The following is a 57,671-nucleotide window of genomic DNA, read 5'->3' on the forward strand; positions in this document are numbered from 1 at the left end:
GACCGATCTTCGACCGAGTCCGCTCCGCCTCCGCGAGATCGTCGGCGATGGCCGCGATCGTTGCCTCATCGAGCATGTGGATTCCTTTCAGAGCTGGTTGCCCAGCTTGCCCTCATTCTCATCCGCGCGGGTGTAGGAGAACCCGTCGGCACCGATCGTCACGGCCATCTCCGAATCGTCCGTGCGGGCGTGCACGGGCTGCGGGTTGCCGTCGAGATCGAGGACGAGGGACGCGTCCGTGTACCAGGACGGCACGACGGGGTTGCCCCACCAGTCGCGGCGCTGATTGTCGTGGACGTCCCACGTGATGACCGGGTTGTCCGGGTCGCCGGTGTAGTAGTCCTGCGTGTACACCTCGACGCGGTGACCGTCGGGGTCGCGCAGGTAGAGGTAGAACGCGTTCGAGACGCCATGGCGGCCGGGTCCGCGCTCGATCGAGTCGGACCGGCGCAGGGCACCGAGCTTGTCGCAGATGGAGAGGATGTTGTGCTTCTCATGGGTGGCGAAGCAGACATGGTGCATGCGCGGTCCGTCGCCACCGGTCATCGCCGTGTCATGGACGGTGGACTTGCGGCGCATCCACGCGGCGTAGACCGTGCCCTCCTCGTCCTGGATGTCCTCCGTGACGCGGAAGCCGAGGTCCTGCATGTACTTCACGGCCCGCGGCACATCCGGGGTGACCTGGTTGAAGTGGTCGAGGCGGACGAGTTCGCCGGGGATGTGCAGGTCGTAGCGCCACGACATGCGTTCGACGTGATCGGACTGGTAGAAGAACTCGTACGGGAAGCCGAGCGGGTCGACCACGCGCACGGAGTCGCCCACGCCCTTGACGAAGCCGTCGGGATTGCGTCGGACATCGCAGCCGAGTTCCGTGTAGAAGGCTACTGCCTTGTCGAGCTCTTCCGGGCTGCGCACCCGGTAGGAGAACGCAGCCACGGCGGCGACCTCGCCCTTGCGCAGGACGAGATTGTGGTGGATGAACTCCTCCGTCGAACGCAGGTAGAGCGTGTTCTCGTCCTCTTCGGTGACGTAGAGTCCGAGCACGTCGACGTAGAATTCCCGCGACGCGGCGAGGTCGGTGACGACGAGTTCCATATAGGCACAGCGGAGGATGTCGGGCGGGCTCACCTGCGGAGTGGCGATGGGGTTGTCGGTGGAGATGCCCGTCTCCTGGCTGACGAAATAGCCGGCCGAGGTCCGGGTCATATCAGTGCGTTTGGTCATGGCTGCTTCACTGCTTTCCGAAGACAGGGTTGTGGACCTCGCCGAGGTTGATGTGCACGGACTGCTGTTCCGTGTAGAAGTCGATCGACCGGTAGCCGCCTTCGTGGCCGAGTCCCGAGGCCTTGACGCCGCCGAAGGGGGTGCGCAGATCGCGGACGTTGTTCGAGTTCAGCCACACCATTCCCGACTCCACGGCCTGGGAGAAGTTGTGGGCGCGCTTGAGGTCCGAGGTCCAGATATAGGCGGCCAGACCGTACTTCGTGTTGTTCGCCAGCTCCAGGGCCTCCTCGTCGGAGGAGAACGGGGTGATGGCGACGACGGGGCCGAAGATCTCCTCCTGGAAGATCCGCGCGTCGGGCTGCACATCGGCGAACACGGTCGGCTGGACGAAGTTTCCGGTTTCGAAGCCGTCGGGGCGTCCGCCGCCGGCGACGAGGCGGGCCTCGGACTTGCCGATCTCGACGTAGGACATGACCTTCTCATAGTGCTCGGGGTGGACGAGCGCAGCCACCTCGGTGGCGGGATCCGAGGGCAGGCCGACCTTCACGCGCCCCGCCTGAGCGGCATAGCGCTCGACGAATTCATCGTAGATCGACTGCTCGACGAGGATGCGCGAACCGGCGGTGCAGCGCTCCCCGTTGAGGGAGAAGACGCCGAAGATCGTGGCGTTGACGGCAGCCTCGATGTCCGCGTCGGCGAAGACCACGGCCGGGGACTTTCCGCCGAGCTCCATCGACAGGCCTTTGAGCCAGGGGGCGGCATTGGCGAAGATCGTCTGGCCGGTCTTCGACTCACCGGTGAAGGAGATGAGCGGCACGTCGGGGTGCTTGACGAGCGAGTCGCCGGCGAAGCCCTCCTCGCCGAAGCCGTTGACCATGTTGAACACACCGGTGGGCAGTCCGGCCTCTTCGAAGATGCCCGGCCACAGGGAGGCCGAGAGCGGGGTGAACTCTGCGGGTTTGAGCACGACGGTGTTGCCGGTCGCGATCGCCGGTCCCAGCTTCCAGGACTCGAGCATGAACGGGGTGTTCCACGGGGTGATGAGTCCGGCCACGCCGATGGGCTTGCGGTTGACGTAGTTCGCCTGGCGGCCGGGAACCTTGAAGGCGTCGTCGACCTGGGCGACGATGAGGTCGGCGAAGAAGCGGAAGTTCTCCGCCGCGCGCGCCGCCTGGCCCTTGGCCTGGGTGATCGGCAGCCCGGAGTCGAAGGACTCCATCGCGGCGAGTTCGTCCTTGCGGGATTCGACGATGTCGGCGATCTTGTTGAGGATGCGGGCGCGTTCACGCGGAAGCATCCGCGGCCACGGGCCCTCGTCGAAGGCTTGCTTCGCCGCTGCGACGGCGGCTTCGATATCGGCTTTCTTGCCCGAGGCGGCCTTGATGTAGGGCTCGTTCGTCACCGGGTTGAGCACGTCGAATTCGTCTCCGTCGACGGAGTCGACGAATTCTCCGCCGATGTAGTGGCGGATCTTCTCCGGCATACCTGCCGGCGGGGTGGTGGACTGTGTCATGACTTGTCCTTTCGTGAATCTGCAATCAAATCCGTGCTTGGGGCTGTGGTCGTCTGGGAGTTCTGGAAGCTGCGCAGAGTGGCCGAGCGGTGCTCGCGCACGGCCCGTTCGACCTCCTGCGCCGAGGCGCGAGCCCGGATGAGGGCGACGATGCGGGAGTGCTCCTCCACCGACTCGAGTGCCCGTTCGGGGACGAAGGAGAACGTCGAATCCCGCAGGTGGTTGAGCCGGTCCCATTCGAGTTCGACGAGGGTGCACAGCCGCTCGTTCGGGCAGCGCCGGTAGAGCATCTCGTGGAACTCGTGGTTGAGCCGAGTGAACTCGGCCGGTTCGAAATCGTCGAGCAGAGCCCGCATCCGATCGTTGATCTGCTCCGCAGCATCGAGATCATCGACGCCGAGGTGGCCCTGTGCTTGGGCGACGGCCGCGGCCTCGAGGATCGCGACCGTTTCCATCGACTGGGTGTAGGACCCTTGGTCGACCATGGCCACGCGGGCCCCGACGTTGCGTTCGAAGGTCACGAGCCCGTCGGCTTCCAGCCGGCGGATGGCCTCACGCACCGGCACCACTGAGGTGTCGAGTTCGAGTGCGATCTGCGCGAGCACGAGCTTGTGCCCGGGCTGATAGGTCTGGTCGGCGACGCGTTCGCGGATCCACCGGTAGGCGGTCTCGGCCTTGCTCAGGGACGCAGTCGCAGTCACCGTGAGGCCTTCCACTCGTCGAATTTCGCCTTCCATTCGCCCTTGGGCGGGAAGAGCTCTTCGATCGGGTTGCCGGCGGCGACCTGTTCGGCCACCCAGCCGTCCTCGATCTCCTTCGCCAGTGCCGCGTCGACGACTTCTTCAACGAGGTCACGAGGGATGACAATGGCTCCGTCGTCATCCGCGACGATCACATCGCCGGGCAGGACGGTGGCGTTCCCGCAGGCCACGGCCACGTCCGATTCCCACGGCACGTGCTTGCGGCCGAGCACGGCGGGGTGCTTCGCGGTGGAGAACACGGGCAGGATCTCGGCCACCTCGGCGGAGTCGCGGACTCCCCCGTCGGTGACGACGCCGGCGGCGCCGAGTGATTTCGCGCGCAGGGCGAGGATGTCGCCGAGGGTGCCAGAGCCGGATTCGCCGCGGGCCTCGATGACGACGACCTCGCCGGGGCGGATCGAGTCGAAGGCCTGTTTCTGTGCGTTGTAACCGCCGCCGTGGGACTTGAACAGGTCTTCGCGGTTGGGCACGAAGCGCAGCGTCTTCGCGGTGCCGACGATCTTCGCGCCCGGCTTCAGCGGGGCCACGCCTTCGATGACGACATTGTTGAGTCCGCGCGACCGCAGCTGAGCCGACAGACCCGCGGTCGGAGCCTCGGTGAGTTTGGCGATGAGGTCATCGCCGAGTGCCGTCGCGGCAGTGTCATCGGCATCGCCCTCCGGGGCGAGTCCGGCGGCTTCGCGTGAGCCCCAGGCATCGACGGTGAGTGCTTCGTTCACTGCGGGCAGGCTGCCGAGGTCCTCGTCGAAGTCTCCGGGGCCGTCGACGACCGTGGTGGTCAGTCGTCCTGAGCTCAGCTCTTCCCCGTTCGCCGAGGCGGCCGTGACCTCGACCTCGACCGTGTCGCCTGGGGCGACGACGGAGGATCCGGCAGGGGTGCCGGTGAGGATGACGTCGCCGGGCTCGAGGGTGAGGTGCTGACTGAGGTCCGCAACGATGCGCGGGAGGGTGAAGATCAGCTGATCGGCGCGCGTGCCGTCGTCCTGGACGATCTCGCCGTTGACCCAGGTGCGCAGGCGCAGGGAGTCGGGGGCCGTCTCGGCGGCGGGGATGAGTTCGGGACCCAGCGGGGTGTATCCGTCACGGCTCTTCGAGCGCACGTTCGATCCCTTGTCGGGGGTCTTCATGTCGTAGAGGCCGAAGTCGTTCGACGCGGTCACGCCGGCCACATACGACCAGGCCTCGGCCTCGGTGACGTTGCGGGCGGGGGCGCCGATGACGATGGCGACCTCACCCTCGAAGGCGAGCAGCGAGGTGCCTGCGGGGCGTTCGATGGTCTGGCCGGAGGCGGCGACGGAGCTGGCCGCTTTGAGGAAGTACGACGGCTGGGCGGGGCGCTTTCCCCGTTGTGCCGCACGGGACTCGTAGGCCACATGAACGGCAATGATCTTGCCCGGACGGGTCGGAACACCTGCTGGAGTCGACATCGATCTCACACCTCATTTCGGTTGGCTTCACCACAGATCGTATATGATACGGTTCCCGAGAACAAGTAATCCAGGCCACAGAGAATGCGGCCTGGACGCACGACAGGACATAGGAGTCATGGCAGCACAGAAGCACACTCAGACCCGGGTGGCGTTCGCGACGATCGTCGGCACGAGCATCGAATGGTACGACTATTTCCTCTATGCGGCGGCCTCGGGACTGATCTTCAACGAGCTCTTCTTCGGCCCGCTCGGATCGACGCTCTCGACCATGGTCGCCTTCGCGACGGTCGGGATCAGCTTCCTCTTCCGCCCTCTGGGCGCATTCCTCGCCGGACATTTCGGTGACAAGCTCGGCCGCCGGGTGGTCCTCATCATCACCCTCATCGCCATGGGCGCGGCAACCGCGCTCATCGGCTTCCTGCCGACCTTCGAATCCGCGGGCGTCCTGGCTCCGATCCTGCTCATCGCGCTGCGCATCGTCCAGGGAATCTCGGCCGGCGGCGAATGGGGCGGCGCCGTTCTGCTCGCCGTCGAACACGCGGATGAGAAGTCACGCGGACTGCGCGGTTCCTTCCCGCAGATCGGCGTGTCCATCGGCCTCCTGCTGTCCTCGGGCGTGCTCGCTCTGATGACGTCGATCGCCCCGGGCGATGCCTTCCTCGAATGGGGCTGGCGGGTGCCGTTCTTCCTCTCCATCGTGCTCGTCTTCGTCGGCTACTGGATCCGCCGCGGAGTCGAGGAATCCCCCGTATTCCACGAGATCGCCGAGCGCAAGGAACAGGTCACGAACCCGCTGGGCAAGCTCATCAAGAGCCACTGGCTGCTCGTCATCCTCGCCTCACTCGTATTCATGGGCAACAACGCCGCCGGGTACATGACCACCGGCGGATACATCCAGAACTACGCCACGGATCCTGCCGGACCCATCGGCCTTGAGCGCGGTCCCGTGCTCTGGGCCGTCGCCGCCTCGGCGGTGTCCTGGCTGGTCTTCACGATCATCGCGGGAGCCGTCTCGGACAAGATCGGACGCCGGAACACCTACATCCTCGGCTGGATCCTCCTGCTCGCGGGCATCTTCTCCCTGTTCCCGCTGGTCAACACCGGCTCGGTGGGCATGCTCCTGCTCGGCCTCGTCGTCCTCACGGTCGGCCTGGGCTTCACCTACGGTCAGCAGCCGGCGATGTACGCCGAGCTGTTCCCCTCCAGCGTCCGCTTCTCCGGAGTCTCGGTGTCCTACGCGATCGGCTCCATCCTCGGCGGCGCCTTTGCTCCGACGATCGCGAAGGGACTCGTGTCGTCGACGGGAACGACCGCCTCGGTGGCGGTGTACCTGGGCGTCGTCGCCGTGCTCGCCCTCGCCGCAACCCTGCTGCTGCGCGATCGCACCGGCATTCCGCTGGGCCCAGACCACGAGGACGAACAGTCAGTGAGCCCGATCATCGGGATCGGGTCGCCGCAGGTGACCAGCGATGACGGTGACCGGCACCACCTCGCCGACACCAGATCGTATATGAACTGATAGCATTCAAACATCACGACGACGTGTCACGAACCGGAGGTTGACATGCATTTCCATCAGAACGGCTACGTGTCCGCGGACCCGCGGATCGAAGAAGCCGCTGGCTACGGGGTCGAGCGCGCAGAGGATCTGCCCGATGAGGTCGATGTCCTCATCGTCGGCAGCGGCCCCGCGGGGATGATCGCGGCGGCTCAGCTGTCGCAGTACCCGCACGTGAACACGCGGATGATCGAGAAGCGCGATTCGCGGCTGGTCATCGGTCAGGCCGACGGCATCCAGGCCCGTTCTGTCGAGACCTTCCAGGCGTTCGGCTTCGCCGAGGAGATCATGCGCGAGGGCTATCACATCACTGAGATGGCGTTCTGGAATCCGGATCCGGAGAACCCCGAGAACATCATCCGCACCGGTCGGCCCAAGGATGACGAGCACGGCATCAGCGAATTCCCGCACCTCATCGTCAACCAGGCACGCGTGCTCGACTACTTCGCCCAGTTCGCCGCCCAGTCCCCCGGCAAGATCACGCCCGACTATGGGATCGAGTTCGTCGACCTCACGGTCGACGAGGACGCCGCGACCGCCTCGGCGAAGGATCATCCGGTATCCGTCACCGTCCGCTATACGGCCGGCGAGCGTGCCGGGGAGGAACGCACCATCCGCGCCGGCTATGTCGTCGGCTGCGACGGTGCCCGGTCGAAGGTCCGGTCGTCGATCGGCCGGACGATGTCCGGTGACCAGGCCAATCACGCCTGGGGCGTGATGGATGTGCTCGCGAATTCCGACTTCCCCGACATCCGCACCAAGTGCGCGATCTCGTCGAAGCACGGAAACATCCTCCACATCCCCCGCGAGGGCGGGCATCTGTTCCGGATGTACGTCGATCTCGGCGAGGTGCCCGAGGATGATGCGCGCAAGGTGCGGTCGACGAGCATCGACGAGATCATCCGCCGGGCGAATGCCATCATCTCGCCCTACAGCATCGATGTGAAAAACGTGGCCTGGCATTCGGTCTACGAGGTCGGGCACCGGCTCACCGACGCCTTCGACGACACCGACGAGACCGCGCCCGATTCTCAGTGTCCGCGCGTGTTCATCACCGGCGATGCCTGCCACACTCACTCGGCGAAAGCCGGTCAGGGAATGAACGTGTCGATGCAGGACGGCTTCAACATCGCGTGGAAGCTCGGTCAGGTCATCTCCGGACGGTCATCGACGGGACTGCTGCGCACCTACTCGGCCGAACGTCAGGTGGCGGCGAAGAACCTCATTGAGTTCGACAAGGAATGGTCGACGCTCATGGCGACTCCGCAGGAGGAGCTACCGGACAAGACTTACCTCGAGGACTTCTACGTCAAGACCGCGGAGTTCCCGGCAGGTTTCATGACCGAGTACACGGAGTCGATGATCACGACGCCGACGACTCATCAGGAGCTCGCAGCCGGATTCCCGATTGGCAAGCGGTTCAAATCGGCTCGTGTCAAGCGCAGCTGCGATGCGAACTTCATCCACCTCGGGCACGAAGCCCGCGCCGACGGTCGCTGGCGTGTCTACGTCTTCGCCGATCGTGCCGCTCCGGTCGTTGACGGCTCCGCCAGTGGCGACGGCAGTGCGGGCGGTGAGTCGAAAGTGGCGGCGCTGGCTGCGTGGCTCGAATCGGATCCTGCCTCTCCCCTGGTCGCCTACCGCCGGGACGGTGAGGACCTCGACGCTCTCGTCGAGCTCAGCGTCGTCTACCAGCAGGAGCACAAGGACTTCGCGTTCCCCGATGTGCCGACGGTCTTCCGCCCGAATATCGGCGCCTTCGATCTTGAATACGTGGAGAGGATCTACGCGACCCTGCCCGATGAGGACATCTTCGAGGCCCGTGAGATCAGCCGCGACGGCGCCGTCGTCGTGGTCCGCCCCGACCAGTACGTCTCCGGAATCTTCCCCTTGGATGCGCACTCCGAGATCGGCGACTACTTCGCGAAGGTCTTCGAACCCGTGAAGTGATACAGCCCGCTTTCCGCCCTCAGTCGAATTTCGGTTCGCTGAGACTCAAGCGCCCTCGACCGTGTGTCGGGGGCGCTGTGCATTTGCCGCGAATCCGCAGATACCGGCCGCGGCGAGTGAGGCTGCTCCGATGAGCCACAGTCCGAAGCCGAAGGACGGCCGTCCAACTTCCATGCCCCCGATCGGCGTGCCGTCGGGCAGCTGACCGTCCCACATAATCGTCGGAGGGTTGAGAAAGATGGCGACGACGATGAGGACGATGAGCGCGGCGATGAGCACGGCCGCCACGTTCCACCACTGGTCAGCGGCGAAGCCGAGGCCGAGCGCGGCAAAGCCGACCACAATCGCCCAGAGGAGAATGAAAGGCGGCAGCATTTCACCGCCGTCATCGAACGTCAAGTCCCCCAGCGAGGTCAATCGGATGCGAGGGCCGACGCCGTTGAAGCTGTCGATGACGGGGATGAAGATCGTGGCGATCCACAATGTGACCGCGATGAAAGGCAGCAGCCGGGCCAGCTGCTGCAGTTTGCGTTGGCGTCGGCGAATGATCTTTTCCGGCGGACGCGTTGCCTGCCGCTGCATCTGCCGCTGCCTCTGCCGAACTATCCGCCGCCGATCGCTGAGGAGTCCGCTGATGCCTGCGGCAACGAGTGCAAGGCAGCCGATCGTCCAGAGATAGTGGCCCTCTGACGGATACCCGACGATGAAGGCACTGAGCTTTTCGCCAGCGGCATCGGTGCTGGTCACCCGCTCTCGCGGAAGATCGGTGACCATCGTCGCCTGCTGGATGAACAGGCCGACTCCGGCTGCCACCGACAGAAGAGGCCAGTGGGCGAAGGTGTCGAACCGTTTCGCGGTAGTTGCGCAGACGAGAACGACCACCCAGGGCAGGATGATTTCCGGGGTGAGGTCGGCGAGATCGAAGGGTACCCGTCCGAGCGATGTCACCGTGAGTCGATCATCACCATGGTCGCCGCTGTCGAAAAGCGGTACCCAGATCATCAGCACCCAGCAGGCCAACGCGACCCACGGCAGCCGCTGCGCCCAGCGATGTGTTCGATTCCCGCGGGGCCACGAGGTGACTCTGGCGTTTGCGCAGTGAGCGGGTGCCGCCTTCCTCCGCCTGGGGTCGCCGAGGAGGCCGCAGATCCCCGCGACCAGCAGGCAGAGGCTCCCAACAGCCCACAGCCATGTACCCGCTGCGGGTTCGCCGATGACGGTTCCGAAGACCGGCTGGCCCTCGTCATCGACGGCGTCCCACATGATCGTCGGCATGTCCGCGAGCAAAGTGACCAGCGTGAGGATGGCACAGGCGCTGAGAGCGAGGGTTCCGACCGACCACAGGCGCCCGACGACCTCCGGCCACGGGTGCGAATCGGGCCGAGACCTGACTGTGAGCAGGAGCGAAGCGGCCGCACATACGAGAACGCCGACGGCGACCAAGACCATCGAGCCTCGCGCCTCCACGAGGTCGAACGGCGGTCCGCCGAGAGCATTGACGATGATGCGCGGCGGGCGCGGGGCTTCGGACGTGTCCTCAGGGCTGGCAATCACAGGCACCCACACCATGACGGTCCACAGGCAGAGGGCGGACCACGACAGCACTTGGGCGAATCGCAGAAGCAGCCGGCCGGGCCGATTCTCACGCGGCGGGACCATGGCGCTTCGACATGCAGCGTTTGATCCGTTCACGGCGATAGTGGTCCTGTTGGGCGGCGGCGACCAGACCACAGATTCCGGCGGCGAAGAACAGAAGGCTCCCGAGCACCCAGAGGCCGAACCCGGCCGCGGGATAGGCAACTTCCATGCCGCCGGTGGGCGTGCCATTGGCCGTCTGCCCGTCCCACATCATGATCGGCGGGTCGGCGACCATCTGCAGGAGACGCAGCCCCAGCACTGTGCCAAGGACGATGGCCGCGATCGACCACCACTTCGATGCGGAGAGCAGCCAGGCGGTGAACGCTCCGGTGAGAATGACGATCCAGAGCACGAGGTAGACCTCGTCGAGGTCATTCATGTCGATCGGCGAGAACCCGAGCGATGTCACGCGGATTCGCATCGAGCCAGGGCCTCCGCTGTCGAGGACCGGCACGAAGATCGTGATCACCCAACACGCCACCGCCCCTAAGGGGAGCACACGCGCCACGAGGTTGAGACTTCGCCCCCGCGCAGTCGTCAGTGGTGTGCTGTCGTGTTCACCCGCCCTGTCCATAACCACGATTCTCTGCAGTATCCATGTGACAGATGTTCCCGCCATGTTCCAGATCCGACACGTGTTCCAGATCCGACTCGTGGCTCAGTCCGACCCGTAGACAGCCTGCACCAATTCCTGCTCGACCGAGCTGCCTCCGCAGTCCCTTGCGGTCGGCCGCCGGTGCGCATTGCGTCTGCGCCACTCGGCGATCTTCTCGGCACGGGTGCAGTACCGCGGCGGCAGCTGGTCGGGCAGGACGAAGCTCGGGGCGATCGTTTGGAATTCGATCGGAAACTCCCTCTGTGTACGAGGTTCCTCACCCGACGGAGGCGACTCGTCCCGCGGTGTCTGTTCATCTCGCTGCGGTTCGAGGAAACGGGAGAAGGTCTGCCGCCAATCCGGCCCCGGCGGCGAACCACCCGGTTCGGACACCGCCTCGGGACGTGGGAACCGCATGCGGCGGACCACCGCGGGCGTGGTCACCTCGTACGATCGTCCGCTCGGCGTGGTGACGCGCAGCCCGTCCGGTGTCGCCTCGTGCTTCCACCCGGGATGTTCCTTCGCGTAATTGCAGGATGCACACAGCCCTGAACCGTTCTCCCAGGTGGTGGCTCCGCCAGCGGCAACGGGAACGGCATGATCGGCATGCCGGATCGGCGCATCGCACCACGGTGTCCGGCACACATCGTCGCGGAAGGTGATCATCTGCCGCAGTCGGCCAGTGAATTCCCGACTCTTCGCATCCATCCCCACAAGCTGCCCGTCGTCGGGACGAGTGAAGATCCGGCTGATGAACATCGTTGCTTCGTTCGCGGCGGTGAATTTCCGTGCCGTCTGCGCCGGCAGCGGCCCGAATCCGGGCAGCCAGGCCGGTACGAGCCCGTCCGAGAGCAGGGATTCGGCCTCGACGAGCACATGGATCTCCGCGGGCACCGCCGTCGCACTCGTTTGGCCGCTCAATCGTTCGACGAAGGTATCGGCGAGCACCTGCTGGCGATTCCGCCCGCCCGCGTCACCGGCGGCAGTGACCGACTCGGCGCCGGCCCGGAGACTCTCATAGGCGGCGACGGCCTGAGTCAGCGGCAGGATCGCAGAGATCCTGGCCATCCCGTCATCGATCACGGTCAGATTCACGCGACGATTGGACTCGGCTTTCGCTGCCCGCTTCGCGGCCGCCTCGGCGTCCATCTCCGCGCTGAGCGCACGCACTTCGGCCCGCAGGCTGCGCAGCCCGCTCGGTTCCAGACTGCGCTTCATCCGCGTGTCCACCTTGCGCCGATCGGCGGCGACAAGGACCGCGGTCTCATCGACCATGATGCGCGCCTTGTCCTCGGAGATCTCCCCCTTGGACAGGGCTGTGAAGGTATTGGGCATGCCGATGACGATCGAGCGGGCGGTGCTGAGGAACTTCCGCCCCGATCCGGGCGAGACCTTCTTCGCCAGCCCGATCTCGTCTCCGGCACGTTTTCCGCAGTCGAGCGCGGGCACCCGGTTGAGCCGGTCCCGCTCTGTGCGCAGCGCTTCGAACGCCACTGCCTCCCGCGACTGTGCGGCGACGACGGCAGACCTGAGTTCTTCGAGCGCAGTGATCCGCTCGAGTGTCTCTGCCTCGGTGCCGCCTGGGTCGAGACCGCGCAGGAGCTCACCGAACCGAGCGATCTCGGTCAGCGGATCCGGAACCGGCGCTGGTTCCCGTGCGGAGTCGACGTCCATATGAAAACGGTACCCGCCGGCACTGACACGACTGCGCGAACGGCGCCGTATGACCCAGTATGCCCAGGTCAGACCCTATTTCAGCTTCAGCCGACTCCGCGCTGGATACGGTTGAGGATCATGTCCATGGCGACGATGTTGTGACCGCCGTCGGGGATGATGAGGTCGGCATTGCGCTTCGACGGCTCGACGTAGAGTTCGTGCATCGGCTTGACCGTGCCCAAGTACTGGTCCTCCACCGACTGCAGCGTCCGCCCGCGGTCGACGACATCGCGTTTGATCCGGCGCAGCAGGCGCACATCGGCGTCGGTGTCGACGAAGAGCTTGATGTCGAGCAGCTGGCAGATGCGCGGTTCCGCGAAGATGAGGATGCCTTCGACGATGATGACCGGCGCGGGTTCGACGCGCGTCGTCTCGTCGCTGCGGTTGTGGATCGAGAAGTCGTAGACGGGACTGTAGACCGCCTCGGAGTTCCGCAGCGCGGTCAGATGGTCGACGAAGAGGTCATTGTCGAAGGCATCGAGATCGTCGTAGTTGACCTTCTCGCGCTCCTCGTAGGTGAGCTCGTCGCGCCGTTTGTAGTAGTTGTCGTGGAAGAGCACGGACGGCGGTCCTTCGCACTTGTCCAACAGCGCCTGAGTCAGCGTCGTCTTTCCGCTGCCGGTTCCGCCGGCCACGCCCACAACCAAAGTCTCCACGGCACAAATATAGACCACGACCTCCGCCGAGGCTGCTCCAGGCTTCCGTACTCACCCGAGGCTGCGGGTCAGCTGGGTCCACAGCTCCTGGTCGAAGCGCCGCCGGCCCAGCAGACCGGCCATATGTCTCACCGCATTGTCGACCTTGCCGCGCCAGACCTCGATCGCCGTCTTCGCATCCGTCCTGCTGAGCGCACGGAACATGGCCCGATCGTCACTGACGATGCGGTCGCTGGCCGGTGAGTAGTCGAGCTGCAGAATGGAGATGAACAGGCGCAGCCGCAGAGTCAGGGCTTCGAAGGCACGCGCCGATTCCCGCAGGCCCGAAGCACGGGCCAGCTCCTGTTGGAAATGGAGGTCGGCGTCCTCGACATCGATTCCGCTGCGCGTCGGCGCCGAGGCTTCGACCTGCCGCAGGGCCAGCTGCACGGGCACGAGGTAACGCTGCGGACGCAGCGCCAGGGACCTGAGCACAACCTCCCCGATGGCCATGCGCGCGGCGTAGAGGTCGAGCACGTCGACGGTCGTGATCAGAGGAATCCGCGCGCCGCCGCGGGATCCGTCGAGCAGTTTGTCATCGACCATCCTACGCAGCGCTGCATCGACCGAGGCCCTGGGCACCTGCATCCGTCGTGAGAGCAGGCGCGGATTGATCCGGTCTCCGGGTTCGTAGCCGGAGTCGATGATCTCCTCGCGCAAGGCGATCGCCAGGTGCTCGGTGATCGAGCGAGTCTCCTTCGGCAGCCACGATGATATCTCCATTGAGTCAGAAGTAATGGAACTTCTCTGAGGCTCGTAGGGAACCGATTCCCACCACAGCACACCTTCGAGTCCGTTCCGGACGCGGTCGGCGAGCAGATCGAGCAGGGACCCGGGAATGTCCTGACACTCGCCGAGGCGGCTCTTGAGTGCGGCGACGAAATCATCGAAATCCGCGCACGCCCTCACCCGGGCACCTGCACCGTCGGACAGGTCGTCAGGAACCTCGCCGAGGGGGTCGAAGACGAGGAAGTCACCGTCACCGTCAAGCAGGGCGAGCAGTTCGGCGGTGGGCACCTGCCGATGCTCGCTGTCGAAGCGCTGCGCCCACCGCCCGACGCCCGCGGTGCGCAGGGCCGCGGTGATTCCCGCGATGCGCCGCTGGATCCGCCGAGGCGGCACGATCGTCACAAGCTCTCCCTGACCGCCGTCCCCACCTGCATCGTTTCTGCGAATACCGACGATGACGAGGGGAAACCCACTGGCGGCGAGGATGAGTTCCGAGCCGCCGGACACCTCGGTGACGGGGATCGTCAATGCCCGCACGGAACGGGAGACGATGCTCTGACTCAACCCCGTCGCCTCTGCCAGAGCACGGGTCGAATAGTCCCGTCCGGAGATCCTGGCCCCCGCGGTCGCGACGAGGGCTTCGACGACCCGGTCGGCGGTCTCCTGAATCGGCGGGCGGCCGCTGCGGGGACGATCTTCGAGGTCGGACCGACTCGCCCAACGACGCAGGGTCGCCGGTGATGCACCCGTGCGCGAGGCCGCCTCGGCGAGGGTCGACGTCGTCAGGAGCGTCACGGCGTCACGGCGGAACTCAGCGGAATACATCCCTCTATCTTAGGACTTCTGACTCAAACATTCCCAGCGGTCGGCTCCGCCTCTTCACCCCCGGATTTCGGCGGCGCATACTGATCTCACACCCAGGTTCCACGGTCAGCGCCGACGCGTGAGAGCACCGAATCCGAGCACCGAAGGAGCACAGTTGCTGCACACCGAAACCGACCTCGCCACGCTCACTGCCCAGTCGATCGACACCGTCCGCAGGTGGCTGCGAGTGTCGACGTCGATGACCACGGCGAAGAACCCCGCGGCCGAACGCCTCTCCGCCGTCCTCTCCGACGACAACGGCCTCGACTTCACCGTCGGGTTCGTCGATCGGGTCGTGCGCACCGATGACGTCCACGCCGCCGCCGACGCCTTGGCCGAGGTCGGCAAGCTGGCACCCGAGACGATGTCCTACCTCGACCGTGCACAGATCAAGGCCGGTGCCGCACTGGCTAAGATCGCCCCGCAGGTCGTCGTGCCCGCTGCCCGCACCCGCCTGCGTCAGATGGTCGGCCACATGGTCGTCGACGCCCGGGACAAGCAGTTCGGCAAGACCGTCGCCGCCCTCACCGCCGACGGCCATCGGCTCAACATCAACCTCCTCGGCGAGGCCGTGCTCGGTGACGGCGAAGCCGACAACCACCTGGAGCAGACCCACCGGCTGCTCGCCCGCGACGATGTCGACTATGTGTCGGTGAAGGTCTCCTCCGTGGCCTCGCAGATCTCGATGTGGGCGTTCGACGAGACCGTCGACTATGTCGTCGACCGCCTCCGTCCCCTCTACCAGCAGGCCGCGAAAGCCCCGACCGGCGCGAAGTTCGTCAACCTCGACATGGAGGAGTACCAGGACCTCGAGCTGACGATCGCGGTGTTCACGCGTCTGCTCTCCGAACCGGAGTTCAAGGATCTCGAGGCCGGAATCGTCATCCAGGCCTACCAGCCCGATGCGCTCGGTGCGGTGCAGCGGCTGAGCGAATTCGCTTCCCGTCGTGTCGAGAACGGAGGGGTCGGGATCAAGGTCCGCCTCGTCAAGGGCGCGAACCTCGCGATGGAGACCGTGCACGCCGAAATCGCGGGCTGGCCTGCGACGACATGCGATTCGAAGCAGTCCACGGATGCGAACTACAAGCGGGTCCTGCACTGGCTGTTCACCCGGGAGCGGATGAAGGGCCTGCGCATCGGCGTGGCCGGCCACAACCTCTTCGACATCGCCTTCGCCCACCACCTCTCCGTCGAACGCTCCGTGACCGACCGCGTCGAATTCGAGATGCTCCAGGGCATGGCCAGCGAGCAGGCCGCCGCCGTGACCGAGGACGTCGGAGACCTCCTCCTCTACGTTCCGGCCGTTCATCCGAAGGAGTTCGACGTCGCGATCTCCTACCTCGTGCGCAGGCTTGAAGAGAACTCTGCGTCCGAGAACTTCATGTCCGGCATCTTCGACCTCGCCAACGGCAACGACGTGTTCAAGCGCGAAGCCGATCGGTTCACCGCGTCGGTCAACCAGCTCGAATCCATCCTCGAGGACGAGGGCGAGACCGCTCCGGCCCCGAACCGTCACCAGAACCGGTCGACCGAAACACTCGGTGAGACCGTGGTGCCGACCCAGTTCTTCAATGAACCCGACACCGACCCGTCCCTTCCGGCCAACCAGGAGTGGGTGCGCAGCATCATCGCCGAGGCGACCGCCCCCGGCTACCTCGACGACCGCCCGAACGCGCCCAAGGTCGAATCCACGGATGACCTCGATGAAATGATCGCCCGCGGTCGTGCCGCGGCTGCCGACTGGCGGGCCCTCGGCGCCGCCGGTCGCGCCGAGGTCCTCCACCGGGCCGCGAACATCTTCGCTGCCCGTCGCGGTGAGTTCATCGCCGTCGAGGCCGCCGAGGTCGGCAAGATGCCGTCGCAGTCCGATCCCGAGGTCTCCGAGGCCATCGACTTCATCCGCTACTACGCGCTGAATTCACTCGAGCTCGAGAACCTTGAGGGCGCGACCTTCACTCCCGATGAGATGGTCGTCATCACTCCCCCGTGGAACTTCCCCGTGGCCATTCCCACCGGCGGCACCGTGGCGGCGCTGGCGGCCGGATCCGCGGTCATCCATAAGCCGTCGAAGCCGACCCCGCATTGCTCGGCGCTCATCATCGACTGCCTGTGGCAGGCCGGCGTGCCCAAGGACGTGCTGCAGCTGTGCGCTCCGGTCGAGCGGGAACTCGGCCAGCACCTCGTCTCGCATCCCGATGTCGACCGGGTCATCCTCACCGGTGCCTCGGAGACCGCGGCGATGTTCAAGTCCTTCCGACCCGAACTCCACGTCAATGCGGAGACCTCGGGCAAGAACGCCCTGGTCATCACCCCGGCGGCGGACCGGGACCTCGCCATGGCCGACCTCGTGTACTCGGCCTTCGGACATGCCGGGCAGAAGTGCTCGGCCGCCTCGTTGGGCATCATGGTGGGATCGACCTACGATTCTGAGCGCTACCGTCGCCAGCTCATCGATGCCGCCTCGTCGATGGTCGTCGATTGGCCGTCGAACCTCGCATCGACCATGGGCCCACTGACCGAGGATCCCTCGGACAAGCTGCGTCGGGCGCTGACGTCGCTCGAACCCGGCGAATCCTGGCTGCTCGAGCCCAAGCAGCTCGACGATTCGGGGCGCCTGTGGAGCCCGGGAATCAAGGACGGGGTCAAGCCCGGTTCGTTCTTCCACCTCACCGAGGTCTTCGGTCCGGTGCTCGGTCTCATGCATGCGAAGGACCTCGATGAGGCCATCGAGTTCCAGAATGCCGTGGACTTCGGCCTCACCGGCGGCATCCATTCCCTCGATCCCGAGGAGGTCACCACCTGGCTCGACCGCGTCGAGGTCGGCAATGCCTACGTCAACCGCGGAATCACCGGTGCGATCGTGCGTCGGCAGTCGTTCGGCGGCTGGAAGCAGTCGTCGGTCGGCCTGGGATCGAAGGCCGGCGGCCCGAACTACCTCATGCTCTTCGGCCACTTCGCCGATGCCGGCAACCAGGACCTTGAGGCGGCCAAGGCCGATGACAGGCGCTGGTTCGAAGCCGAATTCGGTGCGGCGAAGGACCACACGGGACTGAGCGCGGAGGCGAACATCTTCCGCTACCGTCCCCGTCCGGTCACCTTGCGCGTCACCGCCGAGGCGAGCCTGTTCGATCTCGAACGCTCCCTCCACGCCGCCACCACGGTGGGGTCGACGGTGCAGCTGTCCGTCGCCGAGGATGTGCCGGCCGAGGTGAAGATCGCCGTGACGAACGCCGGGGTTCCCGCCCGCACGGAGTCGGCCGCCGAGTTCGCCGAGATGGTCGGACGGGGTCGCTACGACGACACGGTGGGTGCCCGCATCCGCGTCCTCGGCCGGTTCGAGGACGAGCTGCTCGCCGCGGCCGCGCCTCGCCCGGAGGTCGCGATCATCGATGAGCCGGTGACCACCTCGGGGCGGGTGGAGTTGCGGTACTTCGTGCAGGAGCAGGCGGTGTCGATGACCTTGCACCGCTTCGGCAACCCGAGCCGCGACTTCCACGAGCTCGCCGCCACCCTCACCTCCTAATTGCTACCTGACGGCGGCCCAGCAACCTCGCGCGAGGTTGCTGGGCCGCCGTCAGGTAGTTCTGGGGCAGGGCGGGTTGTGTAGGATGAGTGCCACCCGTGGCACTCAGTGGACTGTTCGACTGTTCACAAGTTGTTCACATCTTCGGCGCTGTCGTCGATGAGTGAGCCGCTAGGGTGCAAGGGACTGCGCACGTGATCGTCACGATGTGCACAGCCGCTCATCCGCCCGAAAGGCTCCCATGAAAGTCACGACCACTCTCTCTTCCGCCGCGGCGCTCAGCCTCGTTGCGGGCCTGGCTCTCCCCCTCGCACCGGCAGCCGCGGCAGACGCCGCCCACATCTCCGAAATCGCCTACACCCTCGCGACCGACTTCATCGAAGTCGCCGCCGACCCCGGCACCGACATCTCCGGGTGGACCTTCGGTTCGGTGACACGCGGCGGCAGCGTCCAGGCGCAGGAGAACACCGTCACCGTGCCCGAGGACACGACGGTCGGCGATTCCGGTGCCGTCGCGATCGACGTGTCGATCACGAACTCCGTCAAGGCCGGTTCGGCCGCCGACGGCGAGTACGGCTCGAGTGCCTTCGTCATCGACGATGACGGCGAGCTGGTCGACTTCCAGCAGATCGGCGGCGTCGTCGACGGCAAGGGCGTCACCGGCACGAAGAACACCTTCACCCCCGCACCCGTCATCGGCCAGGAGGCCGAACCGACCGGTGCGACTGCCGCCAGCGGGCAGTCGATCCAACTCACAGGCGATGCGTGGAAGTCGGCGGCCCCCACCCCGAACGCCCTGCCCGACGGCGACGGTGGCGACGACGGAGACGACGGTGAAACTCCCGAAGGCGTCACCCCGATCTCCGACATCCAGGGCACGGGCGACGCCAGCCCCATCCAGGGCAAGACCGTGACCACCCGCGGTGTCGTCACCGCCGCTTACCCCGAGGGCGGGCTGAACGGCTACTACATCCAGACCCCCGGCTCCGGCGGAGCTGACCGTGCCGACGGCGCAGCGTCCGACGGCATCTTCGTCTACTCCCCCGACACCGTCGCCGATATCAGCATCGACGACCACGTCGAGGTCACCGGCACCGTGTCCGAACACTACGGTCAGACCCAGATCTCCGTATCCGCGTCCGGTCTCAAGAAGGTCGACGAACCCGCCGAGGCGGTCAAGCCCGTCGAAGACGCCTTTCCTGCCGGAGACGAGAAGCGCGAATCCCTCGAAGGCATGCTCCTGCAGCCGAGCGAATCGCTGACCGTGGCCGACAATTACAACACGAACACGTATGGCGAGGTCGTCCTCGCCACCGGTGAGGGCACGCTCGATTAGCCCACCGACGTCCACCGCCCCGGCACCCCCGAGGCGAAGGCTCTGGAAGCCGAGAACCTCGACCGTGAGGTCGTCCTCGACGACGGCGCCACCGTGAACTTCCTCAAGGCCGACAAGGACATCCCCCTGCCCTACCTCAGCAAGGAGGACCCGGTCCGCGTCGGTGCGCAGGCGAACTTCACCTCCCCGGTGGTGCTCGGCTTCGATCACGAGAAGTGGCGGTTCCAGCCGACGACCCGTCTGACCGGGGACAACGCCGAGGCGGTGCAGCCGACCTACTTCACCGACACTCGCACCGACGCCCCCGAGGCCGTCGGCGGCCAGGTCAGCCTCGCCAGCTTCAACGTCCTCAACTACTTCACCACCACCGGTGACCAGTTGGACGGCTGCCAGTACTACGACGACCGCGAGGGCAACCACATCACCGTCCGCGGCGGCTGCGATGCCCGTGGTGCCGCGAACGCGGAGAGTCTCAAGCGTCAGGAGACGAAGATCGTCACCGCGATCAACAAGCTCGACGCCTCGGTGGTCTCGCTCATGGAGATCGAGAACTCTGCCGCGTTCGGCAAGGACCGCGACGATGCCCTGTCCACCCTGGTCAAGCGCCTCAACGAGGCGGCCGGGACTCAGAAATGGGACTTCGTCGACTCCCCTGCCGCCGTTCCAACCGATGAGGATGTCATCCGCACGGCATTGATCTACCAACCCGCCGAGGTGGCCCCGCAGAACGAATCCACGATCCTTGACGATCAGGATGCGTTCTCCAATGCCCGCGAACCCCTGTCCCAGGCGTTCGCCCCGAAGGACGGCACCGGTGAGATCGAAAAGGACAAGACCTTCGTGACGATCTCCAACCACTTCAAGTCCAAGGGCACCGGGTCAGGTCCGGGCAATGAGGACTCCGGCGACGGTCAGGGCGCGTCGAACGCCGACCGCGTGAAGCAGTCCGAAGCGCTCGTCGGGTTCGCCGGTGACCAGCAGGAGGCAACGAACAGCGACCTGGTCTACCTCCTCGGCGATTTCAATTCCTATACTCAGGAAGACCCGATGCAGGTCTTCTACGAGGCCGGGTACAAGGACATCGCGGCGGAGAAGACAGACGAATCCACGTATGTCTATGGTTCGCGCACCGGCAGCCTCGACCACGTCCTCGCCCTCGACGCCTCGGACGAAGCCGACGGTGCAGGCACGGGCGCGACAGCCTTCGACTCCGTCACCGGGGCCGATGTCTGGAACATCAACTCGGTCGAGTCTCTGGCGCTCGAATACAGCCGCTTCAACTACAACGTCAGCGACCTCTTCGCTCCGGACCAGTTCCGGGCTTCCGATCATGATCCGGTCGTCGTCGGCCTCTTCGACTCCTCAGATGAAGGCGGGGACGACGACGCCGGAGCAGACGCCGGGGATGACGCGGACGCTGACGGCTCGAACGACCACCCCGGCGGAAAGAACGCGGGGAAGAACGGAGGCAAGAACGGCAACCATTGGGGCAGCCGCGATGGTGACCACCCGGGTGGGAAGAACGCCGGAAAGAACGGCAACTTCAGCAGCAACGGGCGCTGAATCTGCCTAGCTGACGGCCACCTGCCCCCGCATGAGCACTCGTGCCGTGCGGAAGAGGGAGGTGGCCGTCACTGTGTCTCCGTCGAAGACGGCCCCTGCCGTGACCACGCCCGATGGCGTCGCCAGCCGCACTTCCGGCCCGACGTCTGTGTCTTCGTCCCCGGTGTCGGATCCTGGCCGGGAGCGTCGGATGATGCGGTTGATGATCGTGTCCGGGATCTGCGCGGCCGCGGCCAGGCACATGGCTCCGGTTCCGGGCACGGCTTTGTGCGTCTGCCCCATGGAGATCATTCGCACGGGCAGGTCGGCCTCCTCGGCGGACAGGGTCGTTCCGTCGAGCAGTCGGGTGGGCTGTGGGGCTGTGACTACGGCGACCTTCGGCACGACGTCCGGTGCTTCCTCCGGGGACTCACACAGCCCCATCCGCACGGCGGCGTTGCGGCGCAGCTCCGCGATCATGCCCATCGCGTGCTCTTTCGCGTCGATCTCCTCCGGAGTTTTGGTGCCCTTGAGTCCGATCGCAGCACCCGGGACGATGACGACGGGCAGGGTGGCGTCGACGAGGCTGACCTCGAACATCGCCCCACCAGCAGTGATGGACTCGGCTGCCTTCCCCGTCGGCAGGAGTCCGGCGGTGCGGCTGCCGGCCGGATCGGGGCAGATGAGTTCGATCGGTGCGCCCGTTCCGCTGACTCCGGGCAGCACCAGATCGCCCGTACCGCCGGCCTGCCCATCGACGACGCCGAGGCCGACGTCGACGAGTTTCTGCGTGTTCGTATTGAACAGCCGGAAGACATGCCATCCGTCGGCTGCGGTGATCAGACCCTCTGACAGCGCGAAGGGCACGACCCCGGAGGACAGATTTCCGCAGTTGCCGGAGTAGTCGACGGCCGCCTCGGTGACGGAGACCTGACCGAACGTGTAGTCGAGGTCGACCCCATCCCTCGCCGAGGCGGCCACGACGACGATCTTCGACAGCGAGGAGATGCCCCCGCCCATTCCGTCGAGCTGACGGCCGAACGGATCGGGCGAACCCATCGCCGAGGTGAAGATCGAGTCCCACTCCGCCGTGTCCCCGTCCGCGTTCAGCGACGGCAGCGCGGATTCGCTGAAGAACAGTCCCTTGCTTGTGCCGCCGCGAACGAACGTGGCATCGATCCACCGAGTCATGCTTTCAGCGTAGCGACTTCGGCACGATCGCCATGGCTGCGAACCCGAGTACGGCCACGACGGCGAAGAGGTAGAAGCCCCAGGGATAGGCGATGCCCGCGGTGACCAGGGCGCCGGTGATGAACGGACCGACGATGGCGCCGATCCGGCCGATGCCCGAGGCCATGCCCAGCGCGGTGCCGCGGGCCTGAGCCGGATAGACGGCCGAGACGAAGGCATAGACGAGCACCTGGGCGGAGAAGACGAAGACTCCGGTGATGAATACGGCGATGTTGAGCAGCACCTGGCTGGTCATCGGAATCGACAGTGCGGCGAGGAAGATGGCTGCGAGGACGAACCACATGAGCACGATCTTCTTCGTCCCGTGCTTGTCGGCCAACCAGCCGGCCAGGACGAGTCCGACGACGGCGCCGATGTTCATGACGAAGAGCATGACCAGCGAATCCGAGACCTCATAGCCGGCGTCGGCCATAATCTTCGGCAGCCAGGTGTTGAGTCCGTAGACCAACAGGAGTCCCATGAAGCTCGCTGCCCACACGCCGATGGTCACCAGCGCCAGCTTGCCTGCGAAGAGCCCGGCCATTCCTGTCTTCACCTGGGAGTCGACGACTCCGGACGGATCGGCGGCGTCGGCGTCCTTCACCGAGGCAGCCGCGGGGTTGCGTTTGATCGCCTGCGCGATGAGGAACGCTTCGGATTCGGGCAGCTTCCAGATCAGGAGGGGCACCATGACGAGGCCGGTGATTCCGCCGGCGAGGAAGAGCAGGTGCCAGTTGTGGGAGTAGGCGACGGCGAGCAGGGAAATCGCGACGGCGCCGGCGTGGTAGCCGGTCATCGTCAGCGTCGTGGCCTTTCCGGTCTTGCCCGACTTGTTGTATTCGCTGATGTAGGCGAGCGCACTGGGCATCACGGCACCGAGGAACAGTCCGGCGATGAACCGGTAGATGGTGAACAGTGCGACGTTCGGGGCGAACGCGACGAGCAGGGTGAAGACGCTGAAGCCGATGACGCAGCCGATGATCGCCCACCGTCGTCCGATCCGGTCGACGACGGGGCCGACGGATACGGCGCCGAGGCCGACGCCCACGAGGCTGAGCGTGGCCACCATCGTGGCCGCCTCGGGGGTGAATCCGAGGGCCTCGGTGGCCAGCAGCTCGGGGATGACCGCGCCGAGGACGACGAGGTCGAAGCCCTCCAGGGCGACGGCCAGCCAGCACAGGACGGCCGGCCAGCGGCCCGCCGAGGCGGAACCGGTCGTGGATGCGGATGGGGTGGTTGCGGACATCGGTGTCTCCGGGGTGTTGTCGTGCAGGTCAGAAAGGGTAGGGCGCGATGGACGAGCGCATCGTCACCCATTGGGTTTCGGTGAAGGCTTCGATGTTGGCTTCGGCTCCACCGAAACGGGATCCGTTGCCGGAGTCCTTCATGCCACCGAAGGGGACGTTGGCCTCATCGGAGACGGTCTGTTCGTTGATGTGGACCTTCCCGGTGTCGACGAGATCGGCCAGGCCCATGGCCATACCCACATCGCCGAGGATGCCCAAGGAGAGACCGTATTCGCTCGCGTTGACCATCTCGGCGGCTTCTTCGAGGGTGGAGAAGCGGGCCACCGGGGCGACGGGTCCGAAGATCTCCTGTGCCCAGGCGGGATTCGAGGGGCTGAGGTCGGTGAGCACCGTAGGTGGGACGAAGGCACCTTCGCCCGGCCCTCCGGCGACGAGCGTGGCACCGTCGGCGGTGGCTTTGTCGAGGATGTCGCGGACGTGGGTGCGCTGTTTCTCGTCGATGATCGGTCCGATTGCGACCTCCTCGGTGGCGGGGTTGCCCACCGGCAGATTTCGGGCGCGTTCGGCCAGCTGTTCGACGTAGTCGTCGTAGACGGATTCGTGGACGAGGTGGCGGCCTGTGGTCATGCAGATCTGGCCTTGGTGCATCCACGATCCGAAGGCCCCCGCCGAGGTGGCCGGACCGACTTCGGCTCCGGGAAGGACGACGAGCGCATTGTTTCCACCGAGTTCGAGGTGGCAGCGCTTGAGGAGGCGACCGGCGGCTTCACCGACCTTGCGTCCGGCCGCTGTGGAGCCGGTGAACGAGATGACGGAGACCTCGGGTGCGGCGACGACGGCTTCACCGGCGTCGAGACCGCCGGGCAGGACCTGGAGCAGTCCTTCGGGCAGTCCCGCCTCGCCGAAGACCTTCGCGATCGCCACTCCGGCGCACACGGCGGTGCGGGGGTCCGGCTTGAGCAGGACCGCGTTGCCCAGGGCGAGGGCCGGGGCAACGGAGCGCATGGCGAGGATGAGGGGGAAGTTGAACGGGGCGATGACGGAGACGACCCCGGCTGGCACTTGGCGGGCGAAGGACCAGCGGGGTTCGTTCGAGGTGAGTACCTGTCCCTTGGGGTGGCTGGGCAGGGCGGAGGATTCGAAGCAGATGGCTTCAGCCGAGGAGATCTCGAGTGCGGCCTTCGCAGGGATGGAGCCGGCTTCGCGGATGATCCATCCGGCGAGCTCATCGGCGTGTTCGGCCCACAGGGCACCGGCGCGGCGCAGCACTGCGGCCCTTTCGGCCGGAGTGGTCTTCGCCCATTCCTTCTGTGCAGCGGCGGCTCGCGTGGCGGCGGCGGTGACATCGTCGGCGCTGGCGGCACCGAGGCTGCCGAGGGTCTCACCGGTGGCCGGTTCGATGACGTCGTAGGTCTCTCCGGAGCCGGCGGTCCAGGTGCCGGTGAAGATCTTCTCGTGCCAGTCGGTTCCCAGGAAATCAGTCATTGTCTGTCCTCACTTCTTTGTCGGGGCGGGTCATGTCTGTGGTTCCGTGCAACGAACCGATCTGCGGGCACAGTCGACGAAGGACTGTGGTGCACCTCTCGTCAGAGTAGTGACCCGCACCACCCGAAGCCACTACGCTCCCATTCATTGAGAAATTCGCTGGAGAGCCGCTAGAATCCGAGGCATGGCGAACTCTCCTTCCGGCGACTCGATGATCGACCGGCTCGTGCGCGTGCTCGCATCCTTCGACCCGGACCATCAGAGCCTGAGCACCGACGAGATCGCCGAGCGTGCCGAACTGCCGAAGTCGACGGCCTACCGACTCATCGGTGAGATGATGCGTCACGATCTGCTTCAACGCGACCCCAATGGGCGTATCCGGATCGGAGTCGGGATGTGGGAGCTGTCGAACCGCGCCTCCGATGCCGTCGATCTGGCGTCGGTGGCCAGACCGCACATGATGGGTGTGCACGAGTTCGTCGGCGAGAACACGCAGTTGGGCATCCTGCGGGAACGCGAGGTGCTCATCATCGAGCGCATGTCGGCGCCGAATGCGGTCATCCACCGGTCGAGGACCGCCGGTCGGCTGCCGGCTCATGCATCGTCGTGTGGACTCGTGCTCTTGGCTTACGCCCCGAAGCATCAGCGTGAGGCGTATCTGAGAGGTCCGCTGGCTGCACTCACAGAGAAGACGACGACGGATCCTGCAGCTCTGCGCAAGATGTTCACGTCCATCCGCTCTCACCATTTCGCCGAGCTCTCCGGCCATATCGATGAGGGCACGACAGGCATCACGGTTCCCGTCTTCGATGCCGGCGGGGCGGCGATCGCCGGGCTCGGCGTCGTCATCGATTCGGAGCACCGGAAAGGTGTGCCCGCGATCATGCGGGTCCTGCGGACCGCCTCGGCGAGGATCACGCAGGACCTCACAGCCGATCATCGATTCGCCGGCTGAGTCAGATCGCTGCGGCTCAGACCAGGACTCCGACGATCAGGCACAGCACACCGAGCAGCGGCAGCGTGCCCTGTTTGAGCGCAGAGGCGAGCAGCTCACGGCTGGAGAGTGCGAGCACCAGCGCCGCGGCGAGCATCGATCCTGCCCCGACGAAGACGAGGGTGAGCCCGACCGCAGCAGAGCCTGCGCCGAAGACGATGAGGCCGATGAACACAGCGAGGGCCAGGAAGAGGTTGTAGAAGCCTTGGTTGAAGGCCAGGGATTTCGTCGCCTCGGCCTCGGTCTCGGTGGTGCCGAACGTGGCGCGGGCACGTGGACTCGTCCAGGCGATGGATTCCAGGTAGAAGATGAAGACGTGCAGGGCGGCGGCGAGGCCGGCGAGCACGAGTCCGGCAATCGTCATGAGCGAGCCGCGAATCTGGCTCGCCGCTTCTCCGCTTCCTCCTCTCGATTCTTCGGCGGCGCGTTCGTCACCAGCGCATCGAGGAGGTGCTGGGTGGTGTGGGCGATCTCCTCGACAGCAGCGTCGAAGGCCGCAGCATTGGCCTGCGAGGGCTTCGTCGTGCCGGCGATCTTGCGCACATACTGCAGTGCGGCGGCGTGGACTTCGTCGGAGGTGGCGGCAGGTTCGAAATTATGGAGGGTCCTGATGTTTCTGCACATGCCAAAACGGTACTCCTCGGCACTGACACAGAACAGATGTTCCGCCGATACACTGAGGCCACAATGGAGATCCGGAAAGAGATGACGCCAGCAGAGACCGCCCTGACACCGCAGCAGATCGAAAGCATCCGTCAGCTCCGCCTGGATTTCTCGCAGCTGATCATGCACCACCGCTTCGTCATCGACGAGGTGCTCACGAAGATCTCGATCCTGCGCGAGGAGTCCGTCCACACGCGCAGCTACAACCCGATCGAGCACATCTCCTCTCGCGTGAAGTCGCCGCGGAGCCTGCTGGAGAAGGTCCATCGTCGGGGCCTGCCGCTCGACTCCGAGATCATCCGGCGGGAGATCACCGACATCGCGGGCATCCGCATCACCTGCAGCTTCATCGCCGACACCTATCACGTCCTCGAGCTGCTCACCGCGCAGAACGACGTCCGCCTCGTCGAGGTCAAGGACTACATTGCAGAGCCGAAGCCCAACGGCTACCGCAGCCTGCATGCGATCCTCGAGGTTCCGGTGTTCCTCCGCAGCGGGCCGACCCCGGTCATCTGCGAGGTGCAGATCCGCACGATCGCGATGGACTTCTGGGCGAGCCTCGAGCACAAGATCCACTACAAGTTCGACGGCGATGTCCCCGATCGTCTCGTCGGCGAACTCACCGAGGCGGCCGACGCGGCCAGCGATCTCGACCGGAAGATGGAACGCCTCCACGCCGAGGTCAGGAGCGGTTCACCGGACGCCGACTCCGGTGAGGAGTTCGACGAGGAGGCTCTGCGGATCCTCTGGGATCTCAGCAGGCGGGAGGGCTAGACCTTTTGGGTCGGTACGTCCGGCCGAAGCTGCGGGCGTTCGCCGTATCGATCGTCTCGAGCTCCCAGTCGACCCGCCGTCCGCCGGGAACGTCGAAGATCCGCACTCCGTCGCCGAGGAAGACCGGCGCGACGTAGACCTGGAGTTCGTCGATGAGGTCGACCTCGAGTGCCTGCCGGGCGATATCGGCGCTGATGATCTGGATGTCGCGGTCACCGGCGATCTGCTGGGCCCTCTCGACCGCCTCGGTGATGGTGCAGTTCATCGCGGTCACCGAGGCGTCATCGGCCAGATCCTCGGGGTGGTGGGTGAGGATGACCTCCGTCCCCGACCATGCACCTCCGTAGGCCTCGGATGTCAGCTCATCGCGCTCGTCGGCCTGTTCCTTTGCCGCGTCGTATCCGCGGCGGCCGGAGATGATGACAGCTACCTTCGAGGCCCTATCTTCTAAGTCGCCCTCGTCATTCGACTCGGAGGCCGAGAGCCACGACATGTCATGGCCTGGCCCGGCGATGAACCCGTCGATCGAACAGGTGAATCCCCATGCCACTTTTCCCATCGCTCCCCCTCGAGCTGCGGCGCCCTCTGCTGGTGATTGCAGATTGCAACCAGTGAACCACAGCCGATGGTCTCGATCAACGTTCGGCACCATATTGTTTTCGCGAATCCCGTGTTCAATATTCGCGTATGTTCAAGTGCCATGAACATATGCCCATTATTGAACATGAAATTCGTGCTACCCCGGAGTTCATCGACCGCGCCGTCGATGCCCTTGCCGAGGCGGGGCTGCGCGCGGATTGGTCGGCTCGCCCGAGCGATCTCGGGCGAGCTGTTGCGGGCACACTGACCGTCGACGATGGCCATGTGAAGCATGAATTTCCTGCGCTCGCGGTTGCCTCCGCGAGCGCAGGGGACGTCGCGTTGCTCCCCCACGACGAGCGGACAATCCTCCTCGCTGATCACATATCTCGGACCAGGGCCCAACAGCTCAAGGACCGCGGCTGGGGCGGATTCCTCGATAGTGCCGGCAATTCCTCCCTGCGCGCGGCAGGTCTCACCGTCGAGATCTCCGGCCAGCGCAGCGAGAGTCGCATGCCGACGCCTCCCACCACGGCACCGTTCACGCGAGCGGGATTGCCCGTCACCTTCGCGCTCTTGGCCAATCATGAACATTTCGGCGTCACGACCACTCAACGGGGCCTCGCTGAGATCTCAGGAGCCTCTCTGGGTACAGTCAATCGAGTCGTCCGAGCATTGCGCGACCGCACGCCACCCTTCTTGGAAGGCCGGCACAACGACATCACTCGGCCTGCGGCCCTCGAACGCGAATGGATTTCGGCCTACTCCACTCAGCAGCCGGGGGCGTGGCCCGACGAACGGTTCACCAGCGAGATCTGGGCATCGCCGAGGGACCTTTCGGAGATCGACCTTCCGCCGGGCGCACTGTTCGGTTCGGAAGTCGCCGCCGCACACCTCGGCGCATCGATTCGCCCGGCGGAGGCGGTCATCTACGTCGACGGAGACAGCACCCGCAGGGAGCTTATCCGCCTCGGGCGGCTCCGCAAGGACGAGAACGGGACAATCCGGCTGCGCCCGGCGCTGTGGCGGACTCCGCCTGCCCCGACGGAGAATCAGACTGTTCCCAGGCTGCTCATTCGGGCCGACCTGCTGCTCGAAGACGATCCCCGGACCGACGAGATCAGCGCCGAGTTCGACGGCGGCAGGAGATGATCGATCTCACTGGACGCACCGATGTCCCGGTCCCGGAAGACGTCCTCCGGAAACTTGCCGCCGTCTGCCGAGATGGCGGCGTCGATTTTCTCGTCATCGGCGCGGCAGCACGAGATCTCGTCATCCATTCCCAGCAGGGCAAGCCTCCGGTCCGAGCAACGAAGGACATCGACATCGCGGTGGCGGTCCGAGAGGACGATCAGTTTCAGGAGCTCGGCCGCAGACTCAACCGCAGGGGCAGGTCACCGCATACGTTCACTGTGCTCGGTATCGAGGTCGACGTCGTCCCCTTCGGCGGCAATGAAACCGACCGTTCGGTGACGTTCACCGACGGCGCTGTCTTCGACGCCACGGGGATCGCGGAGGCACATTCGACGCCGGTGCTTGTGCGCATGCCGCAGGGAACCGAGGTGCAGGTCGCTTCACCTGCGGCACTCACGGCACTGAAGATCCTCGCGTGGAGCGAACGTCACGCCGACAACCCAAAGGACGCTGTGGATCTCGGGACAATCCGGGCTCGCCCGCTGACCCACCTCAGTGCTCGTGCCCGGCTCCTTCGTGCCCGGCCGGCACCCCGACTTCTGCCTCCTGACCTCGCTCGATGACGACGAATTGGCCCATCATGCCCTCGTCTTCGTGCAGGAGCATGTGGCAGTGATACATGTACGGCATCGTCGGGTCGGCGAAGTCCTCGAATCGCATGAGCAGTCGGTAGTCGCGATTCGGCTCGAGGTAGATCGTGTCCTTCCGCCCGCTCATCTCCACCGGTGGCGCCTCCCCATCGACCGAGAGCACCTCGAACTGCACATCGTGGATATGGAAGCTGTGCGGGATCGGCTGCTTGCTGCGTACCTCCCACACTTCGGTGTCACCGACGTAGGCCACCTCGTCGATGCGGTTCATGTCCATCCGCTCACCGTTGATCTCACGTTCCTCGAGTTCGAACTTCCGGGTCTTGGCAGCCTCGGACTCATCCAAGGCATCCTTCTCGGCATGCTCCGACGGCGACCACGCTGGTTCGGGAGCAGACTTCAACTTCTCGGCCGCACGGAACTCGAGAACGTCGAAGGAATCGTGTCCGCCCATCGTCGCCGGCACCGCCACCCCGCCGAGGTCGACCTCGGCCGAGCGCAGCCGCACCGTCTCACCCGCGGTGAAGTCGACGACCACCTCGGCGCGCTCCCCCGGCGCCAACCTCAGCCGATCGACCTCGGCAGGTTCGTCAAGGAGTCCACCGTCACCGGCGATGAGATCCATCGACCGATCGGGGAATTCGAACGCGTACGTTCTCGCCGTCGATCCGTTGAGCAGGCGCAGCCGCACCTTCTCCGACGTCACCTCCTGCACCCCGCCGATCGTGCCGTTGACCATGACGGTGTCGCCGAGCATCCCCGGTTCGGCCCCGTCGTCGCTGAGCTCGAGCTGCCCGTCGTCGAAGGACTTGTCCTGAACGATGAGTGGGAGATCGTCGACGCCGTACTCGTCCGGCAGATCCGCCTCGGTGCTGGCATCGTCATCGAGAATGACCATCCCGGCCAGCCCCTTGTACACGTGGTCTCCGGTCTTCCCATGAGGATGCGGGTGGTACCACAGGGTCGCGGCCTGCTGGTCGATCGTCCAGTGCGGCTTCCACGTCTGGCCAGGGTCGACCATCTGGTGCGGGCCGCCGTCCATCGTCGCCGGCAGATGCATCCCGTGCCAGTGCACGCTCGTCGGTTCGTCGAGATCGTTCGCCACGTCGACGGCGATCTTCTCCCCGCGTTCGGCCCGCAGGGTGGGCCCGAGAAATGACCCGTTGAATCCCCAGGTCTCCGTCGGTCCGTCCTGACCGCGGAACTCCGTCGACCCTTTCTCAGCGGTGAGGTCGAAGGTGCGCACTCCGTCTTTGACCGTCGATTCCGCCAACGGCGGGATGGCCAGTTCGTTGTCGAACTCGGCCTCTGTCACCGAGGTGGTCGACACTCCGCAGGCAGCCAGCCCGACCGCGACGACCACCGCGACAGCGGCCCCGGCCGCAACCGAGGCATGCCGGCGCCGTCTCATCGCTGCTCCCGCTTCCCGAGCATCGCCTGGATTCCGAAGGCTGCCAGTCCGGTGAGGGCGCCGATCCCGGCGCCCATTCCGAGGCTCGGGATGAGTGCCATGAACACTGCCGGCCCGCTGCTGATCAACCCGGTCCCGGCGAGCAGTCCGCCGAATGCGAGGGTGAGGAAGCCGTGCGCCGCACCGCAGATCGTCAGGGTGAGTACGGGCCGAGCAACGCGGGCGAAGCCGACGGTCCCGATCCACACCGCTCCGGTGAGACCGAGCAGGATGAAGGCGCGGACGGCACCGTCACCGAGGATGGGCCACAGCCCGGTCAGCGGCCACAGCAGCGCCAGAGAGGATAGACCGACGATGAGCGGCCAGGACAGGGGACGTTTCGAATGTGTTGTCGTATTCATGTCCTCTACTCTTCCGGCCGGCCGGATCTGCCACATCGACACTGAGGCGGCAGTTCCTCCCGCCCCGAGGCGAGGCTCGAGTCGCCTGCAGGCGATTGCCCGATCGACGCCGAACGACTGCGGCGGACGCGTTTGCTCCGTAGTCTTGGACTATGGGTTCGGCAGATGTGAGTGAGACGGGTGAGGAGCGCGAGCGCCTCGCACCGTGGCTGACCGATGCCTCCCTGGCGGTTGCGGTGACCCTGGTGATCTCGCTGGTCATCGCCGCCGATGCCGAGTCCTCCCCGCTGCCCGGCGTCGCCTGGGCGATCGGTTTCGGTGCCCTGATGCTCCTGCGTCGCCATCTGTCGCTGACCGTTCTGGCCGTGACCGTGTTCGGGATCTTCGCCTACTACGCCCTGAACCTGCCGCCGATCGGTATGGTCCTACCCGCGGTCGGTGCCCTCTACTCGACTGCCGAGGTGCGGCGCACCTCATGGGCGGTGCTCGGTGCCGCGGTCCTGATCGCCGTGTCGACGTTCTACCGGTTCGATGACCTCGACCCGCGCGCCCAGCTGACCGGGTACGGCTTCGTCACCGAACTCGCCCTGGCAGCCGCCGCCATCGCTCTGGGATCCGTGGTCCGCCTGGTCCGGGAGACCCGCACGCAGTCGGCGCGCATCGCCGCGCTCACCACGGCCGAGGAGTCCCGGGCCGCCGAGTCGCGGATGCACTCCGAACGAGTGCGCATCTCCCGCGACCTCCACGACACGATCGGCCACACTCTGTCGGTGGCTTCCCTGCACACCTCCGTGGCGGCTGAGGCCGTGGACCCGGACGACCGTGCGGCCGCACTCGAACGGGTGCGCGGTGCCACCTCGGAGGCTCTGCGGGAACTGCGTCGCACGGTCAAGGTCCTCCGTGAGGAGTCCGCGGGTGCGACCGACCCGGGACCCGCCTCGGCGCTGGGATTGGCCTCGATCTCCACCATCATCGAGGCGGCCCGAGCCGCCGGCCTCGATGTCACGGTCGACCTCGATGTCGATCCGGCACGGCTGCCGCGGGCCGTCGATGCGGCGGCATTTCGGATCGTCCAGGAGTCGGTGACGAACGTGCTGCGCCATTCCAGGGCGAGCGCGGCCCGCGTCTCCGCGCAGGTGCACGGCGACGAGCTCATCGTGCGCATCGTCGACGACGGTCACGGCGGGTCCAAGGATCCGGAACCTGGCGCCGGCATCCGCGGAATGAGGGAACGGGCGGGACTGCTCGGGGGCCGCCTCGGTGCCGGATCGAGCGCCGAAGGATTCACAGTGACAGCGCACCTGCCCATCGATGTCGAGGAGAAGCAATGACCGAGGCGATCCGCGTCGTCATCGTCGACGATCAGGAACTCGTCCGGGCCGGACTGCGGCCCCTGGCCGAACGCGACGGAGACATCACGGTCATCGCCGAGGCGACGGACGGGAGATCAGGACTGTCGTATGTGCGGGAGCTGCGCCCCGATGTCGTGCTCATGGACATCCGCATGCCCGTCATGGACGGGATCGAGGCGACGCGGGCCATCGTCGCCGACGATGCGCTGAACGGGGTCAGGGTCCTCATGCTCACCACCTTCGACGAGGATGAGAACGTCTTCGCCGCTATCCGGGCGGGTGCCGCCGGGTACCTGCTCAAGGACGTCTCCCCCGACGATCTGCGCTCGGCAATCCGCACGGTCGCCGCCGGTGACGCTCTGCTGTCGCCATCGGTCACCTCCGCGGTCATGCGGGCCGTCGCCGAGGGGCATTCCCCCGATCCGGTCAGTCATGGGCTCGATGAGCTCACTGAGCGGGAGGTCGAGGTCCTCAGCGGAATCGGGCGCGGACTGACCAATGACGAGATCGCCGCCGAACTCTTCCTCAGCCCCGCCACGGCTCGCACCTATGTCAGCCGACTGCTCACTCGCCTCGACGCTCGGGACCGAGCGGCGCTCATCGTGCTCGCCTATGAGACGGGGCTGGTTCGGCCCGGCGGTGCTTCACGCGGGTGACCGACGGCCGCTCCCATCAAACGTCCGCAGATCCCCCAGTGCACACTCTGCTTGCAGGCGTAGCGTGGCAGGCACAGCCCAAATGGATTGGACCGTGGACGAAATCATCAGGTGATCGACCATGAGCACGACACAGACCAATCAATATCCGAGGCCCCTGGCGGTGGTCCTCGGCAAGAGGGCGGCACTGTTCCTCTTCATCGGCGTCCTCGGTTTCCTCCTCGTCAAGGTCGTCGGTCCGGTACTGCAGACCGGCCCCGAATATGTCGCCGAGGCCGTAGTCTCCGGAATTCCGCTGCTCATCGCCGCCGGATGCGCCATCACCGCACTGGCAGTGGCGATTGTGCACAGCGTGCGGACCAAGGCAGTGTGAACACTGCCTCGCGTGGGTTCACTCCGGGTGCGCGACGATATTGAACACTTTGCCGTCGGGTGCCCGGACGAAGAACCGCCGTACTCCCCATACCTCGTGGGTGAGCGGGTGGACGATCTCGATGCCCTGCTCCTGGGCTTCGGCAAAAGCAGCGTCGACGTCCTCGACGAGCACCGAAGCCACGGGATTCGTCTGCCCGGTCTCATCGTCGGTGAGCACCTGCACGCTGGCGCCGGTGTCCGGTGAAGTGAAGCGTGCGACCCAGCCGAGGTTGAATTCCTCGTTGCTCAGTCCGAGGAAGCCCGCATAGAACTCCTGCGCGGCGTCGAGGTCGTCGACCGCGATGTCAGGAATGACCCTGTTGACCTTCATGGCATCACCACTGATCGTGGTCGAAGACCTGGCAGAACACGCTGGTCATCTGATCGCTGAAGAGAACGAACTGCACCTCGTCGATCGATTCCCAGCGTCCGCGGGACCGTCCGTCGACGATGACGGAATGAGCCGCCTCGGCGACGTCCCTGGGCGACCAGCCGTAGACTCCGCCGCCGATGGCGGGGAACGCGATCGAAGAGGCTCCGACCTCCTCGGCGAGGTTGAGGCTCGATTCGAAGCAGGACTCGAGGATCTCAGGATCGGCCTCGCCCGCGTTCCGATTCGGTCCGACCGTGTGGATGACCCAGCGGACGGGCAGATCCCCCGCCGAGGTGGCCACGGCCTGACCCGGCGGCAGACCGCGTACATGAGTCGTCTGTCTGACCTCACGGCAGGCTTCGAGGAGCGCGGGACCGGCCGCGCGGTGGATGGCTCCGTCGACCCCGCCGCCACCGAGCAGCGACGAATTCGCGGCGTTGACGATCGCGTCGACGGTCGCCTCGGTGATATCGCCTTCGAGAACCGTGATCTTCATGTCTTGAGTCTAGACATCTGCACTGACATTTCACGTCGGCCGGCACAGCTTTGCAGCTGCGCCGGCCGATGTGGTTGGTGTCTCCTGCGATTCAGGCCTTCTGGACGGTGATGGTCCAGCTGGCGTCGGTGACCCGGTCGAAGTGGGTGACGGGGTAGCCGTTCTCGGCGGCCCATTGCGGGATCGCCTCGGTGGCCTGCGTGCAATCGAAGTTGATGACGAGTTCGTCACCGGCTTCCAGACCGGTCATCGCGTCCTTCGCTTCGACGAGGGGGAAGGGGCAGACCTGGCCGTCGGTTTCGAGTACTTGCTTCATACTGTCCTGCTTTCCGCCGCGGGCGCTGCGGCCTGCGACTTCTTCGGTTTGATGGAGACCTTGGCGGCGATTCCGGAGCCGACGATCATGAAGACCATCGACACCCAGCCCTGGTATTCGAACTGTGCGGTCGAGACCATCGCGTTGCCGACGGTGCAGCCGCCGGCGATGGCCGCGCCGACGCCCATGCCGATGCCGCCGATGATCGACTTGATGATCGTGCCCTTGTCCGGCACGCGCACCCGGAACTCACCGGAGGCCTTGGCGGCGATGAAGGAACCGACGAGGATGCCGATGACGAGCATGACGCCCCAGTCGATGAGCTGCGTGTCACCCGTGGTGAGGTATCCGGCGAGGTTCGCCGAGGGGGTGGTGATACCCAGACCGGAGTTGCGGCCCGTGGCGGCCGACAGCGGCCAGGCGATCGTGGCGATGATGCCGATAACCACGGCCGTGGCGAAGGGGTTCCAGCGCTTCTCGGTGAGCAGGTGCGCCAGACCGGTTTTGCGAGGCGGCAGGGTGGCCATCGGGGCCTTGAGTTTCCGCTTGTGGTGGACGGTCAGCCAAATCGCCACGGCGGAGATGACGGCGACGAAGACCCAGGGGCTGATGCCGGTGCTCGCCTGCAGACTGCCGTTGTCCAGGGTGATACCCCGGATTCCTTCGGTGAAGCCGGCGAGCGGACCGAGCTTCATGACCGCAGAGAAGAGCGCGTAGAAGATGAGGGCGAACCAGCTGCCGACGAGGCCTTCACCGGCTCGATAGTAGGTGCCGGTCGCGCAGCCTCCGGCGTAGACCATAGCCCAGCCGAAGATCAGTCCGCCGACGATCGAGGCCAGCCACGGGAACGGCGCCGCCTCGAGGGTGATGACTCCGAAGCTGTTGAGCAGGAAAAGGCCGATGGAATGCACGGCGATGAGCACGATGAGTGCGGAGAACCAGCGTGTGTTCCCCGTCAGCGTGAGGTCGCGGAAGGCGCCGGTCACGCAGAAACGTCCACGCTGGAAGACGAATCCGAGGACGAGGCCGACGATGAGTCCGGTGATGATCATTGAGCTGCTTTCTGTTCACGGCAGGTTCGCGGACGAACACAACAACCGTCAATTTTGCTCAACAATCGGGGATCAGTCAACCATGAGCGACAGGGAGCGCCGCAGGAGCACCGCCAGCACCGCACATCTCCCATTCATTGAGAACGTCGTCGCCTCACGTCCGTGACTGGGAGCACACTGTTGAGAAGAGAGAAGGCAAGGAGGCCAAGGTGGCACAACTTCAGACAGACGTCGCGATCGTCGGAGCCGGACCAGCGGGACTCATGCTCGCGCACCTGTTGCACAATGCAGGCATCGAGTCCGTCGTCATCGACAATCGCAGCCGCGACGACATCGCCCACACCCACCGCGCCGGCATCCTCGAAGCAGGATCGGTGCGCATGCTCGAGGCCGCAGGCGTCGAATCGCGCGTCCACACGGACGGGCACCGCCACGACGGAATCGACATCCGAGTCAACGGCTCTTCAAACCACTTCGACTTTCCCGAACTCGTCGGCGAATCCGTCTGGCTCTACCCCCAGAACGAGATCTTCGTCGACCTCTCCGACGCCCGCGAACGGACCGGCCGCCCCACCTATTTCTCGGTCACGGACACCCGCCTCGGCGATATCGAGACCGAACGTCCATGGGTCACCGCCACCACCTCCGACGGCGACGAGCTGCGCATCGACGCCCGCTACGTCGTCGGCGCCGACGGCTCCCGCGGACCCTGCCGCTCGATGATCCCCGACGGCACCCGGCAGCGCTTCTTCCACGAGTACCCGTTCGCTTGGTTCGGCATCCTCTGCGAAGCCCCACCCAGCCACGAAGTCCTCATCTACTCCCGCTCCGAACGCGGCTTCGCACTCATCTCCCAGCGCTCCGACAACGTCCAGCGCATGTACTTCCAGGCCTCCCCCGACACCGACGTGGCCGACTGGTCCGACGACCGGATCTGGGCCGAACTCCAGGCCCGCGTCGACGGCTTCGAACTCAAGACCGGGCCGATCTTCGACAAGACCGTGCTCCCCTTCCGATCGGCCGTGACCGAGCCGATGCAGCACGGTTCGATGTTCCTCGCCGGCGACAGCGCCCACACCGTCCCACCGACCGGAGCGAAGGGCCTCAACCTCGCCTTCGCCGACGTCGCGGTGCTCGCCCCGGCCCTCATCAAGGCACTCAAGGACTCCGACGCCGAGGCGCTGGCCGGCTACTCGCAGACCGCGACCAAACGCGTCTGGAAGGCCCAGAACTTCTCGTACCAGATGACACGGATGCTCCACACCGACCCGACTCAGGATGCCTTCGAAACGAAGCGCAGCCTCGGCGAACTCCGGTCCATCCTCGAATCCGACCACGGTCGCCGCTACCTGGCCGAGTGCTATACCGGTTGGCCGCACGGCTGACCCACTCCCCCACCGACCCCACCACGATGTCAACCGACGAAGAGACGAAGAAAGGTTCGACGATGAGTCCACAGCAGAGCTCGGACACCGACGATCAGCCAGTGAAAGGCCCCGACGACGCAGCCGAATCCCAGGCGACACTGTCTGCCGAGATCGACGGCATCGAAGCGCAGTACAAACAGGACGTCGCCGGCGGCAAGAAGCCCGAGACCCAGCCGCGACTGGACTACCAGCCCTACCGATCATCGATCCTGCGTCACCCGACGAAGGACCCCCGCCACACCGACCCCGAGACGATCGAGCTCTTCTCCCCCGCCTTCGGACACCGGGACATCGGCACCCTCGAATCAGATCTGACCATCCAGGCAGACGGCGAGCCCATCGGCGAGCGCATCCGCGTCACCGGTCGGGTCCTCGACGGCGAAGGACGCCCGGTGCGCAACCAGCTCGTCGAGATCTGGCAGGCGAACTCGGCCGGACGCTATATCCACAAGCGCGACCAGCATCCGGCCCCGATCGACCCGAACTTCACCGGCGTCGGCCGCACCCTGACCGGCGACGACGGCTCCTACTCGTTCACGACGATCAAACCGGGCCCCTACCCGTGGAAGAACCACCACAACGCCTGGCGACCGGCCCACATCCACTTCTCGCTCTTCGGATCCGAGTTCACACAGCGGATGATCACCCAGATGTACTTCCCCGGGGATCCGCTCTTCGCCCTCGACCCGATCTACCAGTCGATCACCGACCAGAAGGCCCGCGACCGCCTCGTGGCGACCTATGACCACAACATCACCGAGCACGAATTCCTCATGGGCTACAACTGGGACATCGTGCTCACCGGCGCCAACCGGACCTGGATGGAAGAAGAGGACGATGACTGACACCCCCACGACCCCTGATCTCACGCCGACCCCGGGCCAGACCGTCGGCCCGTTCTACGGCTACGCGCTGCCCTTCGAACACGACAATGAGCTCGTCCCGCCCGGCTCGGCTCGCGCCGTGCAGCTGACAGGAACCGTGTACGACGGGGCCGGCGACCCGGTCCCCGATGCCATTCTCGAGATCTGGCAGCCCGATGAGCACGGCACTGTCCCCCGCCAGACGGGATCGCTGCGCCGCAACGGCTTCACCTTCACCGGCTTCGGCCGCGCCGCCGTCGACCCGGAAGGCGAGTTCAGCTTCTCCACGGTCAACCCAGGCCCCACCGAGGTGGGCAAGGCACCCTTCATCAGCGTCGTCATCTTCGCCCGCGGGCTGCTCAATCGTCTCTTCACCCGCATCTATCTGCCCGAGGACACCGCGGCCCTGGCCGCCGACCCGCTCCTGTCCTCGCTCGACGAAGACGAGCGCACCCGCCTCATCGCCACTCGCGGGGCTGACGGATCGCTGCACTTCGACATACGGTTGCAGGGTGAGGAGGAAACCCCCTTCCTCCGATTCCCCAGCCACGAGGACTGAAGCGACATGACCGACACCGCCCACACCCGGTTCCTCTTCGCCCCCGGCGATCTGCGCGGATCCGAAGCCATCGACGACGCCGCGTTCATCACCGCGATCGGCCAAGTCGAGACCGCTTGGATCGTCGCGCAGGGACGGGTGGGGCTGGTGTCGTCGGAGATCCGCGCCGAGGTGGCCGCCGCCATCGATGCCACGATCCGCACGCTCACGGACGATCACACCGAACTCGAGTCCCTGGGTGAGGCCGCCGAATCCGGCGGCAACCCGCTCATCCCGTTTCTCGCCCGCGTCCGCTCCCGGCTCTCCCCCGAGGCCTCGCGATGCCTGCACCGGGGACTGACCAGCCAAGACGTCATCGATACGGCGATCGGGCTGCTCGTCTCCCGCGTCGTGCGGCAGATGCAGGCGCGCCTCGAAGTCATCGGCGCCTCCCTCGTCGAACTCTCCGACGCTCACGCGAGGACCCTGTGCCTGGCCCGCACCCTCACCCAGCCGGCCCTGCCGACGACCTTCGGCCTCAAAGCCGCCGCCTGGGCCGCCGAGGTCAATGAAGTCCAGGGCCAGGCACCCTACGTCGACTATGTGCAGGTCGGCGGGGCCGCCGGCACCCGCGCCGCGATCCGCTGGTTCGCGGGAGAGACCACCGAATCCCTGCTGCGCGAATTCCACGTGCAGATGGTCGGACCCGACGCGGCGCTCACCCAGATCCCCGTCCCCTGGCACACCGACCGCGTCCGCACCCTGTCTTGGGGTTCCCACCTCGCCCAATGCGTCACCGTGGGCGCCTCCATCGCCCGCGACATCCTCATCGGCGTGCGCCCCGAGATCGGTGAGCTGTCCCTGGCGTCGACCGGCGGATCTTCGACGATGCCGCACAAGTCGAATCCCACCTCGGCGGTGCTGCTCCACCGCAACGGCATGCGCGTCCCCGGATCACTGTCCACCCTGACCACGGCTGCCGCCGAAGCCATCGAAGAACGCTCCGACGGCGCCTGGCATGCCGAATGGCCGGCCCTGTCCGAGCTCATGACCCTGGCGATCTCCTCGCTCATCATCCTCGACGAGATGATCGCGGGCCTGAAGGTCAACGCCGAAGCCATGCGCGCGAACCTCGACGCCGCCTCCCCCGGGATCTATGGGGAGAAGCTCGGCATCGTCTTCGGCGACCGGATCGACAAAGACACCCGGGCAGCCATCATCGCCCCCGGCTCCGACCCGGTCGCAGCACTTCGCGCCGAGATCGGCGACGAGGACGGAATCGAGGAGTTCTTCACCCCCGAGACCTACCTCGGTGAAGCCGAGGACATCCGCCGCACCATCCTGGCGACCATCGACAGCTCCGGACCGCAGGAGATCGACCTGCCGCCCGTCGACTGAGACCCGTATTCCGACTTGAGAACCGACCGAAGAAAGTGACACCCATGGACCTCACCGCATCCGTTCTTGCCGCACCCGCCTCCCCTGCCGCCGATGCCCGAGTGCTCGTCGTCCTGCCCTCGCTGGGCACCTCCGTGGCCGCCCTGTGGCAGCAGGCCGCGACCGAGCTGACCGCGCTCAGCCCGGAGACGACGGTCATCGGCATCGACCTGCCCGGTCACGGTCGGTCGGCTCCGCTCGACGTCCCCGCAGGGACGTCGGTGGCTCCGCGGATGACGATGTCCGACCTCGCCGAGGCGGTCCTGGCCACCCTTGATCGAGTCCTTCCGGATGTGGCCGCCCCCGGAACCCCGGTCGACCTCGCCGGGGATTCGATCGGCGGAGCCATCGGACTGCAGATCGGCCTCGACCATGCGGATCGCTTCGGTCGCATCGCAGTGTTCTGCACCGGAGCGAAGATCGGCGAGGCCTCGGCCTGGGAGGAGCGTGCACAGACCGTGGCGACCTCGGGCACGCCCACCCAGATCATCGGTTCGGCTCAGCGGTGGTTCGGTGAGGGGTTCATGGACCGTGAACCCGAAGCCTCGGCGGCACTGCTGCATTCGCTGCAGGACGCCGACCGGTTCTCCTACGCCTCCCTCTGCTACGCACTCGCCGATTTCGACGTCCGCGGCCGCCTGCCGGAGATCACCCGCCCGGTGCTGGCCGTCGCCGGTTCCGAGGACCAGCCGACTCCGGCGACGAAGCTCGCCGAGATCGCCAACGCAGTCCCCGGCGCCCTGCTCGAAGTCATCGAAGGCGCCGCCCACCTCGTGCCCGCCGAGGCTCCGGCCGTGACCGCGGGACTGCTCAACGACTTCCTCGCCGGGAAGGGACTCGGCGCCGGGGCCGGCGGTGCTGCGGGCGCAGGCGCTTCCGGGGCAGACACGAGCCCTACCGGTGCGGCGCTGCCCACCGCATCCGGGCCGAGGGAGGCCAGTCGGGACGAGGTCCGCGAGGCCGGAATGACCGTGCGCCGTCAGGTGCTCTCCGACGCCCACGTCGACCGTGCGAACGCGAAGGTCGACGACTTCACGAGCGACTTCCAGGACCTCATCACCCGCTACGCCTGGGGAGAGATCTGGACCCGGCCCGGTCTCGAACGGCGCATGCGCTCGGCGATCACGCTCACCGCCATGATCGCCGGCGGCCACGAAGCCGAACTCGCCATGCACGTCAAGGCCGCGCTCCGCAATGGGCTCACCCGCGATGAGATCAAGGAGGTCCTCCTCCAATCGGCCATCTACTGTTCGGTGCCGAGCGCGAACACCGCCTTCTCCGTCGCCTCGCAGGCCCTGGCCGAATACGACGCGGAGGAAGCGAACGCGGACTGAGCGTTCACACGGTGCGAACGGCCACCTCGGCGAGGGCACGCCGGGTCGACGCCTGTTCGAATCGTCACATTGCGTCCTCAGGGCTACCGAGCGGCGGTGATGAGCAATAGGCTGGTGCGGTCGTCCCACGCACCCCTCGTCTCCGAAGGAGTCCTATGAGCGAAGCACCGGTCTCCCGCGGAGTCTACAAATTCGCCGTGTTCGCCCTGGCGATCGGCGCCTTCGCCATCGGTGTGACCGAATTCGCGACCATGGGTCTGCTGCCGATGATCGCCGAGGAGCTCGGTATCACGGTCCCCCAGGCCGGGCACGCAGTGTCGTTCTACGCGATCGGCGTCGTCGTCGGCGCACCTCTGATCACGACCATCGCCGCCCACATGGACCGCAAGCTGCTGCTCCTGTGCATGATGGGCCTCTTCGCCCTGGGCAATCTCGCGTCGATGCTCGCTCCGACGGCCGGGCTGTTCAACATCGCCCGCTTCGTCTCGGGCCTGCCCCATGGTGCGTACCTCGGCATCGGAGCCGTCGTCGCCGCCTCCCTCGTCCCCGCGAACCGCCGCGGCCGGGCCATGTCACGCGTGATGCTCGGCCTGACGATCGCGAACATCTTCGGCGTGCCCTTCGCCGCGGCACTCGGCAATATGTTCGGGTGGCGCAGCGCCTACGCCCTCGTCGCCGGTCTCGGAGTGCTCACCGTCATCATGGTCGCCGTCGGCGTCCCGCGCGTGAAGCTCGGCGCGGTGCCCTCGGCCCGCGGTGAGATCAAGGCGCTCGGACGCGTGCAGATCATCCTCACCCTCGTTGCCGGCTCCGTGGGCTTCGGCGGAATGTTCGCCGTCTACACCTACATCACCCCGACGATGACCGACGTCGCCGGAGTCCCCGGCGTCGCGATCCCGTGGGTGCTCGCCGTCTACGGCCTCGGCATGACCGCCGGATCCCTCATCGCCGGACCCCTCGTCGACAAGTCCATCGAGCGCTCAGCCACCGGCGGCATGATCCTCTCGGCTCTCGTGCTCGCCGCCTTCGGCGCCTTCACCCATATCGCGGCCGTTGCCATCATCGCGCTCTTCCTCATCGGCGTCTCCGGGTCGATGATCACCACGGCCCTGCAGATGCGCCTGTTCCGCGAATCCCACGACGCCCCGAGCCTGTCCGCGGCCATGAACCACGCCGCCTTCAACCTCGCCAATGCGCTCGGCGCATGGCTCGGCGGAATCGTCATCACCGCCGGCCTCGGCTACCGAGCACCGTCCTGGGTGGGCGTGGGTCTGTGCCTGTTCGGACTCATCGTCATCTCCATCGCGATCTTCCTTCGCCGAGGCGGCTCCCCCGAACCGAGCACCCGCACCTCCGTCGACACCTGAGCCCCAGGCCGCGCCGAGAAACGGGTTGAGTGTCGAGAAACGCGTGTGCACGCCCGTGTCTCGACGCCGCGCCCGTGTCTCGATGAAAGTGCCGATACGATGAACGCATGGATCACCCTGCGCCCAGTCGCTCTCATGCCCTGACCCGTCGCCCGAAATCGGCCGTCGTGCTGACCCTCGCGGCTTTCGCTGTCCTCGCTCTTCTGCTGCTGAGCGGATGCGGATCGTCTGATTCCGAGGGGGATTCCGCAGAAGGTTCCGGAGAATCTGACTCCTCGGCCGCGGCGGGAACGTGCTCATACCCCGCCGATTCGCAGTCCGCGGCGAAGGACGTCGAAGCACCCGCAGAGGAACCGGAGGCCAAGGGCAGCATCACGGCCACCATCGCGACCTCGGCAGGCGACCTGGCCGCCACCCTGGACGCCGATCGCACCCCGTGCACCGTCAACAGCTTCCTGTCGCTGGCCGCGCAGAAGTACTTCGACGACACCGAATGCCACCGCCTGACCACCGAGGGCATCTTCGTCCTCCAATGCGGCGACCCCACAGGCACCGGCTCCGGCGGCCCAGGCTACTCGTTCGCCGATGAGCTCGACGGCTCCGAAACCTACCCGGCCGGCACTCTGGCCATGGCGAACTCCGGCCCGGATACGAACGGCTCCCAGTTCTTCGTCGTCTACGACGACAGCTCGCTGCCGCCCGACTACACCGTGTTCGGACAGCTGGATGAGAAGAGCACGAAGACCGTCGCGGATCTCGCTGCCAAGGGCACGGACTCCGGCGCCGGCGACGGCGCACCCAAGGAGAAGGTGACGATCACCGAGGTCATCACCGCGGACTGATCGTCCGTCCGAGTTGTCCAGAACACTTCGACCACCTAGTAATCCCAATTGGTGAGACTCGGAATTCACGTTTTGTGAGACGAGCGTAATCTCGGTTCGTCGCCGTCGACGCTGTGCCAGACACAGCGCCGACGGCCTTTTCCATTGGCACGGACCACCCGCCCGTGCCTGCACTCACGAAACAGCGGAGCACCACCACCATGTCCACCGAAACACAGCCGGAGAATTCCTCCTCGGCACCCGGAGTCGACGACGACGCAATCGCTGCGACTCGGAAGAACAACACCCGCGGCAAGGTCCTGACCGCCTCGATGGTCGGCACCACGATCGAATTCTTCGATTTCTACGCCTACGCCACGGCCTCCTCGTTGGTCTTCCCGGCCCTCTTCTTCCCCAATCAGACATCGACGACTCAGCTGCTGAGCTCGTTCGCGATCTTCGGCGTCGCCTTCGTCGCCCGCCCACTCGGCTCGATCATCTTCGGCCACTTCGGTGACCGCGTCGGCCGGAAGAAGACGCTCATCGCCTCCCTGCTCATCATGGGCATCGGCACCTTCCTCATCGGCCTGCTGCCGACCGCCAGCACGCCGGGCTGGGTCGTCCTCGCCCCGCTGTTCCTCGTCCTCCTGCGCTTCTGCCAGGGCGTCGGCCTCGGCGGCGAATGGTCGGGCGCGGCACTGCTGGCCACCGAGAATGCTCCGAAGGGCAAACGCGCCATCTGGGGCACCTTCCCACAACTCGGCGCCCCCGTCGGCTTCATCATCGCGAACCTGCTCTTCGTCGCCCTCGGCACCTGGACCTCCCCCGAGGCATTCCTCGCCTGGGGCTGGCGCATCCCATTCCTGCTCTCGGCCCTGCTCGTCGCCGTCGGCCTCTATGTCCGCATGTCGCTCATGGAGACCCCGGCGTTCCAGCTCGTCGCTCAGAAGCAGCAGATCTCGAAGGCCCCGCTCGGGCGGGTCTTCGCCACGAGCTGGAAGCCGCTCATCCTCGGCACGTTCATCATGCTCGCGACCTACGTGATCTTCTACTTCATGACCGCGTTCACCCTCACCTACGGCACCTCGCCGGCCACCCCCGAACAGGCTCAGACCGCCGCCGAGGCGGCAGGCAAGACCTTCGATCCCGCCGGGTTCGTCGCGGGGCTGGGGTACACGAAGAATGAATTCCTCACCTACCTCATCATCGGAGTCGTCTTCTTCGGCATCTTCACCGTCGTCTCCGGGCCGCTGGCCGAGAAGCTGGGCCGCCGGAAGATGCTGCTGGGCGTGACCGTGCTCATCGCTGCCTACGGACTCGTCGTCAACGCGCTGTTCAACGCCGGCACTGCAGGAGTCATCGTCGGGCTCATCGTCGGCTTCATCCTCATGGGACTGACCTTCGGCCCGATGGCCGCGTACTTGCCGGAACTCTTCCCCGCCAACGTCCGCTACACCGGATCGGCGATCTCGTACAACATGTCCAGCGTCATCGGGGCCGGACCCGCACCGTTCGCGATGGTCGCCCTGTGGCAGGCCGAAGGAGGGTCGATCTTCTACTGCGGCCTCTACATCATCGCCGCAGCGATCCTTACGATCATCGCCCTGTGGCTGGCCAAGGACACCTCGGAGATCGACATGGAGGATCAGCTGAGCTGAGATTCCTGAATCAGGGCCCGACCAACGTTTTCGTTGGTCGGGCCTTTCGCGTCCACGGTCGACTGCCGAGCGGCCGTCCCGATCACCGGGAATGACTACGATTTCGTCACAACCACCTCGGCGATTATCGATGCGACATGAGTGTGACCCAGTTCACGGTAGGATTTCTCACAGACACTGCTCAGACGTCAACGTCAGAGCGGACCGCGTACGTGACTCACCTGTCACCGATCCCCTGGAGGAACCATGAAACGACGCTCGAGCCTGGCCATTGTGGCCGCCGGCGCCATGCTCGCCCTGTCCGCCTGCGGCGGCGGAGGCGATTCCGAACCTGCAGCGACCGCCGAAGGCGGAGTCCCCCTCGTCAAGGAAGGCAAGCTGACCACCTGCACCCACCTGTCCTACCAGCCGTTCCAGTTCGAGAAGGACGGCGAGGTCGTCGGATTCGACGTCGACATCGTCGATGCCGTCGCAAAGAAGCTCGGCGTCGAACAGGAGATCATCAACACCTCGTTCGAGACGATCACCTCGGGCGCGGAGTTCAATCAGCAGAAGTGCGATGTCGCGGCAGCGGCGACGACGATCACCCCCGAACGCGAAGAGGCCACGGACTTCTCCGAGCCGTACTTCGATGCGAACCAGGCGATTCTGACGAAGGCCGACAAGACCGCGAAGGACGAGAAGGCGCTCAAGGGCTTCAAGATCGCCGCTCAGTCCGGCACCACGGGCCTCGACTACGCCACTGAGAACTTCAAGGATTCCGAGGTCATCACCTACGAGGATCTGCCGCTCTCGCTCGAGGCCCTCAAGACCGGTCAGGTCGATGCCGTCATCAACGACAACGGCGTGCTCTACAACTACAACACCGAGAACAAGGGGTTTGCTGTCGGCTTCGATATCAAGACCGACGAGCACTACGGCATCTCGATGAAGAAGGGCAACACCGAGATGAAGAAGGCCGTGGACGACACGATCAAGGAGATCAAGGACAACGGCGAGTACGACAAGATCTACAAGAAGTGGTTCGGAGAAGCACCGAAGTGATCACCTGCGAATGGGCGGCCTGCTGCGATGAAGTCGTTGCAGGCCGCCCGTTCGGCTGAGTTCGACCGACCTGCCTGAGTCTTTTCCAACTCTCACGGCACGCATTCCGGCGGACACCCCCGCCACAGTTTTTCGAAGGACAACCATGTCAGTTCCCACCGCGAGCGAGGACGGCCGCCAGACCGGCCCAGCCGTCCCGACCGCCACCGCCACCCCGAAAGCGAAGATGAGCAAACGCCAGAAGGCGAAGCTCTCCCGCGGCATCCAATACGCCATCCTCGTCGTCATCGCGATCATCGTCGCGCTGGTCGCCGACTGGCCGACGCTCATCGACACGTTCGGGCGCTTCGACATCGCCGCCGACATGTTCCCCGAAGTCATCACGGGAGCGCTGAAGAACACAGTCGTCTTCACCGTTCTCGGCTTCGCCCTCGGCCTGGCGATCGCTCTTGTCGTCGCCCTCATGCGCCTGTCCTCGGTCGGCGTCTACCGCTGGCTGGCGACGATCTACATCGAGTTCTTCCGCGGGCTGCCCGCCCTCGTCGTCTTCCTCGTCATGGGATTCGGTCTGCCGGTGGCCTTCCCCGGCTTCATCCTCCCGCAGCTCGTCATCATCATGATCGCCCTCGGACTCGTGTCCTCCGCCTACATGGCGGAGACGATCCGCGCCGGAATCCAGGCCGTGCCGAAAGGCCAGATCGAGGCCGCCCGCTCACTGGGTATGTCATCATCGCGTGCGATGTTCACGATCGTCCTTCCGCAGGCGATGCGCATCATCCTGCCGCCGCTGACGAACGAGCTCATTCTGCTGACCAAGGATTCATCGCTGGCCTACATCCTCGGATCCTCCGTCGACGGCCGTGAGCTCGCCGCACTCGGCCGCGCTGAGATCGTCAACACCGCCAACCTCACCCCCTTCATCGTCATCGCGCTGTGCTACCTCATCATCACGATCCCGCTGTCGTACCTGTCGCGGGTCCTCGAGCGCAAATACGGTTCCGCAGATTCAGGAGTGAAATGATGCACGCAGCGAACAAGACCCCGATCATCGCGATCCGCAACCTCCAGAAGAGCTTCGGCACGAACCAGGTCCTCACCGACATCAACCTCGACGTCGACAAGGGAGAGGTCGTCTGCGTCATCGGCCCCTCGGGTTCAGGCAAGTCGACGATGCTCCGATGCATCAACACGCTCGAGACTCCTACCGGAGGGTCGATCGTCGTCGACGGCATGGACATGACCGACCTCGATCTCGACATCGACGCCGCGCGCACCCGTATCGGCATGGTCTTCCAGTCCTTCAACCTCTTCGCCCATCTCACCGTGCGGGAGAACCTCACGATTGCGCAGACGAAGGTCCTCAAACGATCGAAGGCCGAGGCCAACAAGGTCGCCGAGGCGAACCTCGCGAAGGTCGGGCTGTCCGAGAAGATGGAGGCCAAGCCGGGATCGCTGTCCGGCGGTCAGCAGCAGCGCGTGGCGATCGCCCGGGCCCTGAGCATGGACCCCGACGTCATGCTCTTCGACGAGCCGACTTCGGCGCTCGACCCGGAGACCGTCGGCGATGTCCTCCAGGTCATGCGCAACCTCGCCGAGGCGGGAATGACGATGGTCGTCGTCACCCACGAGATGGAGTTCGCCCGCCAGGTCGCCGACCGCGTCGTCTTCATGGACGGCGGAGTCGTCGTCGAAGCCGGACCGGCCAAGGACGTCATCGGCAATCCCCAGGAGCAGCGGACGAAGGACTTCCTCTCCCGCGTCCTCCATCCCGGCCAACTGGGGTAGCGGTCGGCGTCTCCCCGTAGGCTCAGAGGGTGAATCCGGCGGGGAACGGGTCGCTGGGGTCGAGCATGAACTGCGAGGTCGCGGTCAGCCAAGAACTGCCGGTGATCGTCGGCACCACGGCCACGTGCTCGCCGACGGTCGTCTCCTCGACGAGGCGGCCGGTGAATGAGGTACTGATGAAGCACTCGTTGACGAAATCCGTGTTCAGGCCCAACTGTCCGCGGGCGTGCCGGACGGCCATGAGCGCACTCGTCCCGGTGCCTCCGGGCGACCGGTCGAGCCAGCCGGGGTGTTTGATGAGCACATGGCGGGCATCCGGCGCTTCGCCATCGGGCACCGGCTCCGTCGGCGGGGTCAGGAACACGACATGTTCGCAGCCGCGGAAGCCGGTCTCCGGATGCACCGGGTCGATCTGCTCGTTGACGGCTGCCATGATCTCACGGCCTGCAGAGATGAAGTCCCCGCCGCGATCGCGCTCGAACGGGATGCCGACGTCGGCAGCGGAGACGAAGGCGTAGAAGTTCCCGCCGAAGCCGATATCGCAGGCGATCGTCCCCCGTCCGGGCACCTCGACGGACTGGTCGAGGGCGTGCGCATACGAGGCGACGTTGACGATGGTCACGGACTGTGCGCGCCCGTCCCGGACGACCACCTCGGCGGTGATGAGCCCGATCGGGGCATCCAGACGCACGGTCGTGACGGGTTCGACGACGGGCACCATTCCCATCTCGACGAGCACCGTCGCGACCGCGATCGTGCCGGCGCCGCACATCGGCAGCACCCCTGTGACCTCGATGAAGAGCACTCCCCAGTCCGCGTCGGCACGAGTCGGCGGCTGCAGGATCGCACCCTAGAGCCACCCGTGTCCGCGGGGTTCGCACATGAGGAAGGTCCGCAGATCGTCGGAGTTCTCGATGAACCACTCCCGGCGATCGGCCATGGACTCACCGGGGAATGGTCCCACTCCCCCAGTGACGACGCGGACGGGCAGCCCCTCGGTGTGGGCTTCGACGGTCTGGATGAGACGGTTGGTCTGCACGGTCGATCTCGCTCAGTTCTCCAGGACCTCGTTGAGGATGACGCGGTAGCCCTGGCGGGAGTCATAGCCGTGGATCTCGCGGGTGTCCAGCGCCGACATGAAATCGAGCACCTCGGCGGTGATGACCTGTCCGGGCACGAGCACCGGAAACCCGGGCGGGTACGGGGTGACGAATCCGGCCGAGACCGGCTGTTCCCCGTTCTCGACACGGCGCCGCAGCTCATGCGGCAGCACATGCTCGATGTTCTGGCGGCGCAGCCCCGCATAGTAGGCGGTGCGCAGGTCGCCGTCGGGCAGCTGCTTCGACGGGTCGTCGGCCGGGACCTCGGCGGCGTAGTCAGGGGCGAAGGCTGAGAAGTCGGGCAGCGGCGGCATCACCGCGGCCGGTTCGGTCAACGCGTCCTGTTCGTGGAGCTCGTGCGGATCATTGAACATCCCCGCCAGTTTGACCAGCACCTCGATGAGGTAGGCGATGGCCGAGCGTGAGGTGCCGATGTTCGTCATGAACAGCACGGTGTTCCGGCTCGTCTTGTTCACCTGGATGCCGTAGCGGTCCATGAGGTGCTCGTGCTTGAACGTATCCCCGTCGACTCCCGTGCCCGAGATCTCGACGGTGATGCGGCTGGGATCGACGACGAATTCGTCGCGGACCCAGGCGTCCCACATCGTCGACAGTCCATCGCGCAGCGGCATCGTCCGTTCGGTCACCCGGTATTCCTCGGGGATGAGATCGGCGGCGGTGAGCACCTTGAACGTCTTCTTCAGCAACGGGTGACGCGCGATCGCCGAGGACAGACTCATCGCCAGGTCGAGCTGCTTCTGCACCAGCGCGAAGCCCTCCATCTCCACCTGCCTGCGACCGAGGTCGAGGGACGCGAGGATCTGGTAGTTCGGCGACGTCGAAGTGTGGGTCATATACGCCTCGTGGAAGGCATCCTCGGCGCCGGAGGAGAACTCCTGATCATAGACGTGGATCATCGACCCCTGACGCAGCGCGGTGAGCGTCTTATGCGTCGACTGGGTCGCGTACACGCGGATCGTCGCGTCCGGCGGCGGCAGCAGGTCCTCCTCCAGCCACACCGAATCGGGGGCGGGGGCGCCGGTCTCGGGATCGAACAGGCGCTTCTGCTGCTCCCGGTACGCAGCAGCGTGGGCGTTCGTGGACAGGTTCTCCTCCAGGGTCTCCGCGGCGACCATGGCGGTGCGCTTGCGGGTGACCGGGTGGAATCGGGCGAAGGCGAACCAGGCTTCGTCCCAGAGGAAGACGAGGTCGGGCTTGATCGCCAGGCATTCGGACATGACCTTGTAGGGGTCGTAGACGATTCCGTCGAAGGTGCAGTTGGTCAGGGTGATCATCCGCACCTCGTCGAGGCGGCCGGCGGCACGGTAGTCGAGCAGCAGCTGCTTGATCCTGCCCAGCGGCACCGCCCCGTAGAAGGCGACATCGTTGAGGGGGTACGCCTCGAGGTAGGCGGTGCGAGCACCGGTGAGCATGAGCGCATGGTGGTGGGACTTGTGGCAGTTGCGGTCGACCATGACGACCTCGTCGGGTGAGACGACGGCCTGGTGGACGATTTTGTTCGCCGTCGACGTGCCGTTCGTGACGAAGTACGTGCGCTTGGCACCGTAGGCGCGAGCGGCCAGCGACTGCGCCTTCTTCAGCGTGTGCACCGGTGCCAGCAGAGAATCGAGCTCACCGGAGGTGGCACTGGATTCGGCCAGCAGCAAGTTGAGTCCGTAGAAGTCGACGAAGTCCCCGATCCACTTCGAACCGACGACAGAGCCGCCGCGGGAGACTGGCAGTGCATGGAAGACACCAGCCGGACGGCGGGCGTGCTCACGGATCGCGTCGAAGAACGGAGTGTCGTAGAGGTGCTGGATGCGGCGCAGCAGAGACAGGTGGAGTTCGAACTGGTCCTCGCGGCGGAAGACACGACGGAACCGGTGGGTCAGGGCACCTGCGAGGCTTTCGATATGGGCGCCTGCCATGAGGTAGAGGTCGAGTTCGGGGCGCAGATTCGCCAGGGTGTCGGCCAGCCGCAGCACCCGGCGCACCGAATTGAGCGGACTCATCGGCGCCGTCGGCGACTCCTTCGTCGAGGTGTGCGCGAACTCGATGGAATCGCGCAGGTCACGGCTGAGCACCTCGCGGGTGTTGTCGGTGAAACCGGGACGGATGACGCAGGCGAGCAGGTTCGGGTTCGTCAGGGCCGCCGCCACCGCATCGTCGGCGGTGGGCACGATGACGTAGTCGTAGATGAACTGGTCGGAGGCGTTGCGGAGTTTGAGCAGATCCGTGTGCAGCTCATCGCGGCCGCCCTCGGTGGTCTCGTCGACGATGAGGACCTCGAAGCGGGGACGGGTGTCCTGGCGGTCCTTGAGTTCGGCGCGCTCATCCTCGGTGAGGTCGTCTTCACCGGTGTCGGGCACGGTGGTGCCCCGGAGCCGGTTGACCGCACGTGTGATCATGTCGTGCGCACGGTCGAATTCGCCGTTCGAGAGCAGGTCGGTGATCTCCTCGACATAGCGCTGACCGAAACCTGCCCAGTAGAGCTCGATCGTCTTCAGCGAACGCAGCGAGCGCCACACCTCGCCGTCTTCGGCGATCATCGAGAAGTCCCCGCCGCTGACGGCCAGACGTTTGATCGCGAACTTCAGGTACTCCCACGCATCGGAGCGCAGCCGCCACGTGCTCGCCGGCATTCCCGGATCCCGCTCGAGCTGCGCCCGGCGCGGCGTCGAGGGGGCTCCGACGCGACCGTGCCTGCGGCCGCCGCCGAGGTCGGCGGGCTCAAACTCCTGCGCCGTTGCCTGGTCGGAGTCGATTCCGGTCATGCGAGAGCCTCCTGGCTGTCAGTCTCAGTCCCCACCCCGGTCCGGTGTGGAATTCCTGCTCACGGGCTCAGTCGGCGGACCGTACTGATTCCGTTGTTGCACGATCATACGACCTCACAGTTTCGAATGGGCAGGGTGGTGGGCAGTTGAGACAACCACAGGAGGCGAAATGATGATAAGCATGGAGTATGGACACCTCCGCGTCTCTTTCTGCAGGTCATCTCATCGTCGAGGAACTCGAAACACACGGAGTCACTCGCACCTATCTGGTTCCCGGCGAGTCGTACCTCGATGTCATCGACGGACTCCGCGATTCGTCGATCACCCCGATCGTCTGCCGCCAGGAGGGCGGGGCCGCATATATGGCCGTCGCCGAGGGGCGGATGACCGGAGTGCCCGGAATCGCCATGGTCACGCGTGGTCCCGGTGCGGCGAACGTCAAGGTCGGCGTCCACACCGCCTACCAGGATGCGACCCCGCTCGTCGTCTTCGTCGGCCTCATCCCCACCGATCATCGCGGTCGCGAATCCTTCCAGGAATTCGATCTGGACGGCTGGTTCTCCTCGACCGCGAAGAAGGTGCTCACCCTCGATGACCCCGATAAGGCCGCCGAGGTGGTCGTCGACGCCATGCACACCGCCGTGACCGGGCGGCCCGGTCCCGTCATCGTCGGTCTGCCCGAAGAGGTCCTCGTCCGCCCGAGTTCGGGAACGGTGCTGCCCCCTCGCGTGCACGGTTCGGCCTCACCGTATGCCGGGGACGTCACGGAGCTGCGCGCCCGCATCACCGCCGCCGACCGTCCCGTTCTCATCATCGGCGGCGAGGACTGGTCGCCGTCGACCTCACGGCGCATCGCCCAGTGGTCACGCGACCGCGGCCTCGGGGTGCTCGGCACCTTCCGCGCCTATGACGGCATCGACCACGACAGTCCGAACTTCCTCGGCATCTTGGGCTACGGTGCTTCCCCCGTCGCGAAGAGGGTCTTCGCCGAGGCGGACCTGCACATCTTCTTGGGCTGCGTCCGCACCGATGTGGCCACCGACGGGTTCATGAACGGCGTCGACCAGCGCACCGTCGTCATCGGCCCCGATGCCGATGCGCACGGCCATTTCGGTCGTCTCGACCAGCACATCGTCACCTCGGTGAGCCGGTTCGCCCAATCCCTGTTCACCGAGGAGGGCACCCGCACGTATTCGGTGTCCTCCGACGGGTCGATCGACGAACCGCCGCTCGGCGATGACCTGTCCGAAGCGGCCGGGGATGCTGTGCCGCTGCCGGCCTGGGTCGCCGAGGCTCGGGCCGAGCTCGAGGCGTGGCGGACACCGCAGGTGGCAGGTTCGGGGTCGGCCGCCTCGGCGGGATTCGTCGACATGGACGAAGCATTCGTCCATGTGAAGGAGCTGCTGGCCGAGGACGCGATCATCACCTACGGGGCGGGGAACTTCTCCGGTTGGGCGACCAGGTTCCTGCCCACGCACGGGTTCCCCTCGGCGCTGGGGCCGCGCAACGGATCGATGGGATTCGGTCTGCCCGCCGCGGTCGCCGCCGCACTCGTCCATCCGGAACGGGCGGTGTTCTGCATCGCCGGTGACGGGGATTTCCTCATGAACGGGCAGGAGATGGCCACGGCCGTCCAATACGGCGCGGACCTTACCGTCGTGCTCAACGACAATTCGGTCTACGGCACGATCCGCGGCCATCAGGACCGCGATTACCCGGGCCGGGCCACCGCCACGGCACTGCAGAACCCGGACTTCGCAGCCATGGCCACGGCGTTCGGCGGGTTCGGCATCCGCGTCGAGCGGACCGAGGACTTCCGCGACGCGTTCGAACAGGCGCTGGAGCACAAGGGACTCTCGCTCGTCCACTGCATCACGGATCCGACCGTTCGCGGGGCGCGCCTGCCGTGAACGAGCTGGTGAGAACGAGCTGATGTGAACGGTGGGGCGGACGGCGAACGAATCTGACTAAGGTGGATGCATGAGAATCGACGCGATCTTCACCGACCTCGACGCATTCACCCTTGATCCGACGCGCCCGCGGGCGCAGAGGATCGGGGTGTGGGGCAACCGGATCATCGGCTTCGACGAGGAGCTCGACGGTGTCACAGCCGATCGTGTCGAGTCCCTGGGCGGGGCGACTGTGCTGCCGGGCTTCAACGACGTCCACTGCCACACCACCTGGTTCGGTCTCACTCTGGCCTCGGTCGACGTCACGGCGCTGCCCGGCGGTCTGCCCGATGTGTATGCCGCACTCGAGAAAGCCGCGGCAACGACTCCGGCTGGGGAATGGATCGAAGCCACGGGGTATGCCCACCGTGACTACGACGGGCAGTATCCGGACCGGGCCAGACTCGACGAGATCACCGGGGACCGCCCCCTGTTCATGCGGCAGACGTCGGGTCACGCCGCGATCGCCAATACCGAGGCGATGCGCCGGGCGGGAATCCTTGACCCCGGTTTCGAGGAGCCGGTCGGCGGGAAGGTCGTGCGTGACGCGGCCGGGCATCCCACCGGGCTGATCGAGGAGACCGCGCAGACTCTGGTGCAGGACCTCATCCGCCCGTATTCACTCGACACCGTCGTCGACGCCCTCGACCTGGCGACGGCCTACTACGCGAAGGAAGGAATCACGTCCTTCGGCGAATGCGGAATCGCCTACGGCTGGATCGGTCACTCCCCCATTGAGATCAGCGGCTATCTGCGCGCCCGTGAAGAGGGCAAACTGCGAGCCCGAGCTCAGCTCATGCCGCAGGCCGACGGTCTGCATCCGATCGCGGCGAACTCAGCCGACGGGTTCGGCATCGGTCTGGATGCGGGACTGCGCACAGGCCTCGGCGATGATCTCATCTCGATCGGGCCCGTGAAGTTCTTCATGGACGGTGCCTTGTCCGGCGAGACCGCGGCGCTGCGGGAGAACTATGCGGGCAAGGACCACCCCGGTTATCTGCAGGACGACGCGGAGGTGCTGCGTCAGCAGATCCTCGACACCTATGCCTCCGGGTGGTCGCTGGCCGTGCACGCCATCGGCGATGCCGCCGTGGATGCCGCGGTCGCCAACATCGTCGAGGCGCAGAAGCGCTATGGCCGTCGGGCCGTGCCCAACCGGATCGAGCATGCCGCATTGGTCCATGACGAGCATCTGGCGACGCTGGCCGAGCACGGAATCGTCGTCACCCCCCAGGCGGCGTTCGCCGATGGCATCGGGGACGGGATGAATGCTTCGCTCGGCCCGGGCCGCCGGCACCTGATCTACCGGGCGAAGTCGTTCGTCGATGCGGGTGTGCCGATGGCCGGCAGCTCTGACCGCCCGTGCGCCGACGGGAATGTGCTGCGCGGAATCGAAGCGTATGTCACCCGCAGGACCCGCGACGGAGACGTCATGGGTTCGGCCGCGGAATGTCTGAGTGTCGATGAGGCGATCGCCGCCTACACGGTCGAGGCGGCAAAGGCCTCGGGCCAGGGCGCCGACAAGGGGACGCTGAGCCGCGGCAAACTCGCCGACTTCGTCGCCTTGGAGACTCACCCAGCCAACGTCGCGGCGGACGAGATCGCGCAGATCCCGGTCAAGGCCACGATCCTAGGCGGCGAATACACCCACCAAACCCCCTAGTTACTACCTGACGGCGGCCCAGCAACCTCGCGCGAGGTTGCTGGGCCGCCGTCAGGTAGTACTAGCGGGGGAAGTCTAAGTCGGTGAGGACCTTCTCGAAGACTCCGAGACCGCGTTCGAGGTCCTCTTCGCTGATGTTGATCGGTGGGACCACGTGCAGCCGGTGGTAGTTGTTGAACGGGATGACGCCGTGTTCCTTCAGCGCCGCCACCACCGAAGCGACCTCGGGTGAGCCACCGCCATAAGGGGCCAGCGGCTCCTTGGACTCTTTGTCCCAGACGAGTTCGATCGCCCAGAACGCCCCGGTGCCGCGGACCTCGCCGACATGCTTCGAATTCTCCGCGATCTGCCGCAGACGGGGTCCGATGATCGTCTCTCCGATATGCGCGGCGTGTTCGATCATGCCTTCGTCGGCCATCGCGTTGATCGTCGCGACCGCCGCCGCGCACGCCAGCGGATGCCCGGAGTAGGTCAGTCCGCCGGGGTAGACGCGTTCGGCGAAGGTCTCGAAGATCGCGTCGCTGATGACAACCCCGCCCAACGGCACATACCCGGAGTTCACGCCCTTGGCGAAGGTGATGAGATCGGGGACGATGTCGAAGTGCTCGAAGGCGAACCACTTGCCCGAGCGTCCGAATCCGGCCATCACCTCGTCGGCGATGAGCACGATCCCGTGCTCGTCGCACAGCGCCCGCACACCCTGCATGTACTCAGGGCTGGGCACCATGATGCCGGCGGTGCCGGGAATGGATTCGAGGATGATCGCGGCGATCGTCGCCGGTCCCTCCAGCTCGATGGTCCGACGCAGGTGCTGCAGCGCACGTTCGGTCTCTTCCGCCTCGGTGGTGGCGTGGAATTCCGAACGATAGAGGAAGGGTCCGAAGAAGTGGACGACGCCCGATTCTCCGGTCTCGTTCTCCCACCGGCGCGGGTCACCGGTGACGTTGACGGCCGTCTGGGTTCCACCGTGGTAGGACCGGTAGCGGGAGAGCACCTTCGTCCGGCCGGTGTGCAGTCGCGCCATGCGGATGGCGTGCTCGTTCGCATCGGCGCCGCCGTTGGTGAAGAACACGTGATCGAGCCCGGCTGGGGTGCGGTCGGTGATGAGGCGTGCCGCTTCGGAACGGGCTGCGTTGACGGTGGCCGGGCTGATCGTGCACAGCACATCGGCTTGGTCCTTGATCGCCTGCACGACGGCCGGATGCTGGTGGCCGATGTTCGTGTTCACCAGCTGCGAGGAGAAGTCGAGGAACTCCCGGCCCTCACCGTCGATGACCGTCGACCCCTGGGCGCGGGCGACGGTCGGCGGGTCGATGAGCCGCTGTGCCGACCACGAATGGAAGACGTGCGCGCGGTCGAGTTCACGGGCTCGGGCGGATTCGTCCTTGAGCGCTGCGAGGTCGATCTCGCCTGGTTGGTGCACGATTGTCACCCTCTCACTGAAGTACCGGGAATGAGCGCGGAATCCGCGCCCGTGGGCTCATCGTAGAACACATTCGACTACAGTGACGAGCATGTCTTACCGGACCATCGTCAGCCCCGTCGAGGCCGAGATCGAGATCAAGAGATCCCGTTTCCTCGCCCGTCTCTCCCCTGCCGCGGATGAGGCT

50 protein-coding genes and 2 pseudogenes (2 of these 52 only partly in view) are annotated in these 57,671 nt (G+C 65.8%); 27 read left to right on the forward strand and 25 right to left on the reverse strand.

Going from position 1 to position 57,671, the window contains the following annotated elements; genetic code table 11:
• The 5 genes in view from SB749_RS14220 to SB749_RS14240 are tightly spaced (at most 11 nt apart) and all read right to left on the reverse strand, a layout consistent with a single transcriptional unit that may run on beyond the window.
• Positions 1 to 76, reverse strand: partial view of a fumarylacetoacetate hydrolase family protein gene (locus SB749_RS14220; RefSeq protein ID WP_410710867.1) — the 5' end (the start) only. The gene continues 710 nt to the left of window position 1, outside the view; only the first 76 of its 786 coding nucleotides appear in the window; its start codon is at positions 74 to 76; the stop codon falls past the left edge of the window.
• 11 nt (positions 77 to 87) lie between these two features.
• The gene (hpaD, locus tag SB749_RS14225; protein WP_410710868.1) at positions 88 to 1,224 is read right to left on the reverse strand and encodes a 3,4-dihydroxyphenylacetate 2,3-dioxygenase; all 1,137 of its coding nucleotides are present in this window, start codon (positions 1,222 to 1,224) and stop codon (positions 88 to 90) included.
• Between the two features lie 7 nt (positions 1,225 to 1,231).
• A complete protein-coding gene (hpaE, locus tag SB749_RS14230) occupies positions 1,232 to 2,737 on the reverse strand; it encodes a 5-carboxymethyl-2-hydroxymuconate semialdehyde dehydrogenase (protein WP_410710869.1) in 1,506 nt (501 codons plus the stop codon).
• Positions 2,734 to 3,474, reverse strand: a complete 741-nt coding sequence (locus SB749_RS14235; protein ID WP_167194155.1) for a GntR family transcriptional regulator — start codon at positions 3,472 to 3,474, stop codon at positions 2,734 to 2,736. Before SB749_RS14235 ends, hpaE begins: the two co-directional genes overlap by 4 nt.
• Positions 3,435 to 4,925: a fumarylacetoacetate hydrolase family protein gene (locus SB749_RS14240; protein ID WP_410710870.1), complete on the reverse strand. Its 1,491-nt coding sequence runs from the start codon at positions 4,923 to 4,925 to the stop codon at positions 3,435 to 3,437. The genes SB749_RS14235 and SB749_RS14240 overlap by 40 nt, the downstream gene beginning before the upstream one ends.
• Positions 4,926 to 5,043: 118 nt before the next feature.
• Here SB749_RS14240 and SB749_RS14245 point away from each other — a divergent pair, with 118 nt between their 5' ends.
• Positions 5,044 to 6,447 (forward strand): MFS transporter, encoded by a 1,404-nt coding sequence (locus SB749_RS14245; protein ID WP_410710871.1) that lies wholly within the window; start codon positions 5,044 to 5,046, stop codon positions 6,445 to 6,447.
• 45 nt (positions 6,448 to 6,492) lie between these two features.
• Positions 6,493 to 8,436: an FAD-binding monooxygenase gene (locus SB749_RS14250; protein WP_410710872.1), complete on the forward strand. Its 1,944-nt coding sequence runs from the start codon at positions 6,493 to 6,495 to the stop codon at positions 8,434 to 8,436.
• Positions 8,437 to 8,481: 45 nt separating this feature from the next.
• On the opposite strand, the gene SB749_RS14255 is transcribed toward SB749_RS14250, so the two are convergent.
• The 5 genes from SB749_RS14255 to SB749_RS14275 form a co-directional block, all read right to left on the reverse strand.
• Entirely contained in the window at positions 8,482 to 9,990 is a 1,509-nt protein-coding gene (locus tag SB749_RS14255; protein ID WP_410710873.1) for a hypothetical protein, read from the reverse strand.
• An 88-nt stretch (positions 9,991 to 10,078) separates the two neighbouring features.
• Positions 10,079 to 10,582: a hypothetical protein gene (locus tag SB749_RS14260; protein WP_410710874.1), complete on the reverse strand. Its 504-nt coding sequence runs from the start codon at positions 10,580 to 10,582 to the stop codon at positions 10,079 to 10,081.
• Positions 10,583 to 10,732: 150 nt separating this feature from the next.
• The gene (locus SB749_RS14265) at positions 10,733 to 12,343 is read right to left on the reverse strand and encodes an HNH endonuclease (RefSeq protein WP_410710875.1); all 1,611 of its coding nucleotides are present in this window, start codon (positions 12,341 to 12,343) and stop codon (positions 10,733 to 10,735) included.
• 86 nt (positions 12,344 to 12,429) lie between these two features.
• Positions 12,430 to 13,041: a uridine kinase gene (udk, locus tag SB749_RS14270; protein ID WP_410710876.1), complete on the reverse strand. Its 612-nt coding sequence runs from the start codon at positions 13,039 to 13,041 to the stop codon at positions 12,430 to 12,432.
• Between the two features lie 51 nt (positions 13,042 to 13,092).
• Entirely contained in the window at positions 13,093 to 14,634 is a 1,542-nt protein-coding gene (locus SB749_RS14275) for an FCD domain-containing protein (protein ID WP_410710877.1), read from the reverse strand.
• Positions 14,635 to 14,788: 154 nt separating this feature from the next.
• On the opposite strand from SB749_RS14275, the gene SB749_RS14280 reads away from it, so the two are divergent.
• The 3 genes from SB749_RS14280 (at position 14,789) to SB749_RS14290 (ending at position 21,095) form a co-directional block, all read left to right on the forward strand.
• Positions 14,789 to 18,196: a bifunctional proline dehydrogenase/L-glutamate gamma-semialdehyde dehydrogenase gene (locus tag SB749_RS14280; RefSeq protein ID WP_410710878.1), complete on the forward strand. Its 3,408-nt coding sequence runs from the start codon at positions 14,789 to 14,791 to the stop codon at positions 18,194 to 18,196.
• A 241-nt stretch (positions 18,197 to 18,437) separates the two neighbouring features.
• Positions 18,438 to 19,532 carry a hypothetical protein gene (locus SB749_RS14285; RefSeq protein ID WP_410710879.1) on the forward strand — a complete coding sequence of 365 codons (1,095 nt, stop codon included), beginning with the start codon at positions 18,438 to 18,440 and terminating at the stop codon, positions 19,530 to 19,532.
• A gap of 42 nt (positions 19,533 to 19,574) precedes the next feature.
• Positions 19,575 to 21,095, forward strand: a complete 1,521-nt coding sequence (locus tag SB749_RS14290) for an ExeM/NucH family extracellular endonuclease (RefSeq protein ID WP_410710983.1) — start codon at positions 19,575 to 19,577, stop codon at positions 21,093 to 21,095.
• A gap of 6 nt (positions 21,096 to 21,101) precedes the next feature.
• On the opposite strand, the gene SB749_RS14295 is transcribed toward SB749_RS14290, so the two are convergent.
• From SB749_RS14295 to SB749_RS14305, 3 genes are read right to left on the reverse strand one after another with little or no spacing between them, the layout of a single operon-like run.
• Positions 21,102 to 22,265, reverse strand: coding sequence for a PrpF domain-containing protein (locus SB749_RS14295; RefSeq protein ID WP_410710880.1), 1,164 nt, complete (start codon positions 22,263 to 22,265; stop codon positions 21,102 to 21,104).
• 4 nt (positions 22,266 to 22,269) lie between these two features.
• A complete protein-coding gene (locus SB749_RS14300; protein WP_410710881.1) occupies positions 22,270 to 23,550 on the reverse strand; it encodes an MFS transporter in 1,281 nt (426 codons plus the stop codon).
• A 28-nt stretch (positions 23,551 to 23,578) separates the two neighbouring features.
• The gene (locus tag SB749_RS14305) at positions 23,579 to 25,036 is read right to left on the reverse strand and encodes a benzaldehyde dehydrogenase (RefSeq protein ID WP_410710882.1); all 1,458 of its coding nucleotides are present in this window, start codon (positions 25,034 to 25,036) and stop codon (positions 23,579 to 23,581) included.
• 184 nt (positions 25,037 to 25,220) lie between these two features.
• Between SB749_RS14305 and SB749_RS14310 the strand changes: the two genes are divergently transcribed.
• Entirely contained in the window at positions 25,221 to 25,991 is a 771-nt protein-coding gene (locus SB749_RS14310; RefSeq protein ID WP_410710883.1) for an IclR family transcriptional regulator, read from the forward strand.
• 16 nt (positions 25,992 to 26,007) lie between these two features.
• On the opposite strand, the gene SB749_RS14315 is transcribed toward SB749_RS14310, so the two are convergent.
• Complete coding sequence (locus SB749_RS14315; protein WP_410710884.1) at positions 26,008 to 26,394, reverse strand: DUF1304 domain-containing protein; 387 nt, start codon at positions 26,392 to 26,394, stop codon at positions 26,008 to 26,010.
• Positions 26,391 to 26,654: a DUF2277 domain-containing protein gene (locus SB749_RS14320; protein ID WP_410710885.1), complete on the reverse strand. Its 264-nt coding sequence runs from the start codon at positions 26,652 to 26,654 to the stop codon at positions 26,391 to 26,393. The genes SB749_RS14315 and SB749_RS14320 overlap by 4 nt, the downstream gene beginning before the upstream one ends.
• Positions 26,655 to 26,735: 81 nt before the next feature.
• Here SB749_RS14320 and SB749_RS14325 point away from each other — a divergent pair, with 81 nt between their 5' ends.
• On the forward strand, positions 26,736 to 27,467 hold the full coding sequence (locus tag SB749_RS14325) for a GTP pyrophosphokinase family protein (RefSeq protein WP_410710886.1): 732 nt from the start codon (positions 26,736 to 26,738) through the stop codon (positions 27,465 to 27,467).
• Here SB749_RS14325 and SB749_RS14330 read toward each other — a convergent pair.
• On the reverse strand, positions 27,448 to 28,026 hold the full coding sequence (locus SB749_RS14330; protein WP_410710887.1) for a dihydrofolate reductase family protein: 579 nt from the start codon (positions 28,024 to 28,026) through the stop codon (positions 27,448 to 27,450). The two genes, SB749_RS14325 and SB749_RS14330, sit on opposite strands and share 20 nt — an antisense overlap.
• A 149-nt stretch (positions 28,027 to 28,175) precedes the next feature.
• Between SB749_RS14330 and SB749_RS14335 the strand changes: the two genes are divergently transcribed.
• Together SB749_RS14335 and SB749_RS14340 are read left to right on the forward strand one after the other, a co-directional pair.
• Positions 28,176 to 29,198, forward strand: a complete 1,023-nt coding sequence (locus tag SB749_RS14335) for a type IV toxin-antitoxin system AbiEi family antitoxin (RefSeq protein WP_410710888.1) — start codon at positions 28,176 to 28,178, stop codon at positions 29,196 to 29,198.
• Positions 29,195 to 29,803, forward strand: coding sequence for a nucleotidyl transferase AbiEii/AbiGii toxin family protein (locus tag SB749_RS14340; protein WP_410710889.1), 609 nt, complete (start codon positions 29,195 to 29,197; stop codon positions 29,801 to 29,803). The genes SB749_RS14335 and SB749_RS14340 overlap by 4 nt, the downstream gene beginning before the upstream one ends.
• Here SB749_RS14340 and SB749_RS14345 read toward each other — a convergent pair.
• Positions 29,733 to 31,241, reverse strand: coding sequence for a multicopper oxidase family protein (locus tag SB749_RS14345; RefSeq protein WP_410710890.1), 1,509 nt, complete (start codon positions 31,239 to 31,241; stop codon positions 29,733 to 29,735). The genes SB749_RS14340 and SB749_RS14345 overlap by 71 nt on opposite strands.
• Entirely contained in the window at positions 31,238 to 31,642 is a 405-nt protein-coding gene (locus SB749_RS14350) for a hypothetical protein (protein ID WP_410710891.1), read from the reverse strand. The genes SB749_RS14345 and SB749_RS14350 overlap by 4 nt, the downstream gene beginning before the upstream one ends.
• 152 nt (positions 31,643 to 31,794) lie before the next feature.
• Between SB749_RS14350 and SB749_RS14355 the strand changes: the two genes are divergently transcribed.
• From SB749_RS14355 to SB749_RS14365, 3 genes are all read left to right on the forward strand, one after another.
• On the forward strand, positions 31,795 to 32,973 hold the full coding sequence (locus tag SB749_RS14355; RefSeq protein WP_410710892.1) for a sensor histidine kinase: 1,179 nt from the start codon (positions 31,795 to 31,797) through the stop codon (positions 32,971 to 32,973).
• A complete protein-coding gene (locus SB749_RS14360) occupies positions 32,970 to 33,650 on the forward strand; it encodes a response regulator (protein ID WP_410710893.1) in 681 nt (226 codons plus the stop codon). Before SB749_RS14355 ends, SB749_RS14360 begins: the two co-directional genes overlap by 4 nt.
• A 121-nt stretch (positions 33,651 to 33,771) precedes the next feature.
• On the forward strand, positions 33,772 to 34,023 hold the full coding sequence (locus tag SB749_RS14365; protein WP_410710894.1) for a hypothetical protein: 252 nt from the start codon (positions 33,772 to 33,774) through the stop codon (positions 34,021 to 34,023).
• A gap of 18 nt (positions 34,024 to 34,041) precedes the next feature.
• Here the strand turns inward: SB749_RS14365 and SB749_RS14370 are convergent, their stop codons facing one another.
• The 4 genes from SB749_RS14370 to SB749_RS14385 form a co-directional block, all read right to left on the reverse strand.
• Entirely contained in the window at positions 34,042 to 34,395 is a 354-nt protein-coding gene (locus SB749_RS14370; RefSeq protein ID WP_410710895.1) for a VOC family protein, read from the reverse strand.
• Between the two features lie 4 nt (positions 34,396 to 34,399).
• Positions 34,400 to 34,933, reverse strand: coding sequence for an O-acetyl-ADP-ribose deacetylase (locus tag SB749_RS14375; RefSeq protein WP_410710896.1), 534 nt, complete (start codon positions 34,931 to 34,933; stop codon positions 34,400 to 34,402).
• 91 nt (positions 34,934 to 35,024) lie between these two features.
• Positions 35,025 to 35,249: a sulfurtransferase TusA family protein gene (locus SB749_RS14380; RefSeq protein ID WP_039207979.1), complete on the reverse strand. Its 225-nt coding sequence runs from the start codon at positions 35,247 to 35,249 to the stop codon at positions 35,025 to 35,027.
• Complete coding sequence (locus SB749_RS14385) at positions 35,246 to 36,301, reverse strand: YeeE/YedE family protein (RefSeq protein ID WP_410710897.1); 1,056 nt, start codon at positions 36,299 to 36,301, stop codon at positions 35,246 to 35,248. Before SB749_RS14385 ends, SB749_RS14380 begins: the two co-directional genes overlap by 4 nt.
• A 209-nt stretch (positions 36,302 to 36,510) precedes the next feature.
• On the opposite strand from SB749_RS14385, the gene SB749_RS14390 reads away from it, so the two are divergent.
• The 12 genes and pseudogenes from SB749_RS14390 (at position 36,511) to SB749_RS14445 (ending at position 48,575) form a co-directional block, all read left to right on the forward strand.
• Positions 36,511 to 37,686 carry a 4-hydroxybenzoate 3-monooxygenase gene (locus SB749_RS14390; RefSeq protein WP_410710898.1) on the forward strand — a complete coding sequence of 392 codons (1,176 nt, stop codon included), beginning with the start codon at positions 36,511 to 36,513 and terminating at the stop codon, positions 37,684 to 37,686.
• A gap of 62 nt (positions 37,687 to 37,748) precedes the next feature.
• The gene (gene pcaH / locus SB749_RS14395) at positions 37,749 to 38,573 is read left to right on the forward strand and encodes a protocatechuate 3,4-dioxygenase subunit beta (protein ID WP_410710899.1); all 825 of its coding nucleotides are present in this window, start codon (positions 37,749 to 37,751) and stop codon (positions 38,571 to 38,573) included.
• The gene (pcaG, locus tag SB749_RS14400; RefSeq protein ID WP_410710900.1) at positions 38,566 to 39,150 is read left to right on the forward strand and encodes a protocatechuate 3,4-dioxygenase subunit alpha; all 585 of its coding nucleotides are present in this window, start codon (positions 38,566 to 38,568) and stop codon (positions 39,148 to 39,150) included. Before pcaH ends, pcaG begins: the two co-directional genes overlap by 8 nt.
• A gap of 6 nt (positions 39,151 to 39,156) precedes the next feature.
• Positions 39,157 to 40,527: a lyase family protein gene (locus SB749_RS14405; protein ID WP_410710901.1), complete on the forward strand. Its 1,371-nt coding sequence runs from the start codon at positions 39,157 to 39,159 to the stop codon at positions 40,525 to 40,527.
• A gap of 44 nt (positions 40,528 to 40,571) precedes the next feature.
• Positions 40,572 to 41,357: pseudogene (locus SB749_RS14410) on the forward strand (alpha/beta fold hydrolase); the annotation flags it as partial.
• Positions 41,358 to 41,474: 117 nt separating this feature from the next.
• Positions 41,475 to 41,900: a 4-carboxymuconolactone decarboxylase gene (pcaC, locus tag SB749_RS14415; RefSeq protein ID WP_410710984.1), complete on the forward strand. Its 426-nt coding sequence runs from the start codon at positions 41,475 to 41,477 to the stop codon at positions 41,898 to 41,900.
• 155 nt (positions 41,901 to 42,055) lie between these two features.
• On the forward strand, positions 42,056 to 43,267 hold the full coding sequence (locus tag SB749_RS14420) for an MFS transporter (RefSeq protein ID WP_410710902.1): 1,212 nt from the start codon (positions 42,056 to 42,058) through the stop codon (positions 43,265 to 43,267).
• A 107-nt stretch (positions 43,268 to 43,374) separates the two neighbouring features.
• A complete protein-coding gene (locus tag SB749_RS14425; RefSeq protein WP_410710903.1) occupies positions 43,375 to 44,109 on the forward strand; it encodes a peptidylprolyl isomerase in 735 nt (244 codons plus the stop codon).
• Positions 44,110 to 44,309: 200 nt separating this feature from the next.
• Positions 44,310 to 45,746 (forward strand): MFS transporter, encoded by a 1,437-nt coding sequence (locus SB749_RS14430; protein WP_410710904.1) that lies wholly within the window; start codon positions 44,310 to 44,312, stop codon positions 45,744 to 45,746.
• A gap of 246 nt (positions 45,747 to 45,992) precedes the next feature.
• Positions 45,993 to 46,790 carry a transporter substrate-binding domain-containing protein gene (locus SB749_RS14435; protein WP_410710905.1) on the forward strand — a complete coding sequence of 266 codons (798 nt, stop codon included), beginning with the start codon at positions 45,993 to 45,995 and terminating at the stop codon, positions 46,788 to 46,790.
• Positions 46,791 to 47,016: 226 nt separating this feature from the next.
• Entirely contained in the window at positions 47,017 to 47,811 is a 795-nt protein-coding gene (locus SB749_RS14440; RefSeq protein ID WP_167200663.1) for an amino acid ABC transporter permease, read from the forward strand.
• Positions 47,808 to 48,575 carry an amino acid ABC transporter ATP-binding protein gene (locus tag SB749_RS14445; RefSeq protein WP_410710906.1) on the forward strand — a complete coding sequence of 256 codons (768 nt, stop codon included), beginning with the start codon at positions 47,808 to 47,810 and terminating at the stop codon, positions 48,573 to 48,575. Before SB749_RS14440 ends, SB749_RS14445 begins: the two co-directional genes overlap by 4 nt.
• 22 nt (positions 48,576 to 48,597) lie before the next feature.
• On the opposite strand, the pseudogene SB749_RS14450 reads toward SB749_RS14445, so the two are convergent.
• Both SB749_RS14450 and SB749_RS14455 read right to left on the reverse strand, forming a co-directional pair.
• Positions 48,598 to 49,614: pseudogene (locus tag SB749_RS14450) on the reverse strand (proline racemase family protein).
• A gap of 12 nt (positions 49,615 to 49,626) precedes the next feature.
• Entirely contained in the window at positions 49,627 to 52,449 is a 2,823-nt protein-coding gene (locus tag SB749_RS14455) for an aminotransferase class I/II-fold pyridoxal phosphate-dependent enzyme (protein ID WP_410710907.1), read from the reverse strand.
• Positions 52,450 to 52,637: 188 nt separating this feature from the next.
• Here SB749_RS14455 and SB749_RS14460 point away from each other — a divergent pair, with 188 nt between their 5' ends.
• Both SB749_RS14460 and SB749_RS14465 read left to right on the forward strand, forming a co-directional pair.
• Positions 52,638 to 54,359 carry a thiamine pyrophosphate-dependent enzyme gene (locus SB749_RS14460; RefSeq protein WP_410710908.1) on the forward strand — a complete coding sequence of 574 codons (1,722 nt, stop codon included), beginning with the start codon at positions 52,638 to 52,640 and terminating at the stop codon, positions 54,357 to 54,359.
• 70 nt (positions 54,360 to 54,429) lie between these two features.
• Positions 54,430 to 56,061: an amidohydrolase gene (locus tag SB749_RS14465; protein ID WP_410710909.1), complete on the forward strand. Its 1,632-nt coding sequence runs from the start codon at positions 54,430 to 54,432 to the stop codon at positions 56,059 to 56,061.
• Positions 56,062 to 56,122: 61 nt separating this feature from the next.
• On the opposite strand, the gene SB749_RS14470 is transcribed toward SB749_RS14465, so the two are convergent.
• Positions 56,123 to 57,493: an aspartate aminotransferase family protein gene (locus tag SB749_RS14470; protein WP_410710910.1), complete on the reverse strand. Its 1,371-nt coding sequence runs from the start codon at positions 57,491 to 57,493 to the stop codon at positions 56,123 to 56,125.
• A gap of 82 nt (positions 57,494 to 57,575) precedes the next feature.
• On the opposite strand from SB749_RS14470, the gene SB749_RS14475 reads away from it, so the two are divergent.
• Positions 57,576 to 57,671 carry the 5' end (the start) of an IMPACT family protein gene (locus SB749_RS14475; RefSeq protein ID WP_410710911.1) on the forward strand. 516 nt of this gene lie beyond the right edge of the window, so only the first 96 of its 612 coding nucleotides appear in the window; its start codon is at positions 57,576 to 57,578; the stop codon falls past the right edge of the window.

It is taken from the genome of Brevibacterium sp. SIMBA_078 (genome assembly GCF_046534565.1).
GTDB lineage: Bacteria > Actinomycetota > Actinomycetes > Actinomycetales > Brevibacteriaceae > Brevibacterium.

Bases quoted from the DNA above. Each gene is read 5' to 3' on its own strand.
- pcaH (WP_410710899.1), top strand. From the start codon at position 37,749: ATGAGTCCACAGCAGAGCTCGGACACCGACGATCAGCCAGTGAAAGGC.
- SB749_RS14430 (WP_410710904.1), top strand. From the start codon at position 44,310: ATGTCCACCGAAACACAGCCGGAGAATTCCTCCTCGGCACCCGGAGTC.
- SB749_RS14385 (WP_410710897.1), bottom strand. From the start codon at position 36,301: ATGATCATCACCGGACTCATCGTCGGCCTCGTCCTCGGATTCGTCTTC.
- SB749_RS14360 (WP_410710893.1), top strand. From the start codon at position 32,970: ATGACCGAGGCGATCCGCGTCGTCATCGTCGACGATCAGGAACTCGTC.
- SB749_RS14320 (WP_410710885.1), bottom strand. From the start codon at position 26,654: ATGTGCAGAAACATCAGGACCCTCCATAATTTCGAACCTGCCGCCACC.
- SB749_RS14345 (WP_410710890.1), bottom strand. From the start codon at position 31,241: ATGAGACGGCGCCGGCATGCCTCGGTTGCGGCCGGGGCCGCTGTCGCG.
- SB749_RS14380 (WP_039207979.1), bottom strand. From the start codon at position 35,249: ATGAAGCAAGTACTCGAAACCGACGGCCAGGTCTGCCCCTTCCCCCTC.
- SB749_RS14425 (WP_410710903.1), top strand. From the start codon at position 43,375: ATGGATCACCCTGCGCCCAGTCGCTCTCATGCCCTGACCCGTCGCCCG.
- SB749_RS14275 (WP_410710877.1), bottom strand. From the start codon at position 14,634: ATGTATTCCGCTGAGTTCCGCCGTGACGCCGTGACGCTCCTGACGACG.
- SB749_RS14240 (WP_410710870.1), bottom strand. From the start codon at position 4,925: ATGTCGACTCCAGCAGGTGTTCCGACCCGTCCGGGCAAGATCATTGCC.
- SB749_RS14370 (WP_410710895.1), bottom strand. From the start codon at position 34,395: ATGAAGGTCAACAGGGTCATTCCTGACATCGCGGTCGACGACCTCGAC.
- SB749_RS14440 (WP_167200663.1), top strand. From the start codon at position 47,017: ATGAGCAAACGCCAGAAGGCGAAGCTCTCCCGCGGCATCCAATACGCC.
- SB749_RS14420 (WP_410710902.1), top strand. From the start codon at position 42,056: ATGAGCGAAGCACCGGTCTCCCGCGGAGTCTACAAATTCGCCGTGTTC.
- SB749_RS14355 (WP_410710892.1), top strand. From the start codon at position 31,795: ATGGGTTCGGCAGATGTGAGTGAGACGGGTGAGGAGCGCGAGCGCCTC.
- SB749_RS14445 (WP_410710906.1), top strand. From the start codon at position 47,808: ATGATGCACGCAGCGAACAAGACCCCGATCATCGCGATCCGCAACCTC.
- SB749_RS14465 (WP_410710909.1), top strand. From the start codon at position 54,430: ATGAGAATCGACGCGATCTTCACCGACCTCGACGCATTCACCCTTGAT.
- hpaE (WP_410710869.1), bottom strand. From the start codon at position 2,737: ATGACACAGTCCACCACCCCGCCGGCAGGTATGCCGGAGAAGATCCGC.
- SB749_RS14285 (WP_410710879.1), top strand. From the start codon at position 18,438: ATGAAAGTCACGACCACTCTCTCTTCCGCCGCGGCGCTCAGCCTCGTT.
- SB749_RS14460 (WP_410710908.1), top strand. From the start codon at position 52,638: ATGGACACCTCCGCGTCTCTTTCTGCAGGTCATCTCATCGTCGAGGAA.
- SB749_RS14335 (WP_410710888.1), top strand. From the start codon at position 28,176: ATGCCCATTATTGAACATGAAATTCGTGCTACCCCGGAGTTCATCGAC.
- SB749_RS14235 (WP_167194155.1), bottom strand. From the start codon at position 3,474: ATGGAAGGCGAAATTCGACGAGTGGAAGGCCTCACGGTGACTGCGACT.
- SB749_RS14250 (WP_410710872.1), top strand. From the start codon at position 6,493: ATGCATTTCCATCAGAACGGCTACGTGTCCGCGGACCCGCGGATCGAA.
- SB749_RS14405 (WP_410710901.1), top strand. From the start codon at position 39,157: ATGACCGACACCGCCCACACCCGGTTCCTCTTCGCCCCCGGCGATCTG.
- SB749_RS14295 (WP_410710880.1), bottom strand. From the start codon at position 22,265: ATGACTCGGTGGATCGATGCCACGTTCGTTCGCGGCGGCACAAGCAAG.
- SB749_RS14315 (WP_410710884.1), bottom strand. From the start codon at position 26,394: ATGACGATTGCCGGACTCGTGCTCGCCGGCCTCGCCGCCGCCCTGCAC.
- SB749_RS14245 (WP_410710871.1), top strand. From the start codon at position 5,044: ATGGCAGCACAGAAGCACACTCAGACCCGGGTGGCGTTCGCGACGATC.
- SB749_RS14305 (WP_410710882.1), bottom strand. From the start codon at position 25,036: ATGACTGATTTCCTGGGAACCGACTGGCACGAGAAGATCTTCACCGGC.
- SB749_RS14350 (WP_410710891.1), bottom strand. From the start codon at position 31,642: ATGAATACGACAACACATTCGAAACGTCCCCTGTCCTGGCCGCTCATC.
- pcaG (WP_410710900.1), top strand. From the start codon at position 38,566: ATGACTGACACCCCCACGACCCCTGATCTCACGCCGACCCCGGGCCAG.
- SB749_RS14340 (WP_410710889.1), top strand. From the start codon at position 29,195: ATGATCGATCTCACTGGACGCACCGATGTCCCGGTCCCGGAAGACGTC.
- SB749_RS14300 (WP_410710881.1), bottom strand. From the start codon at position 23,550: ATGTCCGCAACCACCCCATCCGCATCCACGACCGGTTCCGCCTCGGCG.
- SB749_RS14310 (WP_410710883.1), top strand. From the start codon at position 25,221: ATGGCGAACTCTCCTTCCGGCGACTCGATGATCGACCGGCTCGTGCGC.
- SB749_RS14265 (WP_410710875.1), bottom strand. From the start codon at position 12,343: ATGGACGTCGACTCCGCACGGGAACCAGCGCCGGTTCCGGATCCGCTG.
- SB749_RS14375 (WP_410710896.1), bottom strand. From the start codon at position 34,933: ATGAAGATCACGGTTCTCGAAGGCGATATCACCGAGGCGACCGTCGAC.
- SB749_RS14365 (WP_410710894.1), top strand. From the start codon at position 33,772: ATGAGCACGACACAGACCAATCAATATCCGAGGCCCCTGGCGGTGGTC.
- hpaD (WP_410710868.1), bottom strand. From the start codon at position 1,224: ATGACCAAACGCACTGATATGACCCGGACCTCGGCCGGCTATTTCGTC.
- SB749_RS14325 (WP_410710886.1), top strand. From the start codon at position 26,736: ATGACGCCAGCAGAGACCGCCCTGACACCGCAGCAGATCGAAAGCATC.
- SB749_RS14330 (WP_410710887.1), bottom strand. From the start codon at position 28,026: ATGGGAAAAGTGGCATGGGGATTCACCTGTTCGATCGACGGGTTCATC.
- SB749_RS14435 (WP_410710905.1), top strand. From the start codon at position 45,993: ATGAAACGACGCTCGAGCCTGGCCATTGTGGCCGCCGGCGCCATGCTC.
- SB749_RS14455 (WP_410710907.1), bottom strand. From the start codon at position 52,449: ATGACCGGAATCGACTCCGACCAGGCAACGGCGCAGGAGTTTGAGCCC.